The sequence below is a fragment of the Streptomyces sp. NPDC002851 genome (assembly GCF_053591935.1).
This window is the reverse complement of the sequence record NZ_JBSFUT010000015.1, coordinates 55881-111379: the sequence shown is the minus strand read 5'-3', so window position 1 is coordinate 111379 and position 55499 is coordinate 55881. Positions and strand designations below refer to the sequence as shown.

At 70.8% G+C, this 55499-nt stretch carries 52 protein-coding genes (1 of these 52 only partly in view); 34 read left to right on the top strand and 18 right to left on the bottom strand.

Annotated features, from left to right (window positions below; translation table 11 throughout):
* Window positions 1-96: 96 nt before the first annotated feature.
* The 6 genes from ACWD10_RS18000 to paaA all read right to left on the bottom strand — a co-directional run bounded on the left by ACWD10_RS18000 (window position 97) and on the right by paaA (window position 5068).
* Window positions 97-1239, bottom strand: a complete 1143-nt coding sequence (locus tag ACWD10_RS18000; protein WP_451091961.1) for an acyl-CoA dehydrogenase family protein — start codon at window positions 1237-1239, stop codon at window positions 97-99.
* 164 nt (window positions 1240-1403) lie between these two features.
* The gene (locus tag ACWD10_RS17995) at window positions 1404-2468 is read right to left on the bottom strand and encodes a 2Fe-2S iron-sulfur cluster-binding protein (RefSeq protein ID WP_451092092.1); all 1065 of its coding nucleotides are present in this window, start codon (window positions 2466-2468) and stop codon (window positions 1404-1406) included.
* 20 nt (window positions 2469-2488) lie between these two features.
* On the bottom strand, window positions 2489-3049 hold the full coding sequence (paaD, locus tag ACWD10_RS17990) for a 1,2-phenylacetyl-CoA epoxidase subunit PaaD (RefSeq protein WP_451091959.1): 561 nt from the start codon (window positions 3047-3049) through the stop codon (window positions 2489-2491).
* Window positions 3043-3747 carry a 1,2-phenylacetyl-CoA epoxidase subunit PaaC gene (gene paaC / locus ACWD10_RS17985; RefSeq protein WP_451091957.1) on the bottom strand — a complete coding sequence of 235 codons (705 nt, stop codon included), beginning with the start codon at window positions 3745-3747 and terminating at the stop codon, window positions 3043-3045. Before paaC ends, paaD begins: the two co-directional genes overlap by 7 nt.
* Window positions 3744-4034 carry a 1,2-phenylacetyl-CoA epoxidase subunit PaaB gene (gene paaB / locus ACWD10_RS17980; RefSeq protein WP_451091955.1) on the bottom strand — a complete coding sequence of 97 codons (291 nt, stop codon included), beginning with the start codon at window positions 4032-4034 and terminating at the stop codon, window positions 3744-3746. Before paaB ends, paaC begins: the two co-directional genes overlap by 4 nt.
* Window positions 4031-5068, bottom strand: a complete 1038-nt coding sequence (paaA, locus tag ACWD10_RS17975; RefSeq protein WP_451091953.1) for a 1,2-phenylacetyl-CoA epoxidase subunit PaaA — start codon at window positions 5066-5068, stop codon at window positions 4031-4033. Before paaA ends, paaB begins: the two co-directional genes overlap by 4 nt.
* Window positions 5069-5287: 219 nt before the next feature.
* Here paaA and ACWD10_RS17970 point away from each other — a divergent pair, with 219 nt between their 5' ends.
* The 3 genes from ACWD10_RS17970 to ACWD10_RS17960 are packed head-to-tail and all read left to right on the top strand — an operon-like array spanning window position 5288 to window position 8051.
* On the top strand, window positions 5288-6007 hold the full coding sequence (locus ACWD10_RS17970) for a DUF5819 family protein (RefSeq protein WP_451092090.1): 720 nt from the start codon (window positions 5288-5290) through the stop codon (window positions 6005-6007).
* Window positions 6004-7272, top strand: a complete 1269-nt coding sequence (locus ACWD10_RS17965; protein WP_451091951.1) for an HTTM domain-containing protein — start codon at window positions 6004-6006, stop codon at window positions 7270-7272. Before ACWD10_RS17970 ends, ACWD10_RS17965 begins: the two co-directional genes overlap by 4 nt.
* A complete protein-coding gene (locus ACWD10_RS17960; RefSeq protein WP_451091949.1) occupies window positions 7269-8051 on the top strand; it encodes a TrmH family RNA methyltransferase in 783 nt (260 codons plus the stop codon). Before ACWD10_RS17965 ends, ACWD10_RS17960 begins: the two co-directional genes overlap by 4 nt.
* Before the next feature lie 47 nt (window positions 8052-8098).
* Here the strand turns inward: ACWD10_RS17960 and paaN are convergent, their stop codons facing one another.
* Complete coding sequence (gene paaN / locus ACWD10_RS17955) at window positions 8099-9790, bottom strand: phenylacetic acid degradation protein PaaN (RefSeq protein WP_451091947.1); 1692 nt, start codon at window positions 9788-9790, stop codon at window positions 8099-8101.
* 277 nt (window positions 9791-10067) lie between these two features.
* Between paaN and ACWD10_RS17950 the strand changes: the two genes are divergently transcribed.
* Together ACWD10_RS17950 and ACWD10_RS17945 are read left to right on the top strand one after the other, a co-directional pair.
* The gene (locus ACWD10_RS17950; protein ID WP_451091945.1) at window positions 10068-11582 is read left to right on the top strand and encodes a 3-hydroxyacyl-CoA dehydrogenase; all 1515 of its coding nucleotides are present in this window, start codon (window positions 10068-10070) and stop codon (window positions 11580-11582) included.
* Window positions 11579-12169 (top strand): TetR/AcrR family transcriptional regulator, encoded by a 591-nt coding sequence (locus tag ACWD10_RS17945; RefSeq protein ID WP_451091943.1) that lies wholly within the window; start codon window positions 11579-11581, stop codon window positions 12167-12169. The genes ACWD10_RS17950 and ACWD10_RS17945 overlap by 4 nt, the downstream gene beginning before the upstream one ends.
* A 17-nt stretch (window positions 12170-12186) precedes the next feature.
* On the opposite strand, the gene ACWD10_RS17940 is transcribed toward ACWD10_RS17945, so the two are convergent.
* Entirely contained in the window at window positions 12187-12768 is a 582-nt protein-coding gene (locus ACWD10_RS17940; RefSeq protein WP_451091941.1) for an Lrp/AsnC family transcriptional regulator, read from the bottom strand.
* Window positions 12769-12966: 198 nt separating this feature from the next.
* Here ACWD10_RS17940 and pdhA (ACWD10_RS17935) point away from each other — a divergent pair, with 198 nt between their 5' ends.
* From pdhA (ACWD10_RS17935) to ACWD10_RS17895, 9 genes are all read left to right on the top strand, one after another.
* On the top strand, window positions 12967-14085 hold the full coding sequence (gene pdhA, locus ACWD10_RS17935) for a pyruvate dehydrogenase (acetyl-transferring) E1 component subunit alpha (RefSeq protein WP_451092088.1): 1119 nt from the start codon (window positions 12967-12969) through the stop codon (window positions 14083-14085).
* A complete protein-coding gene (locus tag ACWD10_RS17930) occupies window positions 14082-15113 on the top strand; it encodes an alpha-ketoacid dehydrogenase subunit beta (RefSeq protein ID WP_451091939.1) in 1032 nt (343 codons plus the stop codon). Before pdhA (ACWD10_RS17935) ends, ACWD10_RS17930 begins: the two co-directional genes overlap by 4 nt.
* Window positions 15113-16666, top strand: a complete 1554-nt coding sequence (locus ACWD10_RS17925; RefSeq protein ID WP_451091937.1) for a dihydrolipoamide acetyltransferase family protein — start codon at window positions 15113-15115, stop codon at window positions 16664-16666. Before ACWD10_RS17930 ends, ACWD10_RS17925 begins: the two co-directional genes overlap by 1 nt.
* Window positions 16667-17254: 588 nt before the next feature.
* Window positions 17255-18160, top strand: a complete 906-nt coding sequence (locus tag ACWD10_RS17920) for an NTP transferase domain-containing protein (RefSeq protein WP_451091935.1) — start codon at window positions 17255-17257, stop codon at window positions 18158-18160.
* Window positions 18157-19821: a molybdopterin-binding protein gene (locus ACWD10_RS17915; RefSeq protein ID WP_451091933.1), complete on the top strand. Its 1665-nt coding sequence runs from the start codon at window positions 18157-18159 to the stop codon at window positions 19819-19821. Before ACWD10_RS17920 ends, ACWD10_RS17915 begins: the two co-directional genes overlap by 4 nt.
* Window positions 19809-20927 (top strand): potassium channel family protein, encoded by a 1119-nt coding sequence (locus ACWD10_RS17910; RefSeq protein ID WP_451091932.1) that lies wholly within the window; start codon window positions 19809-19811, stop codon window positions 20925-20927. Before ACWD10_RS17915 ends, ACWD10_RS17910 begins: the two co-directional genes overlap by 13 nt.
* Before the next feature lie 51 nt (window positions 20928-20978).
* Window positions 20979-21956 (top strand): NAD(P)H-quinone oxidoreductase, encoded by a 978-nt coding sequence (locus ACWD10_RS17905; RefSeq protein ID WP_451091931.1) that lies wholly within the window; start codon window positions 20979-20981, stop codon window positions 21954-21956.
* Window positions 21957-22256: 300 nt separating this feature from the next.
* On the top strand, window positions 22257-22769 hold the full coding sequence (locus ACWD10_RS17900; protein ID WP_451091929.1) for a hypothetical protein: 513 nt from the start codon (window positions 22257-22259) through the stop codon (window positions 22767-22769).
* 93 nt (window positions 22770-22862) lie between these two features.
* On the top strand, window positions 22863-23417 hold the full coding sequence (locus ACWD10_RS17895; RefSeq protein WP_451091927.1) for a bacterial proteasome activator family protein: 555 nt from the start codon (window positions 22863-22865) through the stop codon (window positions 23415-23417).
* Window positions 23418-23511: 94 nt separating this feature from the next.
* Here ACWD10_RS17895 and ACWD10_RS17890 read toward each other — a convergent pair whose 3' ends face one another.
* Window positions 23512-25146, bottom strand: a complete 1635-nt coding sequence (locus ACWD10_RS17890; protein ID WP_451091925.1) for a protein kinase domain-containing protein — start codon at window positions 25144-25146, stop codon at window positions 23512-23514.
* A 332-nt stretch (window positions 25147-25478) separates the two neighbouring features.
* Between ACWD10_RS17890 and ACWD10_RS17885 the strand changes: the two genes are divergently transcribed.
* Window positions 25479-27062, top strand: coding sequence for a protein kinase domain-containing protein (locus ACWD10_RS17885; protein ID WP_451091923.1), 1584 nt, complete (start codon window positions 25479-25481; stop codon window positions 27060-27062).
* Between the two features lie 103 nt (window positions 27063-27165).
* Here the strand turns inward: ACWD10_RS17885 and ACWD10_RS17880 are convergent, their stop codons facing one another.
* On the bottom strand, window positions 27166-27828 hold the full coding sequence (locus tag ACWD10_RS17880) for a response regulator (RefSeq protein WP_451091921.1): 663 nt from the start codon (window positions 27826-27828) through the stop codon (window positions 27166-27168).
* Between the two features lie 338 nt (window positions 27829-28166).
* Between ACWD10_RS17880 and pdhA (ACWD10_RS17875) the strand changes: the two genes are divergently transcribed.
* The 5 genes from pdhA (ACWD10_RS17875) (at window position 28167) to ACWD10_RS17855 (ending at window position 33848) form a co-directional block, all read left to right on the top strand.
* Window positions 28167-29357: a pyruvate dehydrogenase (acetyl-transferring) E1 component subunit alpha gene (pdhA, locus tag ACWD10_RS17875; RefSeq protein WP_451092086.1), complete on the top strand. Its 1191-nt coding sequence runs from the start codon at window positions 28167-28169 to the stop codon at window positions 29355-29357.
* A 2-nt stretch (window positions 29358-29359) separates the two neighbouring features.
* Entirely contained in the window at window positions 29360-30340 is a 981-nt protein-coding gene (locus ACWD10_RS17870) for an alpha-ketoacid dehydrogenase subunit beta (RefSeq protein ID WP_451091919.1), read from the top strand.
* 13 nt (window positions 30341-30353) lie between these two features.
* On the top strand, window positions 30354-31760 hold the full coding sequence (locus ACWD10_RS17865) for a dihydrolipoamide acetyltransferase family protein (RefSeq protein WP_451091917.1): 1407 nt from the start codon (window positions 30354-30356) through the stop codon (window positions 31758-31760).
* Window positions 31761-31860: 100 nt separating this feature from the next.
* Window positions 31861-32541: a GntR family transcriptional regulator gene (locus ACWD10_RS17860; RefSeq protein WP_451091915.1), complete on the top strand. Its 681-nt coding sequence runs from the start codon at window positions 31861-31863 to the stop codon at window positions 32539-32541.
* Window positions 32538-33848 carry an MFS transporter gene (locus ACWD10_RS17855; protein ID WP_451091913.1) on the top strand — a complete coding sequence of 437 codons (1311 nt, stop codon included), beginning with the start codon at window positions 32538-32540 and terminating at the stop codon, window positions 33846-33848. Before ACWD10_RS17860 ends, ACWD10_RS17855 begins: the two co-directional genes overlap by 4 nt.
* Before the next feature lie 97 nt (window positions 33849-33945).
* Here ACWD10_RS17855 and ACWD10_RS17850 read toward each other — a convergent pair whose 3' ends face one another.
* Window positions 33946-34770 carry a maleylpyruvate isomerase family mycothiol-dependent enzyme gene (locus tag ACWD10_RS17850; protein ID WP_451091911.1) on the bottom strand — a complete coding sequence of 275 codons (825 nt, stop codon included), beginning with the start codon at window positions 34768-34770 and terminating at the stop codon, window positions 33946-33948.
* A gap of 159 nt (window positions 34771-34929) precedes the next feature.
* Here ACWD10_RS17850 and ACWD10_RS17845 point away from each other — a divergent pair, with 159 nt between their 5' ends.
* Window positions 34930-35703 (top strand): carbon-nitrogen family hydrolase, encoded by a 774-nt coding sequence (locus ACWD10_RS17845; RefSeq protein WP_451091909.1) that lies wholly within the window; start codon window positions 34930-34932, stop codon window positions 35701-35703.
* Window positions 35704-35715: 12 nt separating this feature from the next.
* Here the strand turns inward: ACWD10_RS17845 and ACWD10_RS17840 are convergent, their stop codons facing one another.
* Complete coding sequence (locus ACWD10_RS17840; RefSeq protein ID WP_451091907.1) at window positions 35716-36189, bottom strand: SseB family protein; 474 nt, start codon at window positions 36187-36189, stop codon at window positions 35716-35718.
* A 129-nt stretch (window positions 36190-36318) separates the two neighbouring features.
* Here ACWD10_RS17840 and ACWD10_RS17835 point away from each other — a divergent pair, with 129 nt between their 5' ends.
* From ACWD10_RS17835 to ACWD10_RS17815, 5 genes are all read left to right on the top strand, one after another.
* On the top strand, window positions 36319-38145 hold the full coding sequence (locus tag ACWD10_RS17835; RefSeq protein WP_451091905.1) for an acyl-CoA dehydrogenase: 1827 nt from the start codon (window positions 36319-36321) through the stop codon (window positions 38143-38145).
* 163 nt (window positions 38146-38308) lie between these two features.
* Window positions 38309-40063 carry a LuxR C-terminal-related transcriptional regulator gene (locus ACWD10_RS17830; protein ID WP_451091903.1) on the top strand — a complete coding sequence of 585 codons (1755 nt, stop codon included), beginning with the start codon at window positions 38309-38311 and terminating at the stop codon, window positions 40061-40063.
* A 156-nt stretch (window positions 40064-40219) separates the two neighbouring features.
* Window positions 40220-40765 carry a pyridoxamine 5'-phosphate oxidase family protein gene (locus ACWD10_RS17825; protein WP_451091901.1) on the top strand — a complete coding sequence of 182 codons (546 nt, stop codon included), beginning with the start codon at window positions 40220-40222 and terminating at the stop codon, window positions 40763-40765.
* Window positions 40762-42177 (top strand): FAD-binding oxidoreductase, encoded by a 1416-nt coding sequence (locus ACWD10_RS17820; protein WP_451091899.1) that lies wholly within the window; start codon window positions 40762-40764, stop codon window positions 42175-42177. The genes ACWD10_RS17825 and ACWD10_RS17820 overlap by 4 nt, the downstream gene beginning before the upstream one ends.
* 191 nt (window positions 42178-42368) lie before the next feature.
* Window positions 42369-43715 carry a M18 family aminopeptidase gene (locus ACWD10_RS17815; protein ID WP_451091897.1) on the top strand — a complete coding sequence of 449 codons (1347 nt, stop codon included), beginning with the start codon at window positions 42369-42371 and terminating at the stop codon, window positions 43713-43715.
* Between the two features lie 12 nt (window positions 43716-43727).
* Here the strand turns inward: ACWD10_RS17815 and ACWD10_RS17810 are convergent, their stop codons facing one another.
* Window positions 43728-45542 (bottom strand): thioredoxin-like domain-containing protein, encoded by a 1815-nt coding sequence (locus ACWD10_RS17810; protein WP_451091895.1) that lies wholly within the window; start codon window positions 45540-45542, stop codon window positions 43728-43730.
* Between the two features lie 63 nt (window positions 45543-45605).
* Here ACWD10_RS17810 and ACWD10_RS17805 point away from each other — a divergent pair, with 63 nt between their 5' ends.
* Window positions 45606-46112 (top strand): LURP-one-related/scramblase family protein, encoded by a 507-nt coding sequence (locus ACWD10_RS17805; protein ID WP_451091893.1) that lies wholly within the window; start codon window positions 45606-45608, stop codon window positions 46110-46112.
* Between the two features lie 146 nt (window positions 46113-46258).
* Entirely contained in the window at window positions 46259-47212 is a 954-nt protein-coding gene (locus tag ACWD10_RS17800; protein ID WP_451091891.1) for a pirin family protein, read from the top strand.
* A 164-nt stretch (window positions 47213-47376) separates the two neighbouring features.
* Here ACWD10_RS17800 and ACWD10_RS17795 read toward each other — a convergent pair whose 3' ends face one another.
* A complete protein-coding gene (locus tag ACWD10_RS17795; RefSeq protein WP_451091889.1) occupies window positions 47377-47658 on the bottom strand; it encodes a hypothetical protein in 282 nt (93 codons plus the stop codon).
* A 74-nt stretch (window positions 47659-47732) separates the two neighbouring features.
* Window positions 47733-48659 (bottom strand): hypothetical protein, encoded by a 927-nt coding sequence (locus ACWD10_RS17790; protein WP_451091887.1) that lies wholly within the window; start codon window positions 48657-48659, stop codon window positions 47733-47735.
* A gap of 488 nt (window positions 48660-49147) precedes the next feature.
* Between ACWD10_RS17790 and ACWD10_RS17785 the strand changes: the two genes are divergently transcribed.
* From ACWD10_RS17785 to ACWD10_RS17775, 3 genes are all read left to right on the top strand, one after another.
* Entirely contained in the window at window positions 49148-49639 is a 492-nt protein-coding gene (locus tag ACWD10_RS17785) for a hypothetical protein (protein ID WP_451091885.1), read from the top strand.
* 219 nt (window positions 49640-49858) lie between these two features.
* Window positions 49859-50146: a hypothetical protein gene (locus tag ACWD10_RS17780; RefSeq protein ID WP_451091883.1), complete on the top strand. Its 288-nt coding sequence runs from the start codon at window positions 49859-49861 to the stop codon at window positions 50144-50146.
* Window positions 50147-50468: 322 nt separating this feature from the next.
* Entirely contained in the window at window positions 50469-50774 is a 306-nt protein-coding gene (locus ACWD10_RS17775; RefSeq protein ID WP_451091881.1) for a hypothetical protein, read from the top strand.
* 175 nt (window positions 50775-50949) lie between these two features.
* On the opposite strand, the gene ACWD10_RS17770 is transcribed toward ACWD10_RS17775, so the two are convergent.
* The 3 genes from ACWD10_RS17770 to ACWD10_RS17760 all read right to left on the bottom strand — a co-directional run bounded on the left by ACWD10_RS17770 (window position 50950) and on the right by ACWD10_RS17760 (window position 53228).
* Window positions 50950-51306 (bottom strand): hypothetical protein, encoded by a 357-nt coding sequence (locus ACWD10_RS17770; RefSeq protein ID WP_451091879.1) that lies wholly within the window; start codon window positions 51304-51306, stop codon window positions 50950-50952.
* A gap of 358 nt (window positions 51307-51664) precedes the next feature.
* Window positions 51665-51949 (bottom strand): hypothetical protein, encoded by a 285-nt coding sequence (locus ACWD10_RS17765; protein ID WP_451091877.1) that lies wholly within the window; start codon window positions 51947-51949, stop codon window positions 51665-51667.
* Window positions 51950-52973: 1024 nt separating this feature from the next.
* Window positions 52974-53228 (bottom strand): hypothetical protein, encoded by a 255-nt coding sequence (locus ACWD10_RS17760; protein ID WP_451091875.1) that lies wholly within the window; start codon window positions 53226-53228, stop codon window positions 52974-52976.
* Between the two features lie 89 nt (window positions 53229-53317).
* Here ACWD10_RS17760 and ACWD10_RS17755 point away from each other — a divergent pair, with 89 nt between their 5' ends.
* From ACWD10_RS17755 to ACWD10_RS17745, 3 genes are all read left to right on the top strand, one after another.
* Window positions 53318-53500 carry a hypothetical protein gene (locus tag ACWD10_RS17755; protein WP_451091873.1) on the top strand — a complete coding sequence of 61 codons (183 nt, stop codon included), beginning with the start codon at window positions 53318-53320 and terminating at the stop codon, window positions 53498-53500.
* Between the two features lie 175 nt (window positions 53501-53675).
* On the top strand, window positions 53676-55106 hold the full coding sequence (locus tag ACWD10_RS17750) for a condensation domain-containing protein (RefSeq protein ID WP_451091872.1): 1431 nt from the start codon (window positions 53676-53678) through the stop codon (window positions 55104-55106).
* A gap of 138 nt (window positions 55107-55244) precedes the next feature.
* Window positions 55245-55499, top strand: partial view of an AI-2E family transporter gene (locus ACWD10_RS17745; protein WP_451091870.1) — the 5' portion only. 801 nt of this gene lie beyond the right edge of the window; 255 of the gene's 1056 nt are visible here — the first part of the coding sequence; it begins with the start codon at window positions 55245-55247; its stop codon lies beyond the right edge, outside the window.

The following is a 55499-nucleotide window of genomic DNA, read 5'->3' as shown; positions in this document are numbered from 1 at the left end:
TCAGCACGTCAGCACGTCAGCACGTCAGCACGTCGGCCCGTCGGCCCGTCGGCCCGTCGGCCCGTCGGCCCGTCGGCCCGTCGGCCCGTCAGGCCGTCAGGCCAAGGTGTGGGCGGCGAGGAGCTCGCCAAGGGCTTCCTCGTGGGCCGCGGCAGGCCCCAGCGAGAGCTCCAACTGCTTGGCCCAGGCGTGATAGCGGTGCAGCGGGTAGTCGGTGTCGGCGCCGAAGCCGCCGTGCAGATGCTGGGCGGTCTGGACGACGCGCCGTACCCCCTCCGCGGCCCAGACCTTCGCCACGGCCACATCGCCCGCGGCGGGTAGCGCACCGCCTGCCCCGGTGGCGATCCGCCAGGCCGCCTGCCACAGGGTGACCTCCATGGCGCGCAGGTCGATATAGCGGTCGGCGGCCTGCACGGCCACGGCCTGGAAGGTGGCCACCGGGAAGCCGAACTGCTCGCGCTTGCTTGTGTACGCACTGGTCATACGGAGCACGCTCTCGCCCAGACCGAGGGCGAGGGCACAGGTCCCGGTGGCGAGCAGCTGACGCAGCCACTCCCAGGCGCCGTCGGCCTCGATGAGGTGGTGGGCCGGGATGCTCACGGAGTCGAGGTGCAGCTCGCCGAGACGTTCCCCGCTGGTGGAGAACTGTTCCGCGATGGTCAGCCCTTCCTGGGTGCGGGGGACCACGGCGAGCGCCACACCGCCCTCGGGGGTGTGCGCGGGCACCACGATCAGGTCGGAGCCCTGCGCCCAGGGCACGCCGGTCTGCACGCCGTCGAGGAGATGCTGACCGGGATGCGCCGGGTCCTGGCGAGCGGTGACGGCGAGTTCGGCCCCGTCGTGTCCGGTACGGCCATGCGCGGCGACGGTGAGGACGAGCTCACCCCGGGCGGCGCCCGGCAGGATCTGCTGCCTCAACTGCTCGTTGCCGTAGGTCTGTACGGCGTACGCGGCGGCGCTGCTCTCGAGCAGCGGTACGCGCGCGAGCACCTTGGCGGACTCGCGCAGCACCAGGCAGAGCGCGATGGGGTCCAGGCCCGCCCCGTCGTACTCCGGGGCGAGGAGCAGGCTCAACAGGTCGGACTCGGCGAGGCGTTGCCACAGTTCGCGGTCGAAGTCCTCGGCGACGGCCCCCGGGGTGAGGGCGGGGCTCGGTACACCGTCCGGCGCGACGGTGGCGAAGACCGCCTTGGCCGCCTCGACCGCCGCCTGCTGCTCCTCGGTGAAGGTGAAGTCCACTGCTTGCCCTCCCGCGCAACGAACCCAACTATCTGACGGTTCGTCAAGATAGAACAGGTCCTAGGGGAAGGGAACCGTAGGGCCGGACCCGGCCGGACCCGAACCCCGGGACATCGGGCATCGCCCGTGGCATTCCGGACCGGCCCGGCACGGCCCGCCCGGTGTCAGCGGTCGAAGTCCAACTCCACCTGGTCCGTGGCCGGATGGGACTGGCAGGCGAGGACATAACCGGCGTCGGTCTCCTCCGGTTCCAGCGCGTAGTTACGGTCCATGCGCACCTCGCCGGAGACCAGGAAGGCGCGGCAGGTTCCGCACACCCCGCCCTTGCAGGCGTACGGGGCGTCGGCGCGGTTGCGCAGCACCGTCTCCAGGAGGACCTCGCCGTCCTTCACAGGCCAGGTGCCCGAGCGGCCGTCCAGGGTCGCGGTCACCGTGGCGTGGGCAGGCACGGGGGCGGTGGACCGCGGGGAGCCGTTGGCGCCGTCGTCCACGTGGAAGATCTCCTCGTGGATCCGGGCACGCCGTACGCCGAGGAAGCGCAGCGCCCGCTCGGCCCCCTGCACCAGGCCGAACGGCCCGCACAGGAACCAGCCGGATATCTCCTCGACGGGCAGCAGCGCCGGAAGCAGCTCCGTCAGGCGCTGCTCGTCGAGACGCCCGGTGGCCGGGCCCGTCTGATGCTCCTCCCGCGAGAACACGCTGATCAGCTGGAACCGGTCGGGATAGCGGTCCTTGAGGTCGGCGACCTCCTCCAGAAACATCGTCGAGGCAGCGCTCCGGTCACTGCGCAGCAGACAGAACTGGGCCGAGGGCTCGCGCTCAAGGAGGGTCGAAACGATCGAGAGCACCGGCGTGATGCCGCTGCCGCCCACCACCGCGGCATAGCGCCCGGGACGGGGTTCGAGCGTGAAGCGTCCGGCTGGGGTCATCACCTCGAGGACGTCCCCGACGGCGATCTCCTTATGGGCGTACGTCGAGAACTCCCCGCCCTCCACCAGACGCACCCCGACCCGCAGTGTCGCCGGGCCCTCCGGTCCGGGTGCGGGGGAGCACACCGAGTAGGTACGGCGGATCTCGGTGCCGTCGACCACGTGGCGGACGGCCAGGTGCTGGCCGGGGGCGAAGCGGTATTCCGCGCGCAGTTCCTCCGGCACGTCGAAGGTCAGGGCCACGGAATCGTCGGTGAGCCGGTCGACCGCGACCACACGGAGCGGGTGGAAGCGGGCCACCGTGCCGGCCGTGCTTGCCATCACAACTCCTTGAAGTGGTCGAAGGGTTCACGGCAGCTGACGCAGCGCCGCAGCGCCTTGCATGCCGTGGACGAGAAGCGGCTCAGCAACTCCGTGTCCGTGGAGCCGCAGTGCGGGCAGCGCACCGCCAGGGAGACCGGTATCGGCCCGTCCGCGGCGTGGGCACGGGGCGGCGCGATACCGGACTCGGCCAGCTTGCGGCGGCCCTCGGCCGAGATGTCGTCCGTCGTCCAGGGCGGGGACAGGACGGAGCGCACCGTGACATCCGGTATGCCGTGCTCGTGCAGAACCTGCTCGATGTCTGCGGACATGGCCTCGACGGCCGGGCAGCCGGTATAGGTGGGCGTCAGCTCGACCTCGACCCGCCCCGGGGCAAGCACCCGCAGCCCCCGCAGCACACCCAACTCGGCCAGGCTCACCATGGGCAACTCGGGATCGGGCACCGACCCGGCAAGGTCCCGGAGCTGCTCTTCGAGAGGGGTCGGGGCCTGCTCGGAGGCGGTCGCGGGTTGGTTGGCGTCGGCTCGGTGCTGCTCGGCCGGTGGTTTCAGGGTCACCATGATGCCCCCGGGTGGCTGCGGTGCAGATGCTGCATCTCGGCGAGCATCCGCCCGAACGGCTCGGTGTGCAGGCCCTGTCGGCCCGCCCCCGCGGTCCAGGCGCCGGTCCGCGGGCCGTCCGGCAGGGTCAGGGTGGCGCGCTCTACGACCTCGGTCACCGAGGTGAGCCAGGCCGCCTCCAGCTCCGGCCAGTCGATGCCCTCGAGCCCTTCGACCGGCTGGAACATCTCGCCCGTGTAGCGCCACAAGGCATCGAGGGCGTGCTGCATCCGGGTGTGGCTCTCGTCCGTGCCGTCGCCGAGCCTGAGAGTCCACTGCTCGGCGTGGTCGCGGTGGTAGGCGACCTCCTTGACCGCCTTGGCGGCGAGGGGCTCGAAGTCGCTCTCTCCCTGGGCCAGTTCGGCGTAGAGGAGCTCCTGGCAGGTGGAGAAGTAGAGCTGGCGGGCGATGGTGTGGGCGAAGTCGCCGTTGGGCTGCTCGACCAACTGCAGGTTTCTGAAGGCGCGTTCCTCGCGGAGATAGGCGAGTTCGTCCTCGTCCCCGACCAGGGAGAGCAGGCTGCGGGCCTGGCCGAGCAGGTCCAGGGCGATGTTCGCCAGGGCAACCTCCTCCTCCAGGACGGGGGCGTTCCCGGCCCACTCCCCCAGCCGGTGCGAGAGCACCAGCGCGTCGTCGCCAAGGGCGAGTGCCGCGGTCACAGGTGCTTCACCCCTTCCGGGATGTCGTAGAAGGTCGGGTGGCGGTACGGCTTGTCACCGGCCGGTTCGAAGAAGGTGTCCTTCTCGTCCGGGGAGGAGGCGGTGATCTCCGCGGACGGTACGACCCAGATCGAGACGCCCTCGCTTCTGCGGGTGTACAGGTCGCGTGCGTTGCGCAGGGCCATCTCGGCGTCCGGGGCGTGCAGGCTGCCGGCGTGGGTGTGGGAGAGGCCGCGGCGGGAGCGGACGAAGACCTCCCACAGGGGCCATTCGGTCGGGCTTGTCATGCCGTCGCCTCCTCGGACGGGGTGGGCCGCGCGGCGGGGCGGGCACGGTGCGGGGCGTTGCGGGTTTCGACGCGGGCGCGGTGCGCGGCGTCGTGCTCTTCGGCGCGGTGCTTCGCGGCGTACGCGTTCGCCGCGTCCCGTACCCAGGCGCCGTTCTCATGAGCGTTGCGGCGCTGGGTGATGCGCTGTTCGTTGCACGGGCCGTTGCCCTTGAGGACCTCGCGGAACTCGGTCCAGTCGATGGGGCCGAAGTCGTAGTGCCCGCGCTCCTCGTTCCACCGCAACTCCGGGTCGGGGAGTGTCAGTCCGAGCGTTTCGGCCTGGGGGACGCAGATGTCCACGAAGCGCTGGCGCAGTTCGTCGTTGGAGTGCCGCTTGATCTTCCAGGCCATGGACTGCGCGGAGTGCGCGGACTCGTCGTCGGGCGGGCCGAACATCATCAGCGACGGCCACCACCAGCGGTTCACCGCGTCCTGGGCCATGGCGTGCTGGGCCGGTGTGCCGCGGCTCAGGGCGAGCAGTGACTCGTACCCCTGGCGCTGGTGGAAGGACTCCTCCTTGCAGATACGGACCATGGCGCGTGCGTACGGGCCGTATGAACAGCGGCACAGCGGGACCTGGTTGGTGATCGCGGCGCCGTCCACGAGCCAGCCGATCGCGCCGACGTCGGCCCAGGTCAGGGTGGGGTAGTTGAAGATCGAGGAGTACTTCTGGCGGCCGGAGTGGAGCTTGTCGAGGAGCTCGTCCCGGCTGGTGCCGAGGGTTTCGGCGGCGCTGTACAGATACAGGCCGTGCCCGGCCTCGTCCTGCACCTTGGCCATCAGGATCGCCTTGCGGCGCAGGGAGGGTGCGCGGGTGATCCAGTTCGCCTCGGGCTGCATGCCGATGATCTCGGAGTGGGCGTGCTGGGCGATCTGTCTCACGAGCGTCGCGCGGTAGGCGTCGGGCATCCAGTCGCGCGGTTCGATGCGCTCGTCCGCCGCCACCGCGGCGTCGAACGTCGTCGTGCGGTCCTCCGCGGTCACCGTCGCCATGCCGTTCCCCCTTGATCGCGATCGATGGGCCATGTCGCCGACCCGGGTGGTCCGGCGTGCCTCCGTCCGATCGGCCCCGATCAACCTACCGACCGATCGTTCGGTTCATTGATTCCATGGTGGGTCCGGGTCCCATCGGTGTCAACCCTGTGGATAACCTCCGGATAACCGCCCGGGCGCTGCGCGCGGACACCGCACATGAGTACCGTTCCGGTGGCAATGCGGCAGGCGGCACGGGGAGCTGGCGGAATGGACGGGTACGAGCAGGGGGCGAGCGGTGACCGGCGGTCACCCGCCGCCCGGGCCGGTATCGCCGGGCTCTCGCCCCCGTACCAGGTGGTGGCCGCCTTGGCGCTCGCGGGCATCGTGGTCGCCGTCTGCGTCCACCTCGCGATGGTCTTTCTGCACGTGGCGCCCGCGAACACGGTGACCAAGCAGCACGGCCGGGCCGTCGACGCCTGGATATACCCCGAGTTCGAACAGAACTGGAAGCTCTTCGCGCCCAACCCGCTCCAGCAGAACATCGCGGTGCAGGCGCGCGCCCAGCTCCGTACCGGCGACGGCGGACTGCGGCAGACCGGCTGGTACAACCTCTCCGCGCAGGACGGCGCCGCCATCGACGGAAATCTGCTGCCCAGCCACACCCAGCAGAACGAGCTGCGCCGGGCGTGGGACTTCTACACCGCCTGGCACGACAGCGAGAACCGGGCGACCGGCGTGCGCGGCGAGCTGTCCGAGCACTACATGCGCCGGATCGCCGTGCTCCGCCTCGGCCGGGAGGAGCCGGACACGCCCCTGGTACGCGTCCAGCTCCGTTCCAAGACCACGAACGTGCAGCCTCCGGCGTGGACCGACGAGACGGTCGACAAGAAACCCGAGTACCGGGAGCTGCCCTGGTGGACGGTGACCGACGAGGACCGGGAGGTGCGGGACCGGTGAGCCGCCTCGCCCCACCGGCCACGGCACTCGGACGGGCGGTCCGCCGGGTCACCGCCGCGTCGCTCGGCCCGTACCAGACCGCCGTCATACGGATCGGCTTCTCCGCCACCTGGCTGCTGTTCCTGCTGCGCGAGTTCCCGCACCGCCACGAGCTCTACGGCCCCGACGGGCCCTGGAGCTGGTCCCTGGCGCAGCGGCTCGTCGACGACAACCAGGCGTTCACCGCGCTGATGTGGTCCGACGGACGCGGCTGGTTCGAGATCGTTTACGCCCTCGCGGTCCTCTCCAGCGTGCTGTTGCTGCTCGGCTGGCGCACCCGCACCATGTCCGTGCTCTTCATGGTGGGGGTGCTCTCGCTCCTCAACCGCAGCGTGTTCGTGGGCGACGGCGGCGACAACGTCATACACCTCATGGCCATGTACCTGGTGCTCACCCGCTGCGGCCAGGTGTGGTCCCTGGACGCCCGCCGTGCCGCACGCGCGCGTGCGGATGGAAAAGCGGGGGCCGACGAGGACGCGGAGACCGATGGAGCGCCGCTGGTCGACCGGGTCGGGCCCGCCCTGTGGATGGTGCTCGGGCTCGCTCTGATGGCCGTGACGCTCCTCGGCGAGCTGAGCTGGGGCTGGGCACTGGTCTTCTGGGGGCTGTGGCTCGCGCAGGGCCTGTGGTGGCTGCTCGGCCGGTACGCCCCGCACGGGGAGCCGCGTGCGCTGCTCGACGTCGTCGCCAACCTCGCCCACAACGCCGCACTCTTCGTGATCATGGCCGAGGCGTGTCTGATCTACGCGACGGCCGGCTGGTACAAGATCCAGGGCAGCCGCTGGCAGGACGGCACCGCGGTCTACTACCCGCTGCACCTCGACTACTTCTCGCCCTGGCCCGCCCTCTCCGAGTTCCTCGGCTCGAACGGCATCGCCGTCATGCTGATCACCTACGGCACCGTCATGGTGCAGGTGGCCTTCCCGTTCACGCTGTTCAACCGTCGCGTCAAGAACGTGCTGCTCGCGGCGATGATGACCGAGCACGCGGTGATCGCGGTCGTGCTCGGCCTGCCGTTCTTCTCGCTCGCGATGATCGCGGCCGACGCCGTGTTCCTGCCGACCCCGTTCCTGCGGCGGCTCGGCGCGCTGGCGGCACGCGCGCGTGGACGCCTGACGGGCCGCGCCCGGCGGGTGCCCGCGCAGCGCGGTGGCGTCGGCGGACCTGCCGGAGCGGAGCAGGACCCGGAGGCCGCCGAGCAGCCACACGTAGGCTTCCGGCCATGAACGCCGAGCACGATCCGGTACGCCGCTGGCGGGCGCTGTGCGACGACGCGGTGCTGCTCGACGGCTTCCACGCCCTCAAGCACGCGCTGCGCTTCGACGCCCGCGTCCCGGTCGCCCTGACGGGCGACAAGGTGGCCGCCCTGGCCCTGGCCGAGGAGCTCGCCCCCGACGTGCGGGAGGTGCTGGCGGGCCTGCTCACCGAGGTGCCGCCCGTCGTCCTGCGCGAGCTGGTGCCCCGGGTGCACCCGACGGCGGTGGCCGCCCTGGCGGTACGTCCGTCGCGCGCCGCTCACCTCGCTGCGCTCGCCCGGACGCCGCGGCTCGCGCCCGTGGTGGTGCTCGACCAGCCGCGCAACCTCGGCAACGCGGGCGCGGTGATCCGCCTCGCGGCGGGCTTCGGCGCCACGGGTGTGATCACCACCGGCACTCTCGATCCCTGGCATCCCACGGTCGTACGCGGCGCAGCGGGGCTGCACTTCGCGACGGCCGTGGAACGGCTCGCGGTGGACGAGCTGCCCGAGGGGCCGCTCTACGCCCTTGACCCGGAGGGCGAGGACATTCGCCAGGTCGAGCTGCCCGACGAGGCGCTCCTCGCCTTCGGCTCCGAGCGCTCCGGGCTCTCGGCCGAACTGCGCGAGCGCGCGGACGCGTTGATCGCCCTGCCCATGCGGCCCCAGGTGTCCAGCTACAACCTGGCGACCAGTGTGGGCATGACGCTCTTCCACTGGTCGGCCGGGTCGTCCGGGTCGTTCGGGACGACTGGGATGACCGGGGTCTGAGGGCTGCCCCAGACCCCGCCCTAGCGCGCCGGACGCGCCCGTCCCGCTCAGGCCTCCCGGCGGACCTCCACCACCCGGAAGCGGTTGGACACGAAGGCGCCGTCGCACAGCGCCGCGTTCGCCGCCGGGTTGCCGCCCGAGCCGTGGAAGTCCGAGAAGGCGGCGGTCTGGTTGACGTACACCCCGCCGGTCAGATTGAGCGAGAGCTGCGCGGGCTCGTCGAAGCAGACCTGCTCCACCGCGCTCTCCGTCTCTTCTGAAGTGGTGTACGCGCCGACGGTCATGGCCCCCTTCTCACGCACCGTGCGCCGCAGCAGCTCCAGTGCGTCGGCCGTCGAATCGACGGAGACGGCGAACGACACCGGGCCGAAGCACTCGTTCAGATACGTCGTCTCGGCGTCCGGCTTGGCGCCGTCCAGCTTCACGATCACCGGCGTACGCACCACCGCGCCCGGGAAGTCCGGGTTGCGGATCTCCCGGGAGGCCAGGGCGACCTCGCCGAGCCCCGGGGCCGCCTCCAGGCGGCCCTTCACGTCCGGGTTGACCAGGGCGCCCAGGAGCGCGTTCGCCCGCGCGTCCTCGCCGAGCAGCCCGGAGACCGCGTCCGCGAGGTCGCTGACCACCTCGTCGTACGACTTGGGGCCCGCGTCGGTGGCGATGCCCGCGCGGGGGATCAACAGGTTCTGCGGGGTGGTGCACATCTGGCCGCTGTACAGCGACAGCGAGAAGGCGAGGTTGGCGAGCATCCCCTTGTAGTTGTCCGTCGAGTCGATGACGACGGTGTTGACCCCGGCCTTCTCCGTGTAGACCTGGGCCTGGCGGGCGTGGGTCTCCAGCCACTCGCCGAAGGCGGTCGAGCCCGTGTAGTCGATGATCTTGATCTCGGGGCGTACGGCCAGGGTCTTGGCGATGCCCTCGCCGGGGTGCTCCGCGGTCAGGGCCACGAGGTTCGGGTCGAAGCCCGCCTCGGCGAGCACCTCGCGGGCCACCTGCACCGTCAGCGCGAGCGGCAGCACCGCGCGCGGGTGCGGCTTGACCAGGACCGCGTTCCCGGTCGCCAGGGAGGCGAACAGGCCCGAGTAGCCGTTCCACGTCGGGAAGGTGTTGCAGCCGATCAGGAGCGCAATGCCGCGCGGGACCGGCGTGAACTCCTTGCGGAGGGTGAGCGGGTCCCGCTTGCCCTGCGGCTTGTTCCAGTCCGCGGCGTCCGGGGTGCGGACCTGCTCCACGTACGCGTACGCCACCGCCTCCATGCCGCGGTCCTGGGCGTGCGGGCCGCCGGCCTGGAAGGCCATCATGAACGCCTGGCCGCTGGTGTGCATGACCGCGTGCGCGAACTCGTGCGTGCGCGCGCTGATCCGGGCCAGGATCTCCAGGCAGACCATGGCGCGCGCCTCGGCGCCCGCCCTGCGCCAGTCCGGCATCGCCGCGCGCATGGCGGGCAGCAGCACGTCAGGGTCGGCGTGCGGGTACTCGACGCCCAGCTCGATGCCGTACGGCGACACCTCGCCGCCCGCCCAGCCGTCCGTGCCCGGCTGGTCCAGGTCGATCCTGGTGCCGATCAGGGCGTCGAACGCCGCCTTGCCCGCGGCGGCGTCCAGACTGCCGTCCTCGCCGTACGCCTTGGGGTGCTCGGGATGCGGGGACCAGTACGCGCGCGTGCGGATCGTTTCCAGCGCCTGGTCGAGGGTCGGCCGGTGCTTTTCGATCAGCTGTTGCGCGGTGAGTGCGGCGGCCATGGCGTACCAACTCCTCCTCGGACCGGTTCTTCGTCGAACCGGCGAGCTGGGCAGGGACAGGCGGACAGCGCTAGAGTAACCGAACGATCGGTCGGGACAAGGGGGTCCGCCGAACCTGTGGAAAACCTTTTGCGGGAGGATTGCCCGTGGAACGCGTGACGCGAAGCGGCGCGGACGGGGTGGTGGGAGTGGGGTCTCCCCTGCTCGAGCGGAGCCGAGAGCTTGGAGTGGGGGCTCCCCTGCTCGAGCGGAGCCGAGAGCTTGGGGATGGGTGGGTATGACAGGACTCGATCGGAACAGCCCCGTCGCCGTCGTGGGCACCGGCACCATGGGCCAGGGCATCGCCCAGGTCGCCCTGATCGCCGGGCACCCCGTGCGGCTCTACGACGCCGCGCCCGACCGGACCGGTGCGGCGGCCGCGGCGATCGCCGCGCGCCTTGACCGGCTCGTCGAGAAAGGCCGGATCGGCTCGGCGGACCGCGAGGCCGCGGGCGCCCGGCTCACCCCGGTCGACCGCCTCTCCGACCTCGCGGGCTGCGGCCTCGTCATCGAGGCCGTCCTGGAGCAACTGGACGTCAAACAACAGCTGTTCACCGACCTCGAGAAGATCGTCGACGCGGACTGTCTGCTCGCCACCAACACCTCGTCGCTCTCTGTCACCGCCATCGCGGGAGCCCTCGAGCACCCCGGCCGCTGCGTGGGCCTGCACTTCTTCAACCCCGCGCCGCTGCTCCCGCTCGTCGAGGTGGTCAGCGGCTTCGCCACCGACGAGTCCGCCGCCACGCGCGCGTACGAGACGGCCAAGGCATGGGGCAAGACGCCCGTCCGCAGCGCCGATACCCCCGGCTTCATCGTCAACCGCGTCGCCCGGCCCTTCTACGCCGAAGCACTGCGCCTCTACGAGGAGTGCGCGGCCGACCCCGCGACCCTCGACGCCGTCCTGCGCGACTGCGGCGGCTTCCGTATGGGGCCCTTCGAACTGACCGACCTGATCGGGCAGGACGTCAACGAGGCCGTCACGCGCTCCGTGTGGCAGTCCTTCTTCCAGGGCCCGCGGTTCACGCCGTCGCTCGCGCAGCGGCGCCTGGTCGAGTCCGGGCGCCTGGGGCGCAAGTCCGGGCGCGGCTGGTACGAGTACGGAGACGGTGCAGCCCAGCCGGGGCCCCGGCTCCAGGACCCCGCGCCCGCGCCCGCCGACGTGACGGTGCACGGCGATCTCGGGCCCGCGCAGGACCTGGTCGGCCTCTTCGAGCAGGCCGGGGTCAAGGTGCGCCGTACCGCAGGTGAACAGGGCGGCCCCCGGATCGTGCTGCCCTCCGGTGCCGTACTCGCCCTGGCGGACGGCACCTTGGCCACCGCGCGCGGTAACGCCGTCCAGTTCGACCTGGCCCTCGACTACGGCACCGCGGAGCTGATCGCGCTCGCCCCCTCAAGGACCGCCGACGCCGCCGCGCTGCGTGAGGCCACCGGGCTCTTCCAGGCGACCGGCAAGAAGGTCGCCCTGATCGACGACATACCCGGCATGGTCGTGGCCCGTACGGTCGCCATGCTGGTCGACTTCGCCGTCGACGCCCTGGACAAGGGCGTGGCCTCGGCCGAGGACATCGACCGGGCGATGCGCCTCGGCGTGAACTACCCGCTCGGGCCGCTCTCCTGGGGCGAGCGCCTCGGCCTGGGCCAGGTCCACGACCTGTTGACCGCGATGCACGCACAGCAACCCACGGGGCGGTACGCACCGTCCGTCGGGCTGCGTCGGCGGGCGTACGCCGGAGAAGGGACGGTCCGGCCATGACCACCCCCAAGCGCGACACGTACACGCCCCAGACGCTGCTCGCCGTCGCCGTACGGATCTTCAACGAGCGTGGCTACGACGGCACGTCCATGGAGCACCTGTCCAAGGCCGCCGGAATCTCGAAGTCCTCGATCTACCACCATGTCGCGGGCAAGGAAGAGCTGTTGCGGCTCGCCGTCAGCCGGGCGCTCGACGGGCTCTTCGGCATCCTCGACGAGGAGCACGCGCGCGTGGGGCGGGCCGTCGACCGCCTCGAGTACGTGACCCGGCGCATGGTCGAGGTGCTGACCGCCGAACTGCCCTACGTCACGCTGCTGCTGCGGGTCCGGGGCAACACCGCGACCGAGCAGTGGGCGATGGAGCGGCGCAGGGAGTTCGACCACCAGGTGGCCGAGCTGCTCAAGGCCGCGGTCGCGGACGGGGACCTGCGCGGGGATGTCGAGCCCAGGCTGGCGACCCGGCTGCTCTTCGGCATGATCAACTCGATTGCGGAGTGGTACCGGCCGGACAGCCGGGGTGCCGGTGCGGCGGAAGTCGCGGACGCCGTGGTGAAGTTGGCCTTCGCGGGGCTGCGGACCGAGGATTGACCGAATCCGGTTGGGGGCTACCCCTCCGGTTCCACATCCGTCTCCTCGAAGACGAGGAGTGTCCGGGTGCTCAACACCTCGGGAATCGCCTGTAGTCGGGTCAGGACGAGCTCGCGCAGCGTGCGGTTGTCCGGTGTGTGCACCAGGAGCAGGACGTCGAAGTCGCCGCTGACCAGGGCGATATGGGCCGCCCCGGGAAGCTCACGGAGTTGTTCACGTACCGTCCGCCAGGAATCCTGCACGATCTTCAGCGTGATGTAGGCGGAGGCGCCCTGGCCTGCGCGCTCGTGGTCGATGCGGGCCCCGAAGCCGCGGATCACGCCGTCCTCGAGCAGCCGGTTGATCCGCGCGTACGCGTTGGCGCGCGAGACATGGACGCGCTCGGCCACGGAACGTATCGAGGCCCGGCCGTCGGTCTGCAGCATGCGCAGGATGTCCCGGTCTATGGCGTCGAGCGGACGAGGCGGCGGTGCGTCCGATGTGCCTGATATGTTCGGTGTGTCTGGTGCTTCCGGGGGTGTGCGCCGCTGTCCGGATGCCCCGGCGGGCGGGCCGGAGCCGGTCTCCCGGCTGTTACCGGCCATTCGTTCAGATGCCATGTGCCCCCGCCTCCCTACCATGGACGTAGTGCATCTATCCCAGGCTGTGGAGAACCGATTGTCCACAGCCTGGCGGCGCCTGTAGCCAAAATGTGCCGACGACCGAACAATCGGTAGGTGAGGCGCATCACACGGCCGCGCCTCGTTGGTCGCTCCCACGAGGAGGTGCACGCGGTGAAGAACCACAGCACGACGGTCATGGAGCAGCGCGGGATCTACCGGCCCGCGCCGCCCCCGGCCTGGAAGCCCCGCACGGACCCCGCTCCGCTGCTGCCCGACGCCGAGCCGTACCGCGTGCTCGGCACCGAGGCGGCGGCCAAGGCGGACCCCGAGCTGCTGCTGCGGCTGCACGAGGAGCTGGTGCGCGGACGCCGGTACAACGCGCAGGCGACGGCGCTCACCAAGCAGGGCCGGCTCGCCGTGTACCCGTCGAGCACGGGCCAGGAGGCGTGCGAGGTGGCCGCCGCGCTCGTCCTGGAGGAGCGGGACTGGCTGTTCCCCAGCTACCGCGACACCCTCGCGGCCGTCGCGCGGGGCCTCGACCCGGTGCAGGCGCTCTCGCTCCTGCGCGGCGACTGGCACACCGGGTACGACCCGCACGAGCACCGCGTCGCACCGCTGTGCACCCCGCTCGCGACTCAACTCCCGCACGCGGTGGGCCTCGCGCGCGCCGCGCAACTGAAGGGCGACGACGTCGTGGCGCTCGCCCTGGTGGGCGACGGCGGCACCAGTGAGGGCGACTTCCACGAGGCGCTCAACTTCGCGGCGGTGTGGCGGGCCCCGGTGGTGTTCGTCGTGCAGAACAACGGCTTCGCCATCTCGGTGCCGCTCGAGAAGCAGACCGCCGCACCGTCCCTGGCCCACAAGGCCGTCGGGTACGGAATGCCGGGGCGCCTGGTCGACGGCAACGACGCGGTGGCGATGCACGAGGTCCTCGCCGAGGCCGTGCGGCACGCGCGCGAAGGGAACGGCCCGACCCTCGTGGAGGCGGTGACGTACCGCCTTGAGGCCCATACGAACGCCGACGACGACACCCGCTACCGGGATGCCGCGGACGTCGAGCCCTGGCGCGCACACGACCCGATCACGCTTCTGGAGGGGGAGTTGACGGATCGCGGCCTCCTCGACGACGTACGCATACGGACCGTGCGCGAGTCCGCGGAGCGGCTCGCCGCCGATCTGCGCGAGCGGATGAACCAGGACCCGGTGCTCGACCCGATGGACCTGTTCTCGCACGTGTACGCCGAGCAGACCACGCAACTGCGCGAGCAGGCGGCCCAGTTGCGCGCCGAGCTGGAAGCGGAGGCCGGGCGATGAGCACCGTTGCGGACAGGGCCGGGGCGGCGACGACGGGCACGAAACCCGCCACCATGGCGCAGGCGCTGCAGCGCGCGCTCCGGGACGCGCTGGCCGAGGACCCGACCGTCCACGTGATGGGCGAGGACGTGGGCACGCTCGGCGGCGTCTTCCGGATCACGGACGGTCTGGCCAGGGACTTCGGCGAGGAGCGCTGCAGCGACACCCCGCTCGCCGAGGCCGGGATCCTCGGCACGGCGGTCGGCATGGCGATGTACGGCCTGCGGCCCGTGGTGGAGATGCAGTTCGACGCGTTCGCCTACCCGGCGTTCGAGCAGCTGATCTCGCACGTGTCGCGGATGCGGAACCGCACCAAGGGGGCGCTTTCACTGCCGCTCACCATCCGGGTGCCGTACGGCGGCGGGATCGGCGGTGTCGAGCACCACAGCGACTCCTCCGAGGCGTACTACATGGCGACGCCGGGGCTCCATGTCGTCACGCCCGCCACCGTCGCCGACGCCTATGGACTGCTGCGGCAGGCCATCGCGTCCGACGACCCCGTCGTCTTCCTCGAACCCAAGCGGCTGTACTGGACCAAGGATTCCTGGAACCCGGACGAGCCGACGCGCGTTGAAGAGATAGGCAGAGCCGTGGTGCGGCGCTCGGGGCGCAGTGCGACGCTCCTGACGTACGGACCGTCCCTGCCCGTGTGCCTGGAGGCGGCGCAGGCCGCGCGGGAGGAGGGCTGGGACCTCGAAGTCGTCGATCTGCGCTCCCTGGTGCCGTTCGACGACGAGACGGTCGGTGCGTCGGTGCGCCGGACCGGGCGGGCGGTCGTCGTGCACGAGTCGGGGGGCTTCGCGGGCCCGGGCGCGGAGATCGCCGCGCGGGTCACGGAGCGCTGCTTCCACTATCTGGAGGCTCCGGTGCTGCGGGTGGCCGGTTTCGATATCCCGTACCCGCCGCCGATGCTGGAACGGCACCATCTGCCGGGCGTGGACCGCATCCTGGACGCGGTGGCGCGGTTGCAGTGGGAGGGGGAGAGCTGATGGCGCAGGTCTTGGAGTTCAAGCTGCCCGACTTGGGCGAGGGGCTCACGGAGGCGGAGATCGTCCGCTGGCTGGTGTCCGTGGGTGATGTCGTGGCGGTCGACCAGCCGGTGGTCGAGGTGGAGACGGCCAAGGCGATGGTCGAGGTGCCCTGCCCCTACGCGGGCGTGGTGACCGCCCGGTTCGGGGAGACCGGAGAGGAACTTCCGGTGGGGGCGCCGCTGTTGACTGTTGCGGTGGGCGAGTCGGGGGTGGGGTCGGGATCCGCGGGGGACAGAGCTGGGTCCGGCGTTGAGGCCGGGGCTGGGGCTGGGGCTGGGGCTGGGGCCGGGGCTGGGTCTGAGGCTGAGGGCGGTTCTCGGGCCCGTTCTGGGGGTGGCGGGTCGGCGTCCGTGGGGGTTGCGGCCGGGTCCGGCGAGGCCGGGGCCTCGGGCGACGAGCGGAGGGATGAAGGCTCGGGCAATGTGCTCGTGGGGTACGGCACCGGGGCGGCGCCTGCCCGTCGGCGCAGGGTGCGCCCGCAGGATGTGGGGCGGGATGTACGGGGCACGTCGGGTGGACCGGGGAATTCCGGGAGACCGTCGGCGGCAGCTCGGGGTGAGGGGGGCACGGCGGTACGGGGTGCGGAGGGGCCCGTACCGGTGATCTCGCCGCTCGTGCGTCGGCTGGCCCGGGAACACGGCGTGGATCTACGGCAGTTGACCGGGTCCGGGGCGGACGGGCTCATTCTGCGGGCCGATGTCGAGACGGCCGTTCGGGCGGCGGAGCGGGCGGCTCACGCCACGGCTCCGGCGGCTTCTGCGGCGTCTGCGGCTTCTGCGGCGGCGCGGTCCGGGGACGGGGCCGGGTTCGGGTTCGGGTCGGGTGAGGTGCGTACTCCGTTGCGAGGGGTGCGTGGGGCGGTTGCCGACAAGCTTTCGCGTAGTCGGCGCGAGATACCCGACGCCACCTGCTGGGTGGATGCGGACGCGACCGAGCTCATGCACGCGCGGGCCGCCATGAACGCGGCCGGTGGCCCCAAGATCTCGCTGCTCGCGCTGCTCGCCCGGATCTGCACGGCGGCCCTGGCCCGCTTCCCCGAGCTGAACTCGACGGTCGACACGGAGGCCCGTGAGGTCGTACGCCTCGACCGGGTGCACCTGGGCTTTGCCGCGCAGACCGAGCGGGGCCTGGTCGTTCCGGTGGTGAAGGACGCGCACGAGCGGGATGCGGAGTCGCTCAGTGCCGAGCTCGCGCGGCTGACCGAGGCAGCACGGGACGCGTCGCTGACCCCCGGGGACCTGACCGGAGGCACGTTCACGCTGAACAACTACGGGGTGTTCGGGGTCGACGGCTCGACGCCGATCATCAACCACCCGGAGGCGGCGATGCTCGGGGTGGGCCGGATCGTGGCGAAACCCTGGGTGCACGAAGGGGAGTTGGCCGTGCGGCAGGTGGTGCAGCTGTCGCTGACGTTCGACCACCGGGTGTGTGACGGGGGTACGGCGGGCGGGTTCCTGCGGTACGTCGCGGACTGTGTGGAGCGCCCGGCGGTTCTGCTGCGCACGCTTTGACCCTGCGGGGCTTGGGGCTGTGGGGGAGCCCTGGGGCAGGCTTCCCGTAACTGGAAGCTCTGCCCCAGGCCCCCCGGACCTCCGGACCCCGGACCTCCGGACCCCGGACCTCCGGCCCCCGGACCTCCGGCCCCCGGACCTCCGGACCCCTGGCCCCCCGGACGTCCGGCCCCTGGCCCCTCGGACCTCCGGACCTCCGGACCCCTGGCCCCTCGGACCTCCAGCCCTCCGGACCCCGGCCCTCGGGACCCCCGGCCCTCCAGACCCCCGGACCCCGGCCCTCCGGACCCCGGCCCTCGGGACCCCCGGCCCTCGGGACCCCCGGCCCTCCAGACCCCCGGCCCTCCAGACCCCCGGACCCCGGCCCTCCGGACCCCGGCCCTCCGGACTCCCGGCCCTCGGGACCCCCGGCCTTCCAGACCCCCGGACCCCGGCACTCCAGACCCCCCGACCCCGGCCCTCCAGACCCTCGGCCCCCCAGACTCCCGGCCCCCCAGACCCCCAGCTCCTCAAGCGCCGAAGAGGCTCGATTTTGGCCGCTGACCCGGTGCGCTTCGCGCGTGCGGGGTGGGCGCTCATACTCGGGGGATGAATCGTTCTCGCGGGGTGGTCTTGGGGCCGTTCGACGCGGTGGTGCTGGCCGGGGGTGCCGCTCGGCGGCTCGGTGGGGTCGACAAGCCGCGGGTGCGGGTTGGTGGGCGGGCGTTGCTTGATCGGGTGCTTGCTGCCTGTGCCCACGCCCGTACCACCGTTGTCGTCGCGGAACCCGGGCCCACCGCCCGGCCCGTGGTGTGGGCGCGGGAGGAGCCGCCCGGTGGGGGGCCGCTGGCCGCGCTTGATGCCGGGGTGCGGCGGACGGACTCGGAGTACGTGGTCGTGCTCTCCGCCGATCTGCCGTTCTTGGACGAGCAGACCGTGGAGTTGCTGCTCTCCGCGTTGGGTGGGGCTGATGGTGTCGATGGGGCCTTGTTTGTTGACTCGGGTGGGCGGGATCAGCCTCTTGTTGCCGCCTATCGGAGTTCCTCGCTGCGGCGGGGGATGGAACGGCTCCGTGCCGCGCACGGTGGCCTCGCCGGGCTGCCGTTGCGGCGGCTCACCGAAGGGCTCGCGCTCGCCCGGATCACCGTGCCCGGCGACTCCCTCGTCGCGTTCGACTGCGACACCTGGGAGGACATTGCCGCGGCCCGCACACGGATCAGGGACCATGAGCACGTGCTGGATGAATGGATCACCGCAGTCAAGGACGAGCTGGGCATCGACCTGGAGGTCGACACCGGCGTACTGCTGGACCTCGCGCGGGACGCGGCGCATGGCGTGGCCAGGCCCGCGGCCCCGTTGACCACGTTCCTCGTGGGGTACGCCGCGGCGCGGGCCGAGGGCGGACCCGAGGCCGTGGCCGACGCGGTCCGCAAGGCCTCCGCGCTCGCCGCTCGCTGGGCCGATGAGGACCGCCTCGACGAGGACGGTCCCCGCAACACTTCGGACGCGGGATGAGCGCGCGGTACCCGGGCCCCGGGGACGGGTCGGCCGACGCGGGGCGCGGGGGCGGTGCGGACCTCTCCGGGACCGAGCGTCGCCACGAGCTGGAGGTGGACGACGCCCTCGCCCTGGTGCGGGAGATGCCGGCTGCCTCGGGCGGCAGTGAGCCGAACGGTGCGCCGTCGGCAGGCACGTCGTCCCCTGGCGCCTCCACCCCCGCCCATGCCGCTCTGTCGCCCCGCGCCTCCACCAGTGATGTCGCTCCCGGACACACCTCGGGCGGCGACGCCTCCGCCCCCAACCCCCAGTCCGACCCCGACCCCCGGTCCAACCCCAACCCCCGGTCCAAGCTCCACTCCCACCCCGCCACCCCCTGGCCCGAAGCCCGAGCCCGGGCCGCACGCGCAGGCCGCCCGCCCGCCGACGCGGGCCGTGAACCCACCCGCGCCCCCGTCCCCGTACCGCTGGACCAAGCCCTGGGCCTGGTCCTCGCCGCACCGCTGACCGCCCTCACCGACCTGCCGTCCTTCGACACCTCCGCGATGGACGGGTGGGCCGTGGCCGGACCGGGCCCGTGGACCATCCGTGCCGAAGGCATCCTCGCCGGGCACCCCGGCGGCACCGGAGAGGGCGGCGCCGACGTACTGGCGGACGGCGAGGCCATCCGTATCGCCACCGGGGCGCGGATCCCGCACGAGGCCACGGCCGTGATCCGGACCGAGCACGGGCGGACCGACGACAAGGGGCGGCTGCACGCCCTGCGCGAGGTCGGACACGGGCAGGACATCCGGCCGCGCGGCCAGGAGTGCCGCAGCGGCGACCGGCTGCTGCCCGCCGGAAGTCCGGTGACCCCCGCCGTCCTCGGTCTCGCCGCGGCCGCGGGCTACGACGAGCTGCTCACACTGCCCCGGCCGCGCGTCGAAGTCCTCGTTCTGGGCGACGAGTTGCTCACCACCGGACTCCCTCACGACGGTCTGATCCGTGACGCGCTCGGCCCCATGTTGCCGTCGTGGCTGCGTGCCCTTGGCGCGGAGGTCATCGCCGTGCGGCGGCTCGGGGACGACGCGGAGGCGTTGTACCAGGCCCTCGCCGGTACGGAAGCCGATCTGGTCGTCAGCACGGGTGGCACCGCCGCGGGCCCCGTCGACCATGTGCACCCGATCCTGCGCCGCCTGGGCGCCGAACTGCTCGTGGACGGCGTCAAGGTGCGGCCCGGGCATCCGATGCTGCTTGCCCGGCTCGACGCGCACCGTCACCTCGTGGGCCTGCCCGGCAACCCGCTGGCCGCGGTGTCCGGGCTGCTCACCCTGGCCGAGCCGTTGCTGCGGAGCCTTGCCGGGCGGCTCGCCGCGGAGCCGTATCGGGCCCCGGTCCGGGACGCGGTGCACGGCCATCCGTACGACACCCGCCTGGTCCCGGTCGCGCTGCGCGGCGGTACCGAGCCGCGCGGCGGACCCGACGTGACCGCCGTACCGCTGCACTACAACGGCCCGGCCATGCTGCGCGGAATCGCCACCTCCGACGGCCTTGCCGTGGTGCCGCCCGGCGGCGCCGAGGCCGGGCAGGAGGTGGAGGTCCTCGATCTGCCGTGGACACTTCCCTCCTTCTCCACGGACCCGGGTAACGGGTCCACGGACCCGGGTAACGGGCCTGGCGCAGAAGGGTGTTTCACGTGAAACTGCCCGGCCGGGATGCGATGGCCCGTGAGGCCGACGAGCATCTCCTCACGGCGAAGGTGAAGCTGCCCCGCGCGACCACCGTGCACCCCTTGCGGCAGGTCCTCCGGCGCCTGTCGATGGCGATCGCGGTCCTCGTCGCGACCGCGTTGATCGTCTATCTCGATCACACCGGCTACCACGACAACAGCGACGAGCGCCTCGACCTGCTCGACTGCTTCTACTACGCGACCGTCACGCTCTCCACCACCGGCTACGGCGATATCGTCCCGGTCAGCGACGCCGCCCGGCTCACGAACATCTTCGTCATCACGCCGCTGCGCGTGCTGTTCCTGATCATCCTGGTCGGAACCACCCTTGAGGTCCTCACGGAACGGACCCGCGAGGAGTTCCGGCTGAACCGCTGGAGGTCCCAGTTGCGCGAGCACACCGTCGTCGTCGGCTTCGGGACCAAGGGCCGTTCCGCGATCCAGACGCTCTGTGCGACGGGGCTCAAGCAAGAACAGATCGTGGTCGTCGATCCCAGCACCAAGGTGATAGACGTCGCCACGGCGCAGGGCTTCGTGGGCGTCGTCGGCGATGCCACCCGTAGCGACGTACTGCTGCGCGCGGAGGCGCAGAAGGCCCGTCAGATCGTCATCGCGACCCAGCGGGACGACACCGCGGTCCTGGTCACGCTGACCGCACGCCAGCTCAACCGGGGCGCGAAGATCGTGGCCGCGGTACGGGAGGAGGAGAACGCGCCGCTGCTGCGCCAGTCCGGCGCCGACGCCGTGATCACCAGCGCGAGCGCGGCCGGACGGCTGCTCGGCCTCTCCGTGCTGAGCCCGAGCGCGGGCACGGTCATGGAGGATCTGATCCAGCAGGGCAGCGGGCTCGACCTCGTCGAACGGCCGGTGACCAAGGCCGAGGTGGGCAAGAGCGTCCGGGAGACCGAGGACCTGGTGGTCAGTGTGCTACGCGGCCATCGGCTGCTCGGCTACGACGACGAGGCCATCGGGAAGCTCCAGTTGACGGATCGTCTGATCTGCATCGTACGAGCGGTGCCGACGCCCTCGACGCATCCGGCACCCGCGTTGAAGCCGGACACCCGGCCGCTGCCGTAACGATGTGCCCGACGGGTCCCCCGGCTCGGCGGCCGGAGTAGCCTCGCGGCCATGCATGCGATCACGATCCCCGAACCCGGTGGACCCGAGGCGCTCGTCTGGGCCGAGGTCCCCGATCCCGTACCCGGTGAGGGCGAGGTCCTGGTCGAGGTGGCGGCCAGTGCCGTCAACCGCGCCGACCTGCTGCAACGCCAGGGCTTCTACGACCCGCCGCCCGGCGCGTCCCCCTACCCCGGCCTCGAGTGCTCGGGCCGGATCGCCGCGCTCGGCCCCGGCGTGAGCGGCTGGTCCGTCGGCGACGAGGTGTGCGCGCTGCTCGCGGGCGGCGGCTACGCCGAGAAGGTCGCCGTCCCCGCCGGGCAGCTGCTCCCGGTGCCGGACGGCGTCGAGCTGGTGTCCGCCGCCGCGCTCCCCGAAGTGGCCTGCACCGTCTGGTCCAACGTCTTCATGGTGGCCCATCTGCGCCCCGGCGAGACGCTGCTCGTGCACGGCGGCGCCAGCGGCATCGGCACCATGGCGATCCAGCTCGCGAAGGCGGTCGGCGCCCGGGTCGCGGTCACCGCCGGTGGCAAGGAGAAGCTGGAGCGGTGCGCGGAGCTCGGCGCGGACATCCTGATCGACTACCGCGAACAGGACTTCGTCGAGGAGGTACGCACGGCCACGGACGGGGCGGGCGCGGACGTCATCCTCGACATCATCGGCGCCAAGTACCTGGACCGGAACGTCAAGGCGCTCGCCGTCAACGGCCGCCTCGCCATCATCGGCCTCCAGGGTGGGCGCAAGGGCGAGCTCAACCTGGGTGCCCTCCTCGCCAAGCGCGCCGCCGTCACCGCGACCTCGCTGCGCGGCCGCCCGCTCGCCGAGAAGGCCGCGATCGTCGCGGCGGTACGCGAACACGTCTGGCCGCTCGTCGGCGGGGGCCGGGTCCGCCCGATCGTCGACCGCTCCGTCCCGATGAGCGACGCGGCCGAGGGCCATCGGGTGCTCGAGGGCAGCGGCCATGTCGGCAAGGTCCTTCTGACCGTGTAGGAGGTCCTTCTGGCCGTGTGAGGTCCTGCTGACCTCGTACGGCGCCGGGCCCGATCTCGTACGACGACGGGCCCGGACTCGTCCTCACGTCCCCACGTCCGCCTGCCCCGCCGCCCCCTGCTCAGCCCCCCCGCCGCCCGGTCGGACCGAGCCAGGATGCCGCCCCGTGTGCCCCGTGTGACGCTGAGGCCATCGTCATGGCTGCAACTCCACGGCACCGGAAAGGGGTCGGCGGGGATGGCTCCGGGGATGGCTTCACCGCGGGTGCGCGGGGCGTCGGACACGCGTCCGGCGGGCCTCATGACCGCCGCTGCGGCTGCCCTGACGGCCCTGCTGGTCGTCTCGGGCGGCCCGGCGGCGGCGTACGCCCACACATCAGCACGTACACCGGTCGGCGCACCGACCCGCGCCGCCACGTACGCCCCCACGTACGCCCCCGCGTACGCCCACGAGCGCGCACCCGATGAGCGGACCCCGGCCACCACCTCCCCCGAAACCACCCCCACCCCCACCCCCACCCCCGACCGCGCGGGCAGCCAAGCCGGTGAGGGACGGCCCCGGCCGGGCCGGGGCGGGGATCGGCCCCCGGCCGCCGCGGTGGCCGACGTGCCCGAAGAGCTCCGGCCGATGCCGCCGCCCCCGCCTCCACCCCGGCCCTCCGTCGGCGTACCGCCGTCGCCCACGCCGCACGCGCAGCGGGATCAGGCCGCGCCGGATCCCGGGGTGCCGCGGGTCCTGTCGCTCGGCGTGGGGCTCGTCCTGATCGGCCTCGGCCTGTCGTCCCTGGCCCTGCGCCTGCGCCGCGGGAGCTGACACGGCGAACCGGCTTCGGGGCCGACGGCGGTGGATCAGCCCCGTAAGGGGGCACCACCGAGAGGGAACGTGGGTGTACGAGAGAATGGCGTCATGGAGATGTCGAGGAACGACAAGCCGCAGGAGAACCCTCAGGTCCTCGTTGTGGGCCAGGACGGCATGGCCATCGGGGGCGGTGGAGGCAGCGGCGACGAGGAGTCCCGCGAGATGCCCGTGACCGACATGGTCGAGCAGCCGGCCAAGGTGATGCGGATCGGCAGCATGATCAAGCAGCTCCTGGAGGAAGTGCGGGCGGCACCTCTCGACGAGGCGAGCCGGGCCCGGCTCAAGGAGATCCACTCGAGCTCCGTGAAGGAGCTGGAGGACGGGCTCGCGCCCGAGCTCATCGAGGAGCTGGAGCGGCTCTCGCTGCCCTTCACGGACGAGGCGACGCCGAGCGACGCCGAACTGCGCATCGCACAGGCGCAGTTGGTGGGCTGGCTGGAGGGCCTCTTCCACGGCATCCAGACCACCCTGTTCGCGCAGCAGATGGCGGCCCGCGCCCAGCTGGAGCAGATGCGCCGCGCCCTGCCGCCGGGCGTCTCCCTCGGCCACGAGGAGGACGAGGAGCACGGCCCCAAGGGCCGCACCGGGGGCCCGTACCTGTAGCCGTACGAACGACCGAAGGGCCCGGTCCGGGCGACGCTTCACGCGCCGCCGGGACCGGGCCCTTCTACGTACTGGTTACGCCGGTACGTGCTGGTTACGCCGGATTCCCGCTCGACACCTCGAGCTTGATCGTCGGCATTTCGTCGTCATCGACGTCCGTACCGGGCTCCGGGTACTGCTTCATGACGGTGCCCTCGCCGTAGGTGTTCTCGTCGACGGTCTCGGGGTCGTACTGCCAGCCCGCCTTCTGGATGCACTCCTTCACCGAGTCGATGTTCCGGTACTCGAAGTTCGGGATCTGGATCTTCTCCGGGTCGGAGTAGCTCTCCTTCGGGTCCGTGCACTCGGTCGTTTCGATCACCTTCGTCTTGTCGGGGCCCTTGTGGCCGGGGGCCTCCGACTGGGACTGGGACGGCCCGGCCTGCGGGCCCTCCTCCTCGCCCCCGCTGTTGAGCGAGATCACGGTGATCAGGCCGCCGATGGCGAGCAGTGCGACGACGATCGCGCCGACGATCACCGGCATGTTGCTCTTGCCGCCGCCCCCGTGGCCGCCATGCCCGCTCGGCGTCTGCGGGGACATCGTGTACGGCGGCGGGGTCGAGGTCCCCTGCTGGGCGTACCCGGCCGGGGCCGGGGTCGGATAGCCGCCCTGCTGCTGCGGGTAGCCGTAGCTCGGCGCCGGGGTCGGTGCGGGCGTGCCGTACGGGCCGGGCTGGTACGGGGTCTGCACGCTGCCCGGGCCCGGGCCCGGGGTGCCCTGCTCGACCGGCGGGAACACGGCCGAGCCGACGCCCGCGCCGGAGCCCGTCGAGGCGCCGGGCACGATGCTCGGGGCGCCTGCCTGGAAGGACTGGGCGATCCGCAGGCACTCGTCCCGCATCGCCTCGGCGGTGGGGAACCGTTCGTTCGGGTTCTTCTTGAGGGCGCGGGCGACCAGGGCGTCCACGGCGGGCGGCAGCGCGTTGTTGATGGAGGACGGCGCGACCGGCTCCTCCTGGACGTGCGCGTACGCGATCGCGAGCGGGGAGTCGGCCTCGAACGGGAGCCGCCCGGTGACCAGTTGGAACAGCATGATGCCGACCGAGTAGAGGTCGCTGCGGGCGTCCACGCCGCGGCCCAGGGCCTGCTCCGGCGACAGGTACTGCGGGGTGCCCACGACCATGCCGGTCTGGGTCATCGAGGTCACGCCGGACTGCATGGCGCGGGCGATGCCGAAGTCCATGACCTTGACCACATTGCGCTTGGTCACCATCACGTTGCCCGGCTTGATGTCCCGGTGGACCAGGCCCATTTCGTGGCTGATCTCCAGGGCGGCGAGCACGTCCGCGGTGACCTTCAGGGCCTTGTCCGTGGGCATCGCGCCGAACTGGGCGATATCGGCGTCCAGGACGGAGCCGAGCGGCTTGCCCTCGACGTACTCCATGACGATGTACGGCATCGTCGAGCCGTCGAGGTCGTCCTCGCCGGTGTCGAAGACCGAGACGATATTGGTGTGCGTGAGCTTGGCCACTGACTGGGCCTCGCGGCGGAACCGCTCGCGGAAGGACGACTCGCGTCCCAGCTCGGTGTGGAGCGTCTTGATCGCGACCTGGCGGTCGAGCACGGTGTCGTACGCCAGGTGTACGGACGCCATGCCACCCTCACCGAGGAGGTCCCGCAGCTGGTAGCGGCCGCCTGCCAGGGCGTGTCCCGTATACCGGCCGCCGCCCTGTGCGCCGTCCTGGCTCATGTTCTGCGTCCCCCATCGGCGCGGTGATGCGCGAAGATCCCTGGTATTTCCGGGCCAAGTCTGCCGGAGGGCCCCGACACGTCAAGCCGGGTGCCCGTTCCGTGACCGTACGGGCAACAACCGTCTCAGAAGCGTTACCGGTGCGAGAGTGCCGGGCGCCACCCTCGGGGAGACCGTTCGGGCCGGTATGCCCACACGATTTGGCGGTCACCGGGGGTAACAGGTTTCATGGCCCGTCCATCTCAAACCAGTGTGCTACGTCGAGGCTGTAGCGTGGCCTGGCGGAGACCGTAGAACAGACCGGTTACGACAGGAAACGACGGCGAGGACCGATGGACCAGCAGCGCGCCCAGGGCCCGTCCGACCCCGAGGCGACGGGCGGCGCGATGTCAGACGCGCCTGAGTTGTGGGGCAACGGAGGGCTCGTCGGAGACGGCCGTTACCGGCTGACCCGCAGACTCGGCCGCGGCGGCATGGCCGAGGTCTTCGCAGCGGAGGACGTCCGGCTCGGCCGTACGGTCGCGGTGAAGCTGCTCCGCAGCGATCTCGCCGAGGACCCGGTGTCGAAGGCCCGCTTCACGCGCGAGGCCCAGTCGGTGGCCGGGCTCAACCACCACGCGGTGGTGGCGGTGTACGACTCCGGTGAAGATGTCGTGGCCGGCAACACCATCCCGTACATCGTGATGGAGCTCGTCGAGGGCCGCACCATTCGCGACCTGCTGCTCAACGCCGAGGCGCCCGGGCCCGAGCAGGCCCTGATCATCGTCTCCGGTGTGCTCGAGGCGCTCGCGTACTCGCACCAGCACGGGATCGTGCACCGCGACATCAAGCCCGCGAACGTGATCATCACCAACGCCGGTGCGGTGAAGGTGATGGACTTCGGCATCGCGCGGGCGCTGCACGGCGCCTCCCAGACGATGACCCAGACCGGCATGGTCATGGGCACCCCGCAGTACCTCTCGCCGGAGCAGGCGCTCGGCAAGGCCGTCGACCACCGCTCCGACCTGTACGCGACCGGCTGCATGCTGTACGAACTGCTCACGCTGCGGCCGCCGTTCACCGGCGAGACCCCGCTGTCGGTGGTCTACCAGCACGTCCAGGACATGCCGTCGCCGGTCTCGGAGATCTCCGACGGGGTACCGCCGGAGCTGGACGGCCTGGTGATGCGGTCGCTCGCCAAGGACCCGGACGACCGGTTCCAGACCGCCGAGGAGATGCGCGGGCTCGTCCAGTACGGCCTGCAGATGCTTCAGGACGAGGGCGGGCACACGGGTACGTGGAGCACCGGCCCGGTCGTGATGCACGAGGGCGGCAACACGCCTGCGGCGGGCGTCGCCGCTACGACCGCCATGCAGCACCCCGGGGACTCCGGCTCCGGTGGCACCGCGCGGATCCCGCAGCCGATGCTGCGGCAGCCGGGTGCCGACGACGGCGGCTTCGACGGCGGGCAGGGGGACGGCGGCCCGGGCGGGCGCGGCGGCAACGGCCGCGGCCGCGGCAAGATGTGGCTGTTCGCCGCGCTCGCGCTGATCGCGGTCGTGGCCGGAGTGGCCTTCGCGCTGAACGCGACCCAGGGCACGAAGACCCCGGACGGCACGGACAAGTCGCCGACGCCGTCGCAGTCCCAGACCAAGGAGAAGTCCAAGGAGCCGTCGGACAAGCCGACGGAGGAGGACGACGGCGAGACGCTGCCCGGCGGCACCGGCGGCGACACCGGGTACACCCCGACGCCGTCCCAGTCGGAGTTCACGCCGAGCCCGACGCCGACGCCGAGCGAGTCGTCGGACGACCCGTCGCCGACGGCGCCCACGTCCGAGCCGCCGACCAGCGACGACGACACCCCGACGGAGCCCTCGGACAGCGGGGAGCCGACGCCTCCCACGGAGGAGACGCCGCCGGAGGGTGACCTCAGCTGAGGCGCTGAGCCAGAGATGCGGGGCGGTCGGGACATCCCGGCCGCCCCGCGTCGTGCACACGGAGTTCTTCGGTGGACCTGGGTCCACTTTCAAATGCAGCGCATCAGTGCTTTTCTTCCGCCTGCATACGGGCCACATATGCGGCCGCCTGCGAGCGGCGCTCCATGCCCAGCTTGGACAGCAGGCTGGAGACGTAGTTCTTGATGGTTTTCTCCGCGAGGTGAAGGCGCTCGCCGATCGCGCGGTTCGTCAGGCCCTCGCCGATCAGGTCGAGGATCTTCCGCTCCTGCTCGGTGAGGCCCGCGAGCCGGTCGTCGCCCTTGGCCTTGCTGCCGTCGCGCAGCCGCTCCAGGACCCGGGCGGTGGCCACGGGGTCGAGCAGCGACTTTCCGGCCGCCACATCGCGTACCGCCGTAAGCAGCTCATTGCCGCGGATCGCCTTCAGGACGTAGCCCGAGGCACCGGCCATGATCGCGTCGAAGAGGGCCTCGTCGTCCGCGAACGAGGTCAACATCAGGCACTTGATGTCCTCGTTACGGGAGCGGATCTCGCGGCAGACCTCGACGCCGCTGCCGTCCGGCAGCCGGACGTCGAGCACGGCGACGTCGGGGCGGGTGGCGGGGATCCTGACCAGGGCGTCCGCGGCCGTACCGGCCTCGCCGACGACCTCGATGTCCGCCTCGACGGACAGCAGCTCATGGACGCCGCGCCGGACGACCTCATGGTCGTCGAGCAGAAATACTCGGATTTTTCCTTCTTCGTGCACGGAGTCAGTCTCACACACGAACTCTTCCAATGCTCCGGGTGCCCGGGATAACGTGCCGGTGTTCCGGCCCCCGGCAAGGCGCTGACCAGTACGTGTTCCCCGAAACTCGAATTTACTTGGAAATCCAAGCAAAATCGCAGGTCAGATGGGGTTTCGCAGAATTGCGGAGCACTGGGTAACGTGCTTTGTGCAGGGCGTTCGCCGGGGCACCTGTCACGCCTGTTTACGGACAGATACCGCTGGCGCACACACCCCGTGCGCAGGTACGAGAAACAGGTGAGCCGCACTGGTTCCCGGTCGATCCCGGGCGCCGGACCGACGGAGGAGCACACGTGACCGTGAAGAACGCCGCAAAGGCTGCGGGTTCGAAGGGCGCCGCCACCAAGCGGGCACCCGCGAAGCGCGCCAAGAAAGCCGCGGCGCCCAGCACACAGCCCAACGCACAGCACGACCTCGTCCAACTGCTCACGCCCGAGGGCAAGCGCGTCGAGCACCCCGAGTACGACATCGACCTCGGTCCCGAAGAGCTCCGCGAGCTGTACCGGGACATGGTCCTGACCCGCCGCTTCGACGGCGAGGCGATCGCGCTCCAGCGCCAGGGCGAGCTGGGCCTGTGGCCCTCGCTGCTCGGCCAGGAGGCCGCCCAGATCGGCTCCGGCCGGGCCACCCGCGAGGACGACTACGTCTTCCCGACCTACCGCGAGCACGGCGTGGCCTGGTGCCGCGGGGTCGACCCCACGAAGTTGCTCGGCATGTTCCGCGGCGTGAACAACGGCGGCTGGGATCCGAACAGCAACAACTTCCACCTCTACACGATCGTCATCGGCTCGCAGGCCCTGCACGCCACCGGCTACGCGATGGGCGTGGCCAAGGACGGCGCGGACGCCGCGGTGGTCGCCTACTTCGGCGACGGCGCGTCCAGCCAGGGCGATGTCGCCGAGGCGTTCACGTTCTCCGCGGTCTACAACGCCCCGGTGGTGTTCTTCTGCCAGAACAACCAGTGGGCGATCTCCGAGCCGACCGAGAAGCAGAGCCGCGTGCCGCTCTACCAGCGCGCGCAGGGCTACGGCTTCCCGGGCGTCCGGGTCGACGGCAATGACGTCCTCGCCTGCCTGGCCGTCACCAGGTCGGCCCTCGAGCGGGCGCGCAGGGGCGAAGGCCCCACCCTCGTCGAGGCGTTCACGTACCGCATGGGCGCGCACACCACCTCCGACGACCCGACGAAGTACCGCCGCGCCGAGGAGCTCGAGTCCTGGGAGGCCAAGGACCCGATCCTGCGGCTGCGCGCGTACCTGACCGAGCAGGGCCTCGCGGACGAGGAGTTCTTCGCCGGGCTCGAGGAGGAGAGCGAGCAGCTCGGGCTGCGGGTGCGCGAGGCGGTGCGCGCGATGCCGGACCCCGACTCCATGGCGATCTTCGAGAACATCTACGCGGACGGCCACGCGCTCGTCGACGAGGAGCGCGCCCAGTTCGCCGCCTACCAGGCGTCGTTCGCGGACGTGTCGGATGCGGTGGAAGGGGCCAAGTGACCATGGCTGCACAGAAGATGGCGCTCGCGAAGGCGCTCAACGAGTCGCTGCGCAAGGCGCTCGACACCGACCCCAAGGTCCTGATCATGGGCGAGGACGTCGGCAAACTCGGCGGCGTCTTCCGGATCACCGAAGGGCTGCAGAAGGACTTCGGCGAGGACCGGGTGATCGACACGCCGCTCGCCGAGTCCGGCATCGTCGGCACCGCGATCGGGCTCGCGCTGCGCGGCTACCGGCCCGTCGTGGAGATCCAGTTCGACGGGTTCGTCTTCCCGGCGTACGACCAGATCGTCACGCAGCTCGCGAAGATGCACGCCCGGGCGCTCGGCAAGATCAAGCTGCCCGTCGTGATCCGCATTCCGTACGGCGGTGGCATCGGCGCGGTCGAGCACCACAGCGAGTCGCCCGAGGCGCTGTTCGCGCACGTGGCGGGCCTGAAGGTGGTCTCGCCGTCGAACCCGCAGGACGCGTACTGGATGATGCAGCAGGCCATCCAGAGCGACGACCCGGTGATCTTCTTCGAGCCGAAGCGGCGCTACTGGGACAAGGGCGAGGTCGACACCGAGGCGTTCCCCGGTCCGCTGCACACCGCGCGGGTGGTGCGGCAGGGCACGGACCTGACGCTCGCGGCGTACGGGCCGATGGTGAAGGTCTGCCTGGAGGCCGCGGAGGCGGCGGCCGAGGAGGGCAAGAACCTGGAGGTCATCGACCTGCGGTCGATGTCGCCGATGGACTTCGACACCGTGCAGTCCTCGGTCGAGCGGACCGGCCGGCTCGTGGTCGTACACGAGGCGCCCGTCTTCTACGGCTCCGGTGCGGAGCTCGCGGCACGGATCACCGAGCGGTGCTTCTACCACCTGGAGTCCCCCGTCCTGCGGGTCGGCGGATTCCACGCGCCGTATCCGCCGGCGCGCCTGGAGGAGGAGTATCTGCCGGGGCTCGACCGGGTGCTCGACGCCGTCGACCGCTCGCTGGCGTACTGAGGAGAGCGCAGCCATGGTTCGTGAGTTCAAGTTGCCCGACGTGGGCGAGGGATTGACCGAGGCCGAGATCCTCAAGTGGTACGTCGCTCCGGGCGACACCGTCACCGACGGACAGGTCGTCTGCGAGGTCGAGACGGCGAAGGCGGCCGTCGAACTGCCCATTCCGTTCAACGGCGTGGTGCAGGAGCTGAAGTTCCCCGAGGGCGCGACGGTCGACGTCGGCCAGGTGATCATCACCGTCGGGGAGGACGGGGAGACCCCCGCGGCCCCTGCGGCGCCCGCGGCCGAGCCCGAGCCGGAGCCGGAGGAGGCAGCCGAGGCGCCCAAGGGGCGTACGCCCGTCCTCGTCGGGTACGGCGTGGCCGAGTCGTCCACCAAGCGCCGCCCGCGCAAGGGCGCCCCGGAGGCCGCGCCCAAGGCCGTGCCCTCGGCCCCGGCGACCCCCGCGGCACCGTTGGCCCCGGCGCCGAGCGCCGTCACCAACGGGACCACCATCGCCAAGCCGCTGGCCAAGCCGCCCGTGCGGAAGCTCGCCAAGGACCTCGGGGTCGACCTCGCGGCCGTCACGCCCTCCGGGCCCGACGGGATCATCACGCGCGAGGACGTGCACGCCGCCGCGGCGCCCGCGCCCGCCGCTGAGCCGGTCGCCGAGCCGGTCGGCGAGCCCGTGCCCGCCGCGGCTCCGGTGGCCGAGCCGGTCGCCGGTGCGGCGCGCGAGACCCGTACCCCCATCAAGGGCGTACGGAAGGCGACCGCCGCCGCCATGGTGAACTCGGCGTTCACCGCGCCGCACGTCACGGAGTTCGTGACCATCGACGTGACGCGGACGATGAAGCTGGTCGATGAGATCAAGGGCGACCCCGAGACATACGGCATGGCCGGTCTTCGGGTGAACCCGCTGCTGCTCATCGCCAAGGCGCTGCTCGTCGCGATCAAGCGGAACCCGGAGGTCAACGCCGCCTGGGACGAGGCGAACCAGGAGATCGTGCGGAAGCACTACGTCAACCTGGGCATCGCCGCCGCCACGCCCCGCGGCCTGATCGTGCCGAACATCAAGGATGCCGACGCCAAGACCCTGCCCGAACTGGCGCAGGCCCTCGGCGAGTTGGTGGCCACGGCCAGGGAGGGCAAGACGTCTCCGGCCGCGATGCAGGGCGGCACCGTCACCATCACCAATATCGGGGTCTTCGGCATCGACACCGGCACGCCCATCCTCAACCCCGGTGAGTCCGCGATCCTCGCGGTCGGCGCGATCAAGCCGCAGCCGTGGGTGCACAAGGGGAAGGTCAAGCCGCGCCAGGTGACCACGCTCGCGCTGTCCTTCGACCACCGCCTGGTCGACGGCGAGCTCGGCTCCAAGGTCCTCGCGGATGTCGCGGCGATCCTGGAGCAGCCGAAGCGCCTGATGACCTGGGCGTAACCGCGCCACAAAAGAAGGGCGTTACCGCACCACCTAAGAGATCCGTCCCGGATACCGGGACGGATTTCTTATGCACACCTGTTGTATCTAAGCTGTGCGCATGCCTTCCGCGCCTGCGCCCTCCGCCACCCCTGCCGCCGCGACCAAACAGCCCCCCGCCGCCGAGCGCGTCTACCAGTACGTGAAGCAGGCCGTTCTGGAGCGGCGCTACGAGGGCGGCACGCTGCTCACCGAGGGGGAGCTGGCCGCGGACGTCGGGGTCTCGCGCACGCCCGTACGCGAGGCGCTGCTCAAGCTGGAAGTGGAAGGGCTGCTCAAGCTGTACCCGAAGAAGGGCGCCTTGGTCCTGCCCGTGTCCGCGCAGGAGATCGCGGACGTCGTCGAGACCCGGCTGCTCGTCGAGGAGCACGCGGCGCGCAAGGCCGTGCCCGCACCCCCCGGGCTCATCGAGCGCCTGGAGGAACTGCTCGCGCGCCAGCAGGAGCAGGCGGCCGCCGGGGACTTCGCGGCCGCGGCCGTCACCGACCGGTGCTTCCACGCCGAGATCGTCCGCAGCGGCGGCAACGAGATCCTCTCCCGCCTCTACGACCAGCTGCGCGACCGGCAGCTCCGGATGGGCGTCGCCGTGATGCACTCGCACCCGGACCGGATCGCCAAGACGCTCGCCGAGCACGGCCTGATCCTGGACGCGCTGCGCTCCGGCGACGCGGACGCGGCCGTCGCGGTCGTCCGCCGCCACGTCGGCTGGTTCTCGCACCTGGCCCGGGGCGAGGTCCGATGACCTCGACCGATTCTTCCCGCCCCGCGTTGCCGGGCGACCCACCCGGCGGGCGGCGTGCCATCGCCGTCTGGTCGATCGGCGTCGCCGTCTACTTCGTCGCCGTCATCTTCCGCACCTCGCTCGGCGTCGCGGGCCTGGACGCGGCCGACCGGTTCGAGGTCAACGCCTCGGCCCTGTCGACCTTCTCGATCCTCCAGCTGCTCGTGTACGCGGGCATGCAGATACCCGTCGGCCTGCTCGTCGACCGGTTCGGCACCAAGAAGGTGCTGACCCTGGGCGTCGTCCTGTTCACCCTGGGCCAGTTGGGCTTCGCGCTCTCGCCCTCGTACCCGATGGCGCTGGCCGCGCGTGCGCTGCTCGGCTGCGGTGACGCGATGACGTTCATCAGCGTCCTGCGGCTCGGCAACCGCTGGTTCCCGGCCCGGCGCGGGCCGCTCGTCGCGCAGCTCGCCGGGCTGATCGGGATGGGCGGCAACCTCGTCTCCACGCTCGTGCTCTCCCGGCTCCTGAACGGGCTCGGCTGGACCGCGACGTTCGTCGGTTCGTCGCTCGCCGGTGTCGTGGTGCTCGTGCTGCTCCTGCTCTTCCTGCGGGACCATCCGGAGGGCCATGAGCCGGAGCCGGTGCGGGTGCGCGAACCCGCCTTCGTACGCCGTCAGATAGCCGCCGCGTGGCGGGAGCCCGGCACCCGGCTCGGCCTGTGGGTGCACTTCACCACGCAGTTCCCGATGATGGTGTTCACGCTGCTCTGGGGCCTGCCGTTCCTGGTGGAGGCGCAGGGTCTGTCCCGGGCCGCGGCGGGTGAACTGCTCACGCTCACCGTCCTGTCGAGCATGACCATCGGCCTCGTCTACGGCCAGATCGTGCAGCGGCACCACACCGCCCGCGCCCCGCTGGCGCTCGGCACCGTCGGCGTGAACGCCCTCGTGTGGGGCTGCGTGCTCGGCTGGCCCGGTGGCACCGCGCCGACCGCGCTGCTCGTGCTGCTCTGCCTGGTGCTCGGGATGTGCGGCCCGGCGTCGATGATCGGCTTCGACTTCGCGCGGCCCGCGAACCCGCCGGAGCGGCAGGGCACGGCCTCCGGGATCGTCAACATGGGCGGCTTCACGGCCTCGATGACGACGCTGCTCGCGATCGGCCTGCTGCTCGACGCGACCGGCGACAACTACCGGATCGCGTTCTGCTCGATCTTCGCCCTGGAGGCGCTCGGGGTCGCCCAGATCCTCCGCCTGCGGCGGCGCGCGGTCCGCCTGGAGCGGGAACGGCTGGTCGCCAGCCGCGTGGAGGCCGTGCACGTACCGGCGTAGGGCGTCCTCGTACCGGCGTCAGGCCGTGCACGTATCGGAGTAAGTGCCGTGCACGTACCGGCGTAAGGCCCGGGCAGTTCCTGGTCGTTCGCCGGGGCTACGGCGTGACGGCCAGGTTCTCCAGGATCGCGTCCGCCAGCTGCCGGTCGCCGTCCGCCTTGACCTTCTCGCTCACCGCGGCGGCCTTCACGCGCCCGCAGCCCAGCTTGTAGAAGGTCTCCCAGTCGAGCGCCAGCGTCACGGCGGGCCCGAGCGAAGGGGAGTTGTCGACGCTGCCCTTGCCCTCGGCGTCGACGCGCACGGTGCGCAGGAAGTCGACCGGGCCGCCCACGTCGAAGATGACCGCGGAATTGGCCGGTGCCCCGGCCCGCTTGGCGACGACGCCGGGCAGTGCGGAGATCAGCACGTCCCGGGTGACATAAGCGCCGGGGGAGTCCAGATTGCCGGGCTTGTTCAGGGCGGTCCGCAGGTCCTGCTCGTGCACCCAGGTGTCGAACGCCCGCTTGCGGAAGGCCTCTTCGAGCGATTCCTCGTTCCCGAGGGGGCCGCGCACCTTGGTCTGCGGGTCCCGGCTCTCGTTCCGCAGCTGCCGGGAGCGGCGGATGATCGTGTACTCCAGCTCGGCGAGCATCTCCGGCGCCGTGTGGTGGCGGCGCACGTCGACCTGTACCTCCATGTACCGCTGCGACTCGTTCGTGACGTGGAACAGGTCGCGCGGCAGCGAGTGGATGGGCCGCGGGTCGCCGAGCATCTCGCAGTCAAGCCCGATGACGTGGGAGATGATGTCCCGCACCGACCAGCCCGGGCACGGGGTCGCCCGGTTCCACTCGCCCTCGACGAGCGGCGTCACCAGCTCGGATATCGCTTCCACGGCATGGGTCCAGGCGTCGGCGTAGGTCTGAAGGCTGGGATGGACGGTCACGTGACCCCTCGGGCGGTTCGGCTGTCGTACGTGTGGCGAGCAGAGTGTCTGGGTCCCTTAAGTTACGCTGCCGCGGGGTCCCGTTGCAGTGCTTTCGTGCGACGATCGTAGGCGGTTGTCCAGGAAAGTCGACGGCTCGAATGCCAGGACGGTGGTAGTGTGCGCGCCTCGCTCATCCAGATCGCAGTAGACCCCGATGAAACGGTCAATTCGCGTCGTGAGCGCGCCGCTTCGCTGGTACGGGATCAGGCCGGTGCCGACCTGGTGGTGCTCCCCGAACTGTGGACGACGGGCGCCTTCGCGTACGAGTCCTTCGCCGCCGAGGCGGAGCCGCTTCAGGGGCCGACGTACGAGACGATGGCGAAGGCCGCGAGTGAGGCGAGGGTCTGGCTGCACGCCGGTTCCATCGTGGAACGCGCCCCCGACGACACCCTCTTCAACACCACCCTGGTCTTCTCGCCGACCGGTGAACTCGCCTGCTCCTACCGCAAGATCCACCGCTTCGGCTTCGACAAGGGCGAGGCCGTGCTGATGGGCGCGGGCAGCGAACTCGCCACGGTGCGCCTTCCGGAGACCACGCTCGGCCTCGCGACCTGTTACGACCTGCGCTTCCCGGAGCTGTTCCGGGGCCTGATCGACGCGGGCGCCGAGACGCTGGTGGTCGCGGCGGGCTGGCCGGAGCGGCGCCGGGCGCACTGGTCGCTGCTCGCGCGGGCGCGCGCGGTCGAGAATCAGGCGTACGTCCTGGCCTGCGCCACGGCGGGCACGCATGCCGGGGTCGCGCAGAGCGGGCACAGCGTGGCGGTCGACCCGTGGGGTGAGGTGCTCGGCGAGGCGGGCGCGGGCGAAGAGGTGCTGTCCGTCGAGTTCGACCCGGCGAAGGTCGCGGAGACGCGGGAACAGTTCCCCGCGCTCAAGGACCGGGTGCTCTGAGGCCCTGGCTGCTCAGCCGTACATCCGTCGCATGGCGAAGTCGACCATCTGCTCCACGGCCTTGGCGTCGAAGACCATGCGGTGTTCGCCCTCCATGTCGAGGACGAAGCCGTACCCGGTGGGGAGCAGGTCGATGACCTCGGCGCCGGTGATCACGAAGTACTTGGACTCCTTGCCCGCGTACCGGCGCAGCTCCTTGAGCGAGGTGAACATCGGGATCACCGGCTGCTGGGTGTTGTGCAGCGCGAGGAAGCCCGGGTTGTCGCCGCGCGGGCAGTAGACCTTGGAGCCGGAGAAGATCTGCTGGAAGTCCTCGGCGGACATCGAGCCGGTGGTGAAGGCGCGTACGGCGTCGGCGAGGGAGGGTGGCGACGGCTCGGGGTAGAGCGGTGCCTGCTGTCCGTAACCGCCGGGCGCCTCATGGGGCGGGGGCTGCGGAGGGGCGTAGTGCTGCTGTCCGCCCGTGCTCTGGTCGTAGCCGTACATGGTCCGAGCGTACTGCGTCACAGATGACCCGTTAGGGGTTGCTTCTTATTACCGACGGGTAGCATCATCGTAGCTACTTGCTGGTACTGATCCCTGTTGATCCCGAATCCTGCTTACGGAGCCGTCGCCATGGGGCACTACAAGTCGAATCTCCGCGACATCGAGTTCAACCTCTTCGAGGTGCTCGGCCGCGACAAGCTGTACGGCACCGGCCCGTTCGCGGAGATGGACGTCGACACCGCCAAGAGCGTCCTGTCGGAGCTGACCCGTCTCTCCGAGAACGAGCTGGCGGAGTCCTTCGCCGACGCCGACCGCAACCCGCCGGTCTTCGACCCGGAGACCAACACGGCGCCTGTTCCGGAGTCCTTCAAGAAGAGCTACAAGGCGTTCATGGACTCCGAGTACTGGCGGCTCGGCCTGTCCGAGGAGATCGGCGGCACCACCGCCCCGCCGTCCCTGATCTGGTCGTACGCGGAGCTGATCCTCGGCTCGAACCCGGCCGTGTGGATGTACTCCTCCGGCCCGGCGTTCGCCAACATCCTCTTCGAGGAGGGCAACGAGGTCCAGAAGAAGATCGCCGAGATCGCCGTGGAGAAGACCTGGGGGTCGACCATGGTGCTCACCGAGCCGGACGCCGGTTCGGACGTCGGCGCCGGTCGCACCAAGGCCGTGCAGCAGGAGGACGGCTCCTGGCACATCGAGGGCGTGAAGCGCTTCATCACGTCCGGTGAGCACGACATGGAGGAGAACATCCTCCACTACGTTCTCGCGCGCCCCGAGGGTGCCGGTCCGGGCACCAAGGGCCTGTCCCTCTTCCTCGTCCCGAAGTACCTCTTCGACTTCGAGACCGGCGAGCTGGGCGAGCGCAACGGCGTCTACGCCACCAACGTCGAGCACAAGATGGGCCTCAAGGCCTCCAACACCTGCGAGATGACCTTCGGTGATCAGCACCCCGCCAAGGGCTGGCTGATCGGCGACAAGCACGACGGCATCCGCCAGATGTTCCGGATCATCGAGTTCGCGCGGATGATGGTCGGCACGAAGGCCATCTCGACGCTGTCCACCGGCTACCTGAACGCCCTTGAGTACGCCAAGGAGCGCGTCCAGGGCCCCGACCTGGCACAGTTCATGGACAAGACCGCGCCGAAGGTCACCATCACGCACCACCCGGACGTACGCCGCTCCCTGATCACGCAGAAGGCGTACGCCGAGGGCATGCGCGCCCTGGTCCTGCACACCGCGGCCGTCCAGGACACCATCGCCATCAAGGAGGCGAACGGCGAGGACGCCTCGGCGGAGGAGGCGCTCAACGACCTGCTCCTGCCGATCGTCAAGGGCTATGGCTCCGAGAAGGGCTACGAGCAGCTCGCCCAGTCCCTGCAGACCTTCGGTGGCTCCGGCTTCCTGCAGGAGTACCCGATCGAGCAGTACATCCGGGACGCCAAGATCGACACCCTCTACGAGGGCACCACGGCGATCCAGGGCCAGGACTTCTTCTTCCGGAAGATCGTCCGCAACCAGGGCGCGGCCCTGAACCAGCTCGCCGAGGAGATCAAGAAGTTCCTCGCCGTCGGCAGCGGCGGCGACGAGCTCGCCGCGGCCCGCGAGGAGCTCGCCAAGGCCGCGGGCGAGCTGGAGGGCATGGTCGGCGTCATGCTGACCGACCTCGCCGCCACCGAGAAGGACGTCAAGTCCATCTACAAGGTGGGCCTCAACACCACCCGCCTCCTGATGGCCTCCGGTGACGTGGTCGTCGGTTACCTGCTGCTTCGCGGTGCGGCGGTGGCGCAGGAGAAGCTGGCGAGCGCCTCCAGCAAGGACAAGGCCTTCTACACCGGCAAGATCGCGGCCGCGAAGTTCTTCGCCGCCAACATCCTGCCGGGCGTGGCCGTGCAGCGGACCCTCTCCGAGGGCGTCGACCTCGACCTGATGGAGCTGGACGAGTCGGCTTTCTGAGGCTCGTGCCGAGCCGCGTTGCCCGTGACGGCCTGACGGCTGTGACGGCCCGTTCTCCCGGTGGGGTCGGCCCCGGGGGAACGGGCCGTTGCTGTCTCCCGGTTCCTCCTATTCTGAGAACTGGAACGGGGCCGCTCTTCTGAGAACGGGAAGGGGGCCGCTCATGGTGACCGTCGACGACCGCGTCGAGCAGGCCCGGGAGGCCGCCGCGCGGGACGAGTGGCGGGAGACCTACGCCCTTCTCCACCGCCTCCCGCCCGACGCCCTCGACGGCGATGCCTTGACGCTGCTCGCCTGGGCCGCCTGGTGGACCGGACGACAGCGGGAATCCATCGACGTCCGGGTGCGCGCCTACACCGCGTACGTCGCCGGGGGTGACGACCGGGCCGCAGGGGCCAGTGCGTGGATGCTGTTCGCCGACTACCAGGACATCGGCCACCCGGCGACGGCCACCGGCTGGCTGCACCGGGCGCACGAGCACCTGGACGGCCTTCCGCAGTGTCTGGAACAGGCGTATCTGGCCTGGACGGAGGCCGAGAGCGCGGCCGACCGCGGCGACCTGGACGCGGCCCTCGACGCCGCGGCGCGGATGGGCCGGATCGCCCAGGACCGCGGCAGCCGGGACCTGTTGGCGATGAGCCGACAGGTGCACGGCGCGATCCTGCTGGCCCACGGTCGTACCACCGAGGGCATGGCGCTGCTCGACGACGCGATGTGCGCGGTGACCGCGGGGGAGCTGAGCTCCCTGTTCACCGGCTGGATCTACTGCCTGGCCCTCACCCGGTGCATGGCCGGCGCCGACCTGGCGCGCGCCGCCGAGTGGACGGACGCGGCGATGCGCTGGTGTGCGACGCACTCGGCCGACAACCCGTTCCGGGGCCTGTGCCGGGTGCACCGGGTGGAGGTCCTGGACCTGCGCGGCGACTGGGCGGGGGCGGAGGCGGAGGCGGCCCGGGTGTGCACCGAGGTGGCCGACGGTAGCGCGGCGGTGGCGGGCGAGGCCCAGTACGTCGCCGGGGAGATCCACCGGCGGCGCGGCGAGTGGGCGGCGGCCGAGGCCGCGTACGCCCGCGCCCACGAGCTGGGCCGCGCCCCGCAGCCCGGGCTCGCCCGGCTGCGCCTGGCCCAGGGGCACGCGGACGCGGCGGCGGCCGCGCTGCGGCTCGCGCTCACGGACGCCTCGGGCGACGTGCCGGGTGGCGCGCCGGGGGGCGTGCCGGGCGACGTGCCGGGGGGCGACGTCCTTCAGTACGCCCGCCTCCTGGCGGCCCGGGTGGAGGTCGAGCTCGCGCTGGGCGCGCCGGACGTGGCCAGGGCGGCCGCCACGGAGCTGTCCGCCCTCGCCGAGCGGGCCCACCCCGACGCCGTCCTCCTGTCGGCCCTCTCCACGACCGCCCGGGCGGCCGTGGCCCTGGCCGGTCATCCCACCCGCACCTCGGACGGCTCGGACGGCCCGGCCCCCGGGCGGTCCGACGGCTTCCGCCACGCGCTCCTCCTCCTGCGGCAGGCCCTCGGCATGTGGCTGGATCTCGGGGTGCCGTACGAGGCGGCTCAGGTACGGATGATGCTGGCCGCCGCCAACCGGGCCGCCGGGGACAGCGAGGGCGTCGTCATGGAACTGCGGGCCGCCCGCACCGCGTTCGACTCCCTCGGAGCCGTGCCGGACGCCCGGCGGGCCCGCGCCCTGCTCGACTCCGCACCGGGCCGCCCGCCGCGGGGGCTGCCCGGCGGCCTCTCGGTCAGGGAGGCGGAGGTACTGCGCCTTGTGGCGGCCGGGCGCACCAACCGGGAGATCGCCGTCGCCCTCACCATCAGCGAGCACACCGTCGCCCGCCACCTCAACAACATCTTCGCCAAACTCCAGGTGTCCTCCCGCGCCGCCGCCACCGCCTTCGCGGTCTCCCACGACCTCGCCTGAGCCGCCCCCCCGCCCCCCCGGGCACGGGCTGACCGTGCGGGCCGCGCTCCGTGCGGGCCGTCGCGCCATGGGCCGTTCTGACCATCCCGGCCGTACGACGCGGAATGGGCCGTTCACGCGATGCCGCGCCGCGCCTGCCCGGCCTACAACGAGGGCATGACCTGCACATCCACCACACCGCAAGGAGACGCCGCAGCCGTCCGGGCCGTCTTCCGGTCCACCTCCCATGCCCTGACCGCGCCCCTCAGCGCGTTCCTCGCGCAGCACGTCTTCGCGACCGTTGCCACCCAGGATCCCGACGGGCGGCTGCACGTCGTGCCCGTGAACTACCTTTTCGAGAACGGCCGTTTCTACATCGCCACCTCCTCCACCAGCCGCAAGGCCCGCAACGCCGCGGCCCGGCCCGAGCACGTCACCGTGACCGTCGACGACCGCGACACCATCGCGTGGGTGTCCGCCAGCGGCCCCGTCGAGGTCCTCACCGGGCAGGCCGCGAAGGACGTCAACGGCCGTCTCCACCTGCGGGCCTGGGGAGCCGAGGCGGTCGCCGTGATCGGCCCGTTCCTGGAGCGCACCGACGACGTCACCCTCGCGCTCACACCCACCTCCTGGCGCTCCTGGGACTTCCGTTCCACCGTCCCGCCCGCCATGGCGCGCGCCGGAATCCCCCGCGCGACGCTCGAAAGGCTCTTCCCGTCATGACCACTCCCACGACGACTCGCTCGACCACCCCCACGACCACCGCACCCGACCTGGAGCCGCTGCGCGACGCCGTGCACGGCGACGTCATCGGCCCCTCCGACCCCCGTTACGACACGGCCCGCCGCGTCTACAACGCGATGCACGACAAACGCCCCGCCGTGGTCGTCCGCGCCGTCGACGCCGCCGACGTCATCGCCGCCGTGAACTTCGCGCGCGACGAGGGCCTGGCACTCGCCGTACGCGGCGGCTCCCACGCGGTCGCCGGGCACGGCACCTGCGACGACGGCCTGGTCCTCGACCTCGGCCGGATGCGCGGCATCCGCGTCGACCCCGGGCAGCGCACCGCCCGCGCCGAAGGCGGCTGCACCTGGGCCGACTTCAACCACGCCACCCACGGCTTCGGCCTCGCCACCACCGGCGGCGTCGTGTCGACCACCGGCATCGGCGGCCTCACCCTCGGCGGCGGCATGGGCCATCTGGCCCGCCGCCACGGACTGAGCGCCGACAACCTCCTGGCCGCCGACGTCGTCACCGCCGACGGCGCCCTCGTCCACTGCGACGCCGAGCACGCCCCCGACCTGTTCTGGGCGCTGCGCGGCGGAGGCGGCAACTTCGGCGTCGTCGTCTCCTTCCAGTACCGGCTGCACCCGGTGGCCACGGTCCTCGGTGGGCCCACCTTCTATCCGCTGGACGGCGACGTGGCCCGGCGCTGGCGCGAGCTGATCGCGGACAGCCCACCGGAGTTCAACAGCCTCTTCGCGCTGGCCCTCGGCCCGCCCGCGCCGTTCCTGCCCGAGCGGTGGCACGGCCGCCCGCTGTGCGCCGTCGTCACCTGCTGGAGCGGGGCGGAGGACGAGGACGACGCGGTCCGCGCCCGCCTGAAGACCCTCGGGCCGGTCCTCGGCCAGTACGTCGAACGCATGCCGTATCCGGTGATCAACACGCTCTTCGACGCGGACCTGCCGCCGGGGCTCTACCACTACTGGAAGGGCAACTTCAGCCGCGAGCTGTCCGACGGCGCCATCGACGTCCACCTGTCCTTCGCGGAGAGCCTGCCGTCCCTGCAGACGTACACGATCGTCTTCCCCGTCGACGGCGCCTGCCACCGGGTCGGTCCCGCCGACACCGCGTTCGCCTATCGCGACGCCGCCTTCTCGACGGCCTTCGGCCCCAGCTTCAGCGACCCCGCCGACATCGAACGGAACGTGGCCTGGTGCCGCGCCTACGACCGCGCGCTGCGCCCGCACACGGAAGAGGGCGGCTACGTCAACTTCCTCAGCGACGACGACCAGGACCGCATCCACGCCAACTACCGCCAGAACTACGCCCGTCTGGCCGAGACCAAGCGCCGCTACGACCCCGGCAACCTCTTCCGGATCAACCACAACATCACCCCTCAGCCCATCCCATGACCGGCGAGGCGGCAGAATCACCGCGCAGCCGGTACATGAGCAGCAAAGACGCCCCCATACCAGCCATATCCGCGCGCGACCGGCGGTCACTTTCGCGATGCTTGGGCGCGCCTAGCGCGCCGCCTGGTGCACACGGGCCCTCTCCCCTTACACACGGGAGGAGGGCCCGTGTCCGTCGTTAAGGTGAACCCATGAGCAACCCCGCCACCCCCGCCGTTCCCGTACCGCTGGCTGCTCGCTTCGACCGCGGGCACACCGACGACCTGATGTCGTTCCTCGCGGCGAGTCCATCGCCGTACCACGCGGTGGCGAACGCCGCCGTACGCCTGGAGAAGGCCGGGTTCCGGCAAGTGGCGGAGACGGACGCGTGGGACGGGAGCAGCGGCGGCAAGTACGTGCTGCGCGGCGGCGCCATCGTCGCGTGGTACGTCCCGGAGGGTGCCGCGGCGCACACCCCGTACCGGATCGTCGGCGCCCACACCGACTCGCCGAACCTGCGGGTCAAGCCGCTCCCGGACACCGGCGCGCACGGCTGGCGCCAGGTCGCCGTGGAGATCTACGGCGGCCCGCTGCTCAACTCCTGGCTCGACCGCGACCTCGGCCTGGCCGGGCGGCTGACCCTGCGGGACGGCTCGGTCCGTCTCGTCAACGTCGACCGCGCCCTGCTCCGCGTACCGCAGCTGGCCATCCACATGGACCGGCAGATCTACGACAAGGGCCTCCAGCTCGACAAGCAGAAGCACATGCAGCCCATTTGGGGCGTGGTCGACGCAGCTGACAAGGACGGGCCGAACGAGGGCGACCTGATCCGCTTCCTGGAGCGGGAGAACGGCCTGGCGGAGGGCGAGGTCACCGGCTGGGACCTGATGGTGCACTCCATCGAGCCGCCGTCCTACCTGGGCCGCGACCGGGAGTTGGTCGCCGGTCCGCGGATGGACAACCTGATCTCCGTGCACGCGGGCACGGCGGCGCTCGCGGCGGTGGCCATGGAGCGCGGCGCGGACCTGCCGTACATCCCGGTCCTGGCCGCCTTCGACCACGAGGAGAACGGCTCGCAGTCCGACACCGGGGCGGACGGCCCGCTGCTCGGCTCGGTCCTGGAGCGCTCGGTCTTCGCCCGCGGCGGTACGTACGAGGACAAGGCCCGGTCCTTCGCCGCCACGGTCTGCCTCTCCTCCGATACCGGCCACGCGGTGCACCCCAACTACGCGGAGCGCCACGACCCGACGCACCACCCGATGGTGAACGGCGGCCCGATCCTCAAGGTCAACGTCAACAACCGCTACGCGACGGACGGTTCGGGCCGCGCGGTCTTCGCCGCGGCCTGCGAGAAGGCGGGCGTGGCCTTCCAGTCCTTCGTCTCCAACAACGCGATGCCGTGCGGCACGACGATCGGCCCGATCACCGCCGCACGCCAGGGCATCAAGACCGTGGACATCGGCGTCGCGATCCTGTCCATGCACAGCGCGCGCGAACTGTGCGGCGCCGATGACCCGTTCTTGCTGGCGAACGCGCTGGTGGCGTTCCTGGAGGGCTGACGGCCCGGTACGTCAGGCGTCCATCCCGGCGAGCACGAGCGGCAGCCGGTCCGCGCCGCCCTCCGTGACGCGGATCGGAACGCCCCAGTCCTGCTGGTGGACGTGGCAGGCCGGGTACTCGTTGGCCGGGTCGTCGTCACAGGAGGCGGCCATGGCGGAGACGTGCAGGACGCCTTCGCCGAGCGCCGGGTTGAGGGTGAGCTCGCGGTGCAGATCCGTGCCCGCGCCCTCGCCCGCGGTCAGCAGCTCCGGCGGGGTCGAGGAGACGAGCAGCCGGGTGGACGGGCCGTACCGGGTGTCGAGCTTCTGGCCCGCCGGGGCCTGGAAGACCACGTCGAGGCCGAGCGTGCCGGGGGCGACCTCGGTGGCGGCCCGCTGCGTGCGATGGGCGACGGCCTCGACGCGCACCGCCTCCTCGGGCAGGCGCAGCCGGGTGAGCCGGTGCCGGGCGGACTCGACGACCACGATGTCCTCGCCCACGAGCACAGCGTCCGAGGGCTCCCGCAAGTCCGTGGCCAGGGTGGTGACTTCGTCGCTCGCGGGGTCGTAGCGGCGCAGCGCGTGGTTGTACGTGTCGCAGACCGCGACCGAGCCGTCCGGGAGCGCCGTGACGCCCAACGGATGCTGGAGCAGGGCCTGTTCGGCCGCGCCGTCGCGGTGCCCGAAGTCGAAGAGCCCGGTGCCGACGGCGGTGTGGACGACGCGGTCCTTGCCGATCCACCGCAGGGCGCTGGTCTCGGAGTCGGCGATCCAGAGCCGGTCCTCGGCGGCCGCGAGCCCGGACGGCTGCGCGAACCAGGCCTCGGCGGCAGGCCCGTCGACCAGCCCTTCATTGGTCGTGCCCGCCGCCACCTGCACGGTTCCGGCCTCGGGGTCGTACGTCCACAACTGGTGAACCCCCGCCATGGCGATCCACACGAGCCCGTCGAACCAGGCCACGTCCCAGGGCGAGGAGAGGTCGACCTCGCGGGCCGGACCGGAGGTCGCGGACCCCTGCCACCACTGCCGCCCGGTCCCGGCCACGGTCTCGACGGTTCCCGTCCTCGCGTCATACGTCCGCAGCGCATGGTTGACCGTGTCGGCGACGATCACCCGGCCGTCGGGCAGCAGCGCGAGCCCCTGCGGCTCGCTGAACGCGTCGTCGCCGAAGCCGCGCGCGCCGGAGCCGATCCGCCGTACGACCGTCTCCCCGTCCGCGTCGAACTCGACGAGCTGGTGCCGGGTGGAGTCGGAGACCAGGAGGCGCCCGGACTCGGGCAGCCGCACCGCCTTCCCGGGAAAGCGCAGGTCGGTGGCGACCGGCTCCGGCGGTACGTACGGGCCTTCGCCGCGCCGCAGCGTCCCCTTCGCCTCGTGCTCGGCCTCGAGCTCCTCGACGAGCGTGGCGATGGCGTGCGCATGCCCCTCGCCCGCGTGCTGCGCGACGACGTACCCCTCGGGGTCGATCACCACGAGCGTGGGCCACGCGCGCACGGCGTACTGCTTCCAGGTGGCGAGCTCGGGGTCGTCGAGCACGGGGTGCTCCACCCCGTACCGCTCGACCGCGTCGACGACGGCGGCGTGCTCGGCCTCGTGCACGAACTTCGGCGAGTGCACCCCGACGATCACGAGCGTGTCCCGGTGCTTCTCCTCCAGCTCCCGCAACTCGTCCAGGACGTGCAGGCAGTTGATGCAGCAGAAGGTCCAGAAATCGAGTACGACGACGCGGCCGCGCAGATCCGCGAGGCTCAGCTCCTTACCGCCGGTGTTCAGCCAGCCGCCCTTGCCGACCAGCTCGGGGGCGCGGACACGGGGGCGGCGGGACGTCGACTGTTCCTGGTTGCTCATGGATCCAGGATGCACGGGCACGGGGTGGCCGGCGGAACCGGGGAGCGGGGTAGGCATGGCCGCATGAAATACCTCGTACGCGACCGCATCTTCGGCATCGGCGACGACTACTGGATCGAGGACGAGAGCGGCCGCAAGGCGTTCCTCGTCGACGGCAAGGCCATGCGGCTGCGCGACACCTTCGAGCTGAAGGACCCGCAGGGCCGGGTGCTCATCGATATCCGCGCCAAGCTGTTCAGCCTGCGGGACACGATGACCATCGAGCGGGACGGTGAACCCCTGGCCACCATCCGGCGCAAGCGTTTCTCGCTGCTGCGCAACCACTACCGGGTCGCCCTGGCCGACGGCAGCGAGCTCGACGTCAGCGGCAAGATCCTCGACCGCGAGTTCGCCGTCGAGTACGAGGGCGAGCTGCTCGCGGAGATCTCGCGGCGCTGGCTGCGGGTGCAGGAGACGTACGGCGTGAACGTGGTGCGCGAGGAGGCGGACCCCGCGCTGCTCATCGCGGTCGCGGTGTGCGTGATCCGGCTCGCGGAGAAGGAACGCGGGGAGAGGGCGGCGACGGGCTGAGCCCTGTTCAGACGTCGGCCTTCGACGGTCATGCCCTAGGTCATGTCATAGGGGCGCCCGGGAGGAATGCCTCCCGGGCGTTCAGCGTTACCGGTGGCAGAAAGTCCAATGTTCAACTATTCTTGCCCCACAAGGAGGTACCCGACATGCCTGCAGTGACCGTCGAGAACCCGCTGACCCTGCCCCGTGTGGCGGCCGCCGCCGACGCCGTGGAGCGTCCCGTCCTGGCAGTGACGACCGCGCCCAGCGGATTCGAGGGGGAGGGCTTCCCGGTGCGCCGCGCGTTCGCGGGCATCAACTACAAGTACCTCGACCCGTTCATCATGATGGATCAGATGGGTGAGGTGGAGTACCAGCCCGGCGAGCCCAAGGGGACGCCGTGGCACCCGCACCGCGGCTTCGAGACCGTCACCTATCTGATCGATGGCACCTTCGTGCACCAGGATTCGCATGGGGGCGGCGGCACCATTCACAACGGTGACACCCAGTGGATGACGGCGGGCTCCGGACTGCTCCACATAGAAGCGCCGCCGGAGGAGCTCGTGACGTCCGGCGGGCTCTTCCACGGCCTCCAGCTGTGGGTGAACCTGCCCGCCAAGGACAAGATGATGGACCCGCGGTACCAGGACATCCGCGGCGGCCAGGTGCAGCTGCTCACCTCGCCCGACGGTGGCGCGCTGCTCCGCGTCATCGCCGGTGAGCTCGACGGGCACGAAGGGCCCGGCATCACCCACACCCCGATCACGATGGTGCACGCCACCGTCCGCCCCGGTGCCTCCGTGACGCTGCCCTGGCGCCAGGACTTCAACGGTCTCGCGTACGTCCTCGCGGGACGCGGCACCGTCGGCGGCGAGCGGCGGCCGGTGCACATGGGGCAGACCGCGGTGTTCGGCGCCGGGTCCGCGCTGACCGTACGGGCCGACGAGCGGCAGCACGGACATACCCCGGACCTGGAGGTCGTCCTGCTCGGCGGGCAGCCGATCCGCGAGCCGATGGCGCACTACGGACCGTTCGTGATGAACAGCCACGCCGAACTGGCCCAGGCCTTCGATGACTTCAAGGCGGGTCGGTTGGGGCAAGTTCCCGCAGACGAGTCCTAGGGGACCGTACGCCTGACGAACACTCGCCGCCCGCGACCGGGCGCGGGCAGTCGGACCTCTCAGCACGTCTCCACGGCACCTCTCGGGCCCGGCACATGAGTGCTCCCCCAGGCCATCCGATCGCCAGGGGGAGCACTCATCTGCCGGGCCCGAGAGGTTGCTGCTCAGAACGCCTGACTGTTGCAGCCCATGTCCGAGCCGAGGTGGGTGGGCTGCGCAGCCGGGTTGCCCTCGCCGTTGAGCGCGTTGGCCAGCACCCCGTTGAGGGCGCCGATGCTGCCGAGCACGTCGATGTTCATGTCGTGCGAGCGACACTCGATGCCCTGCGTGACGTCGAAACCGTCGTGCGCCCCCATCTCGCCGTGCGCGAGGGCGGTGCCGGCGCCGAAGGAACCTACACCGCCGAGGACGGCGCCCACGATGACGGCTTTCTGAAGCTTGCGCATTCTTTCTCCGTAGATCGAGCGGATGTGATCTGCAGCAGATCGCGTTGGGAGGGTGGACAACTGCGGGAAGGCCATCAGCCGAGTCGGGGCAGACCGAGCTGGCCCACGGGCGGCGCCGCGACCTGTCCGAGGCCGAGCGGGGACACCTGCGGCGCACTGGCCGGCGAGATCAGCGGATTGACGACCGGGTTCACCTGCGGGTTCACCTGCGGGCTCACCTGCGGGGTGACACGCGGCCCGGGCTCCGGGTTGAAGGCCTGGGGCAGGGCGACCTGCGGGGCGACCTGCGGCATCACCTGCGGCGAGGTCTGCGGGGTGACCTGCGGCGCCGGCTGCGGGGCGACCTGCGGCAGGACCGGCGCCGGCTGCGGGGCGGCCTGCTGCGGGGCGTAGTGCGGGGCGTAGTGCGGGGCGTAGTGCGGGGCGTGCGGCGAGCGGGAGGCATGTGCGGTGCCCGACGACGAGGCCGAGGCGAAGGCATGACCGCTCTGCTGCGGGGCAGCCGCCTGGGGAGCGGGCGGCAGCAGGGGCTGCGGCTGCGGCTGGGGCCGCGGCTGCGGACGGGAGGCATGGGCGAAGCCCGCCGAATCAGTCGATGCCGTGGCCTGCGGACGGGCTGCGTGCTGCTGGGGAGCAGGCGCGGGGGCTGCCGCCTGAGGCGCTGGGTAATGGGGTGCGGGTGCTGCGGCCTGGGGTGCCTGCTGCTGGGGAGCAGGCGCGGGGGGTGCCGGCTGGGGCGCGTACTGCTGCGGAGCAGGCGCGGGGGGTGCCGGCTGGGGTGCGTACTGCTGCGGAGCAGGCTGCGCGGGGGGCGCTGGCTGGGGCGCTGGCTGCTGCGGAGCAGGCGCGGGTGCTGCGGCCTGAGGTGCCGGGTAGTCGGGAGCAGGCGCCGGAGCGCCGCTGTACCCGAACGGAGAGTCGGCATGGCTGACGCCGGCGCCGATGGCGGACAGACCGCCGGCCGCTGCTACGACGAGCGCGGCCTTGTGAAGCTTTCGCATGGAACCCTCGGCCCTTCAATACCTATGCAGGGAAATCCGTTGTATTCAGTGCAGTCTTACGTGCGCCCAGCCTGATGTTCGTACTGCGCCCTAACAGGGGAAATCCTGAGCTGTCACCTGGACCTGACGCCGGAGCCGACAGACCCTCTCTGAATTCGTGATCGCTGCCCTCTCCCAGTAGGCAACGATGTTTCCTTCAGCTCGGTCACGGGATCTGAAATTCCGTCACCCATTTGCGATCGATCGGATTACCGGTTTTTGTTTCCGTCCGATGTGGCCCTGGTTGACCGGCGATGTTCACACCCTCTGGCAAATGGGTGACCACACCCCGGCTCCCGTGACTGGGCCCGTATTGACCTCGTTCCCCTACTGGGCTAGAGCGATGGTCCAGCACAGCCGCACAAGGCAGCGAAAACAGCAATAACTGCACTGCCTCATCGGCATTTCAGTACGTTCCAAACACAGGTCAACGAAGGGCCGAGGGTTCCATGCGCAAGTTTCAGCAGGTCGCGCTCGTCGTCGCAGCTGCCAGCGGTCTGTCCGCCATCGGTGCCGGTCCCGCCATCGGCGCCACTCCCGTTGCGTACAACGGTGCTGCTCCGCCCCCCGTTCCGCAGCCGGACGCCCAGGCCGACGCGTTGACCTCCTCGCAGGCCAGCGCGCAGACCTCCGGCTCGGCTCCGCAGCAGCAGGCGGCCCCGCAGCGGCCCGCTGAGGTCAGCCCCCAGGTCAGCCCCCAGCTGAACCCCCAGATCAGCCCGAAGCTCTCCTCGCCTGCACCGCAGACGCAGGCCCCGGCGCACGCCCATCCCCAGAACCAGCAGCAGCACAACCTCTTCCGTCCGGCCCAGGAGTGCAGCCCGCAGAACCTGCTCGACGCCAATCTCCCGATCGCCGTGCTCGCCGCCGCCGAGACCCAGGGCGTCAACTGCGGCCAGGCCAACAGCCAGTCGAACACCGCCGCGAGCGCCCGAAGCTAGGGCCGCCGGACGGCCGGACAGCGAAGCCCACACGGGCCCTTCGGGGATCGCCCCCGAAGGGCCCGTTCGTATGCGGTGCGGCTTCCGGGTGCTTCCGCGACAAGATCACCGGATGCGGCGCGTCGTCGGGCGGTTTGAGGGTATTTCGTACTAATCTCCCTTAACTGTAGGAAGTCGATCTGTCACAGATCGCGTTCACCTCACTCCACCGGAGATGACATGAAGCTTCGTAAGGCTGCAGTACTGGTCGCTGCCCTCAGCAGCGTCGGACTCCTCAGTGGCACTGCCCACGCCATGGGGGGTGGCGACGGCCACGGCCACGGCAAGGGCGGCTTCGACATCAAGCAGAGCTCCCAGTGCAAGTCGCACGACCTGAACCTCGACATCCTCGGCCAGGTCGGCATCCTCAACGGCCTGCTGGGTAACGCGCTCAACGGCGAGGGCAACGCCGGCGGCCAGGACACCCACCTCGGCTCGAGCATGGGCTGCAACAACAGCGCCTTCTAGTCGAGCCACGGTCGTACAGGCGGCCGAGATCAGGAAAATGGGCCCGGCACCGAGCCTCACCAGGCGCGGCGCCGGGGCCCTCTTTTTTGTCGAAACAGCCATACAGTCGGCATCGTCGGCGGCGGCCGAGCAGGCGGGGGCAGGTACCGATGTCGCGATTCGCTCGCAGGGCGCGGTATTTCCTGACCATCGGCCAAGGCGGTGAGGATTCCCCGAATTCGGCGTGCCGCACGATGGTGTGCGGATATTTCTTATTAGTCTCCGTAATTGTACGAAGTCGATCTATCGCAGATCGCATTCACCTCACTTCACCGGAGATGACATGCACAAGCTCCGCAAGGCTGCCGTCCTGGTCGCTGCCATCGGCAGCGTCGGACTCCTGAGTGCCGGTACTGCCCACGCCGGCGGCGGTTCGGGCGGCTTTGGCTCGGGCGGCAAAGACGGCAACGGTTTCAACATCATGCAGAGCAACACCTGCAGGTCGCACGACGCCAACGTCGACATCCTCGGTCAGGTCGGCATCCTCAACGGCCTGGGCGGCAACCTGCTGAACGGCGAGGGCAACCCGGGCGCAGCGGAGACCTCTCTGGGCTCGTCCATGGGCTGCGAAAACAAGATCGGCAAGTAAGTCAGAGCCTTTCTCGGTGCCCCGGCCACACCGCCGGGGCACCGAGGCGTTTATATCGCCGGAAAAGCCCTCTCCCATACCGTCGAAGGACGGATGGTTTCCGGACGAACTTCACCCCAGAAAGCAGAATGTCGGACCGGGAGCGGATCCCGGTCCGACATGCGCCGATCGCGTCTCAGAACAAGAAGTGAGGCCGCTTGAACTTGAACCCCTTGGGCAGCTGCACTTTGTTGGTGCAGTCCAGAACCGGCCCGACCTTCTTGGTCCCCGGGTTCAGCACGCTGTCCTTGGGCAACGGCAGGCGCGGCCGGTAGGTCGCCGAGCATTTCTGCGACTGCTTGACGACAAACTTGCCGTGCTTGTCGGTGTGGGTGGTCTCGTTCTTGCGCTGGCAGGTGGTCTCACCGCGCGCGTTGGTCTTGCAGTCGCCTGGGCGTTCCTGGGCGGCGTACGCCTGTCCGGCGCCGACGTAGATTACGGCGAGACTTCCGAGGAGCCCCGAGACGGCTGCGATCTTCTGCCCGCTGAACATGTGCTGCGCTCCTTGCAATCGAGGCCCGGGCGCGTGTGCCGTTGATCGGCGTGCGCCCGAGCCGTGGAGAAGTTCGAACTAACGGGACCCAGCGCCTGACGCGACGTCAACTGTGTCCGGCGACGGTATTGATGCAGCCCGGGCGCGCACCCTGGTGGGTTTGCTGCGTCCGGGCTGCCTTGCCGTTGAGGGTGGTGCATACGGTGTTGTGACGGGTGTCGACGCGCCTGCTGTGGCGCTCCGAGGTGATGTGCGACGCGATGGTCTGCGTGGCGACCGATTGCTTGGCCGACCGGCGTGCGGGCTGCGGCGTGGCCGCAGCCCGCTGAAACGTGCGCGTCGAGCCCTCGGCGCTTCCTTACTGGGCGGCCTGCGGGGCGGCCTGAGCGTGCTGCGGACCGCCGTGACCCAGGTCCGGCGCGAAGTTGACACCGCTCTGCGGCGCGAACCACGGAGTCGCGTGCTTGCCGCCGTGCCCACCGTGGTGCCCGCCGCCCGAGGTGGCCACGGCGTTGGCTTGCGAGTTCGCAATCGCGGTGACCCCACCGTCGTAGCCGCCGCCGGCGAAGCTGACGCCGGCGCCGAGCGTGGAGAGCCCCGCGACCGCTGCGGCTACAACCGCGGCCCGCTGAAACTTGCGCATAGTTTGACCCTTTCGTACCTGGGCGTGACGCCCTGGATTGACTACTTAATGTGAGCATATACGCGCGCACGGTAGCCATTTGGGATCTTGGGTCCTTTTATGTGCGTGTCGTCTTATTAGCGACGTATGTGAGGTTCAGTGGATGTCGGTCATGGGCCTACCCGCTCACCCCTTGAAACGACGTCATCCCTGGGCCAAGTCACGGGCGGCGAGGGGCGGTCACCCGTTTGCCCGCCACGTCGACGCGAAAAGCAGCGGATGACCGCCCCAGGTCAACCCGGTCCGGCCATCCGCTGCTTGAAAGGTGAGGAAGGTGTCGGAAGCTTCCGCCCGGGGCTCAGCTCCCCAGGACTCGGCCCACTAGGCCGCCAGGCACCTCCAGAGCGTTTTCATTCTCGCCGGCCGTCGGCGTCATGTTGGGGCTACTGGGGTTGCTCGGGTTGCTGGGGTTATTGGAGTTACAGGTCACCTCGGGCCCGAGCCGCTTCGTCCCAGTGTTCAGAAGGGGGATGTTGGGCAACGTCAAGGGCTGTACCGGTACGCAGCGGTCCTGGCGGATGAGGTACCGCTCACCGTCGGGCGTCTGGATGGTCCGTTGGATACAGGTGGTGTTTCCCTGAGCGTCGACCGGGCAAGTGCCCGCGGAACCCGCGGCATTCGCCTGGGCGCTGCCGGTACAGGTCATGACGAGGCCGCCAAGAAGCCCCGAGGCGGCTGCGATCTGCTTCCTACTGAACATTGATGCGTTTCCTTTGTGGGGGGTTGCCCCGGGTGCCCCGCGCCGCGAACCGCCCGCGCCGGGCCCTGGGGATATCGGAGGGGCGCCCGAACCGGCTCTTGGCTATGGCAAGCCAATCCGAAATGTCGGCAACCGACCATCGACGCGCCGGATTTCAGAGCCGTCGAGAAAGCATGCGGGCCAGAGGAGCAGCCTTGCGCTCCGGGCGGCCGCACGCGAACGGGCCCCCTAGGGAGGTGGCCCGCTCGCGAGAAGCGTCGTGCACGATTACGCAGCCGACCTCAGCTAGTTCCGAGTGAAGGCGTTGGTGAAGGCGTTGTTGTACTGGCCGCAGGTGGTGTCGTAGGTCTCGGCGAGACCGAGCACGCCGACCGGAAGGCTGGCCTCGCCCACAGTCTGGGGACTGCACTCCTGGTAGGGGCGGTAGAGGTCGGACGGCTTCGACGTCCCGTCGGCGTAGGCGGTACCGGCGGCGCCGCCGATGGCGGACAGACCGCCTGCGGCCACCGCTGCGATCATGGCCTGGTGAAACTTACGCATGGAAACCTCGGTCCTTCATTGCCTGTACGTAGAGGCTGGTTGCCTATCGTGACCGAGCGAACACTAGCAGTAGTTGTCCGGGGTATTCCATGCTGCCGGATATCCCGTGTCCACCCGGCGCGAGGCAACTGCGACCGCCCCTCGAATACCTCAACTCCGGCTTCGGCGAGGTCCGTTCGAAAAACGGCTCCCTCGCCGCGTACGAAAAGCAGGCCCTCGGCGTGGAGTCGAAGGAACTCCGTGCACTCAAGTGCGACCCGCTCGTGAACTGAAATGCCTGGGCTGACCCCACCGGATGCCAGGCAGACCGATTGGCTCACACCCGCCGATCACTTAATCCACTCAAAGGTGGGAAAACATCATGTTCCAGAAGACTCCGTTCGCGGTCACGGCATTCCCTTGATCGGGTCCAGCCGATCAGGGCTCCAACTGCGAACGGAGACGCCCGTGCGAATGACCGACATCCAGCGTTGCGAGGTCCGGCCCGGACGGCTTGTCGAGTGGGCGCTCAGTCCGGCGACCGTCACGGCGGCGGCGGGCCTTCCGGAGGACCCCCGGCCGCCCGCGTACGTCCAGGAGTCGCACATCAGGACCGCCCGATCCGTGCGGGAGGACGGCCTGTTCGTGCCGACCTGGCTCGGTACGGCGTTCGACATCCCGGGCAGGGTCGACCTCGACGCACTGCAGGACGCGCTGCGCAGCTGGACGCTGAGGCACGAGACGCTGCGCAGCGGCTTCCGGTGGGACGGCGACGAGATGCGCCGGTTCACGCTCGACACCGAGGCCGTGTCACTCCACCGCGAGGTGGTCGGCGACTTCCCCGACGCGGCGCAGCTCGTCCAGCACTTGCAGGACCGTTTCGACGCCGCCGCGAACGCGCTGCGCTGGCCCAACTTCCTCTACACGGCGGTCATCAGGGACGACGGCGCCAGCGTGTACATGGCCTTCGACCACAGCAACGTCGACGCCTACTCCATCCAACGCCTCCCCGCCGAGATCCACGAGCTCTACGCGGCAGCCGTCGAGGGCCGCCCCGTGAAGGAGTCGCCGGTCGGCAGTTACGTCGACTTCTGCGAGATCGAGCGGGCGGAAGCGGATCGGATCGACGACACTCACGCGATCGTCGGCCGCTGGCGGGAGTTCATCCGGCGGTGCGACGGGAAGCTGCCCAACTTCCCCGTCGAACTCGGTCTGAAGCCCGGCGGGACCCTGCCCACGCAGAAGCTCATGCGCGAGATGCTCGTCGACGCGGACACCGCCGCGGAATTCGAGGCGTACTGCCGACCCTACGGTGGCAGCCTCGTCGGCATCCTGGCCGCCACCAGCCTCATCGTCCACGAGATCGGCGGAGCGCCCGTCTACCGCGCCGTCATGCCGTTCCACACCCGGGTGAAGTCGAAGTGGTGCGACTCCGTGGGCTGGTACGTCGGTGGCGCGCCGATCGAGATCCCCATGGATCAGGCACCCGATTTCCCCGGTGCCCTGATGGCCGTGCGTGCCGAGCTGCGGGCCAACAGGTCGCTGGCACGTATGCCCCTCGCCCGAGTGCTGCGCCTGCTCGGCTCGGACTTCCGCCCGACCTCGCCCGACCTGTACTCGATCGTCTCGTACGTCGACGCGCGAGGCATTCCCGGGGCGGATCGCTGGGACGAGCTGACGGCTTACGGACTCATCAGGGTGTCCTACGGGGACCAGGTGTGTGTCTGGGTCAACCGGCTCCACGAAGGCCTGTGGTTCGCCTGTCGTTACCCCGAGACCGACGCCGCCTACAAGAACATGCGGCTGTATGCCGAGCGGTTGCGGGACGTCATCCTCGCCGTGGCCAGCGAGCAACGCGCCCACTGTGAACCGGCATCACACGCGGTGCACGGCATGTGACCCGCAGGTCTTCGTCGTACGGCGGGTGACCTTCCGGTCTTCGTCGTACGGTCTGACGCGCCGTCTGGTCTGACGGTGCGTCACTCGCCCGGTGCGCTCCGGCGTGCCGGGCCGGTGGCGCCGTGGTCCGGTAGGACCGTGCTGTCGCTGCTGCCCCAACCCGCCCGCCGTACCGGCGCCTGGTGCGTGCTCATTCTGCTTGTCGCCGGGGTCGCGGCCCTGGGGATCTGGCTCTGCGTCGTCTTCCGGACCGCCGTCACACCGGTCCTGCTCGCACTGCTCGGCACCGCGCTGCTCGGGCCGCTCTACCGGCGGCTGATCGCGCTCCGCGTCAACGCCTCGCTCGCCGCCGGGCTCACCTGCGCCGCCGTCCTGATCGTGGTCGGCGGCGCG

What these genes read in the sequence shown, in the direction of transcription:
- ACWD10_RS17840 (WP_451091907.1), bottom strand. Translation starts at nt 36,189, where the DNA reads ATGTACGGCTACGACCAGAGCACGGGCGGACAGCAGCACTACGCCCCT.
- ACWD10_RS17830 (WP_451091903.1), top strand. Translation starts at nt 38,309, where the DNA reads ATGGTGACCGTCGACGACCGCGTCGAGCAGGCCCGGGAGGCCGCCGCG.
- ACWD10_RS17765 (WP_451091877.1), bottom strand. Translation starts at nt 51,949, where the DNA reads ATGCGCAAGTTTCAGCGGGCCGCGGTTGTAGCCGCAGCGGTCGCGGGG.
- ACWD10_RS17770 (WP_451091879.1), bottom strand. Translation starts at nt 51,306, where the DNA reads ATGTTCAGCGGGCAGAAGATCGCAGCCGTCTCGGGGCTCCTCGGAAGT.
- ACWD10_RS17775 (WP_451091881.1), top strand. Translation starts at nt 50,469, where the DNA reads ATGCACAAGCTCCGCAAGGCTGCCGTCCTGGTCGCTGCCATCGGCAGC.
- ACWD10_RS17900 (WP_451091929.1), top strand. Translation starts at nt 22,257, where the DNA reads ATGACCGCCGCTGCGGCTGCCCTGACGGCCCTGCTGGTCGTCTCGGGC.
- ACWD10_RS17890 (WP_451091925.1), bottom strand. Translation starts at nt 25,146, where the DNA reads ATGAGCCAGGACGGCGCACAGGGCGGCGGCCGGTATACGGGACACGCC.
- ACWD10_RS17940 (WP_451091941.1), bottom strand. Translation starts at nt 12,768, where the DNA reads ATGGCATCTGAACGAATGGCCGGTAACAGCCGGGAGACCGGCTCCGGC.
- ACWD10_RS17760 (WP_451091875.1), bottom strand. Translation starts at nt 53,228, where the DNA reads ATGCGTAAGTTTCACCAGGCCATGATCGCAGCGGTGGCCGCAGGCGGT.
- ACWD10_RS17885 (WP_451091923.1), top strand. Translation starts at nt 25,479, where the DNA reads ATGGACCAGCAGCGCGCCCAGGGCCCGTCCGACCCCGAGGCGACGGGC.
- ACWD10_RS17865 (WP_451091917.1), top strand. Translation starts at nt 30,354, where the DNA reads ATGGTTCGTGAGTTCAAGTTGCCCGACGTGGGCGAGGGATTGACCGAG.
- ACWD10_RS17930 (WP_451091939.1), top strand. Translation starts at nt 14,082, where the DNA reads ATGAGCACCGTTGCGGACAGGGCCGGGGCGGCGACGACGGGCACGAAA.
- ACWD10_RS17825 (WP_451091901.1), top strand. Translation starts at nt 40,220, where the DNA reads ATGACCTGCACATCCACCACACCGCAAGGAGACGCCGCAGCCGTCCGG.
- ACWD10_RS17755 (WP_451091873.1), top strand. Translation starts at nt 53,318, where the DNA reads ATGCTGCCGGATATCCCGTGTCCACCCGGCGCGAGGCAACTGCGACCG.
- paaN (WP_451091947.1), bottom strand. Translation starts at nt 9,790, where the DNA reads ATGGCCGCCGCACTCACCGCGCAACAGCTGATCGAAAAGCACCGGCCG.
- ACWD10_RS17815 (WP_451091897.1), top strand. Translation starts at nt 42,369, where the DNA reads ATGAGCAACCCCGCCACCCCCGCCGTTCCCGTACCGCTGGCTGCTCGC.
- ACWD10_RS17960 (WP_451091949.1), top strand. Translation starts at nt 7,269, where the DNA reads ATGAACGCCGAGCACGATCCGGTACGCCGCTGGCGGGCGCTGTGCGAC.
- ACWD10_RS17810 (WP_451091895.1), bottom strand. Translation starts at nt 45,542, where the DNA reads ATGAGCAACCAGGAACAGTCGACGTCCCGCCGCCCCCGTGTCCGCGCC.
- ACWD10_RS17945 (WP_451091943.1), top strand. Translation starts at nt 11,579, where the DNA reads ATGACCACCCCCAAGCGCGACACGTACACGCCCCAGACGCTGCTCGCC.
- ACWD10_RS17835 (WP_451091905.1), top strand. Translation starts at nt 36,319, where the DNA reads ATGGGGCACTACAAGTCGAATCTCCGCGACATCGAGTTCAACCTCTTC.
- ACWD10_RS17785 (WP_451091885.1), top strand. Translation starts at nt 49,148, where the DNA reads ATGCGCAAGTTTCAGCAGGTCGCGCTCGTCGTCGCAGCTGCCAGCGGT.
- ACWD10_RS17905 (WP_451091931.1), top strand. Translation starts at nt 20,979, where the DNA reads ATGCATGCGATCACGATCCCCGAACCCGGTGGACCCGAGGCGCTCGTC.
- paaA (WP_451091953.1), bottom strand. Translation starts at nt 5,068, where the DNA reads ATGGCGACGGTGACCGCGGAGGACCGCACGACGACGTTCGACGCCGCG.
- ACWD10_RS17790 (WP_451091887.1), bottom strand. Translation starts at nt 48,659, where the DNA reads ATGCGAAAGCTTCACAAGGCCGCGCTCGTCGTAGCAGCGGCCGGCGGT.
- ACWD10_RS17780 (WP_451091883.1), top strand. Translation starts at nt 49,859, where the DNA reads ATGAAGCTTCGTAAGGCTGCAGTACTGGTCGCTGCCCTCAGCAGCGTC.
- ACWD10_RS17870 (WP_451091919.1), top strand. Translation starts at nt 29,360, where the DNA reads ATGGCTGCACAGAAGATGGCGCTCGCGAAGGCGCTCAACGAGTCGCTG.
- ACWD10_RS17950 (WP_451091945.1), top strand. Translation starts at nt 10,068, where the DNA reads ATGACAGGACTCGATCGGAACAGCCCCGTCGCCGTCGTGGGCACCGGC.
- ACWD10_RS17895 (WP_451091927.1), top strand. Translation starts at nt 22,863, where the DNA reads ATGGAGATGTCGAGGAACGACAAGCCGCAGGAGAACCCTCAGGTCCTC.
- ACWD10_RS17915 (WP_451091933.1), top strand. Translation starts at nt 18,157, where the DNA reads ATGAGCGCGCGGTACCCGGGCCCCGGGGACGGGTCGGCCGACGCGGGG.
- paaD (WP_451091959.1), bottom strand. Translation starts at nt 3,049, where the DNA reads ATGGTGACCCTGAAACCACCGGCCGAGCAGCACCGAGCCGACGCCAAC.
- pdhA (WP_451092088.1), top strand. Translation starts at nt 12,967, where the DNA reads ATGGAGCAGCGCGGGATCTACCGGCCCGCGCCGCCCCCGGCCTGGAAG.
- ACWD10_RS17970 (WP_451092090.1), top strand. Translation starts at nt 5,288, where the DNA reads ATGCGGCAGGCGGCACGGGGAGCTGGCGGAATGGACGGGTACGAGCAG.
- ACWD10_RS17805 (WP_451091893.1), top strand. Translation starts at nt 45,606, where the DNA reads ATGAAATACCTCGTACGCGACCGCATCTTCGGCATCGGCGACGACTAC.
- ACWD10_RS17795 (WP_451091889.1), bottom strand. Translation starts at nt 47,658, where the DNA reads ATGCGCAAGCTTCAGAAAGCCGTCATCGTGGGCGCCGTCCTCGGCGGT.
- ACWD10_RS17925 (WP_451091937.1), top strand. Translation starts at nt 15,113, where the DNA reads ATGGCGCAGGTCTTGGAGTTCAAGCTGCCCGACTTGGGCGAGGGGCTC.
- ACWD10_RS17800 (WP_451091891.1), top strand. Translation starts at nt 46,259, where the DNA reads ATGCCTGCAGTGACCGTCGAGAACCCGCTGACCCTGCCCCGTGTGGCG.
- ACWD10_RS17920 (WP_451091935.1), top strand. Translation starts at nt 17,255, where the DNA reads ATGAATCGTTCTCGCGGGGTGGTCTTGGGGCCGTTCGACGCGGTGGTG.
- ACWD10_RS17820 (WP_451091899.1), top strand. Translation starts at nt 40,762, where the DNA reads ATGACCACTCCCACGACGACTCGCTCGACCACCCCCACGACCACCGCA.
- paaB (WP_451091955.1), bottom strand. Translation starts at nt 4,034, where the DNA reads ATGACAAGCCCGACCGAATGGCCCCTGTGGGAGGTCTTCGTCCGCTCC.
- ACWD10_RS17860 (WP_451091915.1), top strand. Translation starts at nt 31,861, where the DNA reads ATGCCTTCCGCGCCTGCGCCCTCCGCCACCCCTGCCGCCGCGACCAAA.
- ACWD10_RS17855 (WP_451091913.1), top strand. Translation starts at nt 32,538, where the DNA reads ATGACCTCGACCGATTCTTCCCGCCCCGCGTTGCCGGGCGACCCACCC.